The following is a 57,238-nucleotide window of genomic DNA, read 5'->3' on the forward strand; positions in this document are numbered from 1 at the left end:
CGACGCCTACTCGACCGTCACCGGCATCATGGGCGGCGACGAGTACCTGCACGAGAACAGCACCTCCACCGAGGACTCACTCGGCCAGTACTACATCGCCTTCTTCGGCGACCCGTCCGACACCAGCGCCTGGGAGATCCAGTTCGGCGGACACCACCTCGGCATCAACGCCACCCTCGACGGCGCCGCCGACGCCGTCACCTTCGCCCCCACCCACCTCGGCGTCCAACCCGCCGAGTACACCACTGCCGACGGCACCGACGTGCAGCCGTTCGACGGCATCTACACCGACGCCTTCGCCTTCTACGACAGCCTCACCGACGAGCAGAAGACCACCCTCTACCAGGGATCGGACGTCGCGGCCATGGTGTGCGCGCCCGGCAGCACCTGCGACTTCCCCACCGGCAGCGGACTTTCCGGCGCCGACCTCACCGACGAGCAGAAGCAACTGCTCCTGCAGGTCATCGCGAACTGGGCCGGCATGGCCGACGAGGAGACCACCGCCGACGCGCTCGCGACCATCGAGGCGACGCTCGACACGACCTACGTGAACTGGTCCGGCGCGACCACCTACGACATGAGCCAGGGCGACGGAATCCACTTCCAGATCAGCGGACCGGACGTCTACGTCGAGTTCGCAGCACAGCAGGGCTCGGCCGGGGCGGACGTCGCGGGCGTCACCACCTCGGGGTGGGGCCACGTCCACACCATCTACCGCGACCCGAGCAACGACTACGCGAACAGTGTCACGCAACAGGAGTCGACCGGAATGGGCGGCGGCGCGATGCCGGGTGGGGGCTTCTGACGATTCCACGGTTGCGCCGGGCGGTTCGCGGCGGGTAGTCAGGTGCAGATGAAGACCTACGAGCTACCCGGCACCGATCTCCGCGCGTCCAGCGTCGTGCTCGGCCTCATGCGCATCGAGACGCTGAGCGACGAGGAGATCCGAACACTCGTCGGCACCGCGCGTGATGTGGGAGTGTCGGTCTTCGACCACGCGGACATCTACGGCAGCGATCGTCACGCCTGCGAGCGCAGGTTCGGCGACGCCGTGTCGTTCGCGTCGGATCGAGACGACGTCATCGTCCAGAGCAAGGTGGGCATCCGAGAAGGGTTCTACGACTTCTCGTCCGAGCACATCCTGACCACCGTCGACGAGTCTCTCGCCGCCTTGCGTACCGATCACCTCGACGTCCTGTTGCTGCACCGGCCGGACACCCTCGTGGAGCCGGCCGAAGTCGCGGCGGCCTTCGACACGCTGCACACGGCGGGCAAGGTGCGGCATTTCGGAGTCTCGAACCACACTCCCGGACAGATCGAGGTGCTGAAGACCGAGGTGCGACAGCCTCTGATCGTGAACCAGGTCCAGCTGAGCATCACGCATGCACCGCTCGTGGCGGCCGGTCTCGCGGCGAACATCGCCGGGCTCGAGCAGTCGGTCGACCGCGACAACGGTCTGCTCGATCACGCGCGACTGAACGGCGTCACTCTGCAGGCGTGGTCACCGTTCCAGAAGGGGACGTCGGACGGCGTGTTCCTCGGTGATCGCGAGAACTACCCCGAACTGGACGACGCGCTCCGCGAGCTCGCCTCCCAGTTCGGAACCACGCCCACCGCGATCGCCACCGCGTGGATCACCCGGCACCCGGCGAACATTCAAGTGGTGCTCGGAACCACCAACCCCGGCCGCGTGCGGGAAGCTGCCGCCGGCTCGGACGTGGTTCTGAGCCGGGAGCAGTGGTACCGCCTCTTACGCGCTGCAGGGCACACGTTGCCGTGACGCCGGTGAACCATGCACTCCCGAACACCGGGATTCCCGCGCCCGCAGGAGAGAATCGTCTTCGAACACCCCTCAGCAGCACATCGACGAGGAGCAGCGCATGCGCCCGCACGTCCACCTCAGCGGTCAGCTGATCTGTCGGGACGATGCCGAGTCGGCCGTCGTGTCGGAGTGTCTGCCCCGCCATGTCGAGCTGACGCGGGCCGAGCCGGGCTGCGTGTCCTTCGACGTCCAGCAGAGCGACGACCCCTCGTGTGGCAGGTGGACGAGTACTTCACCGACGACGCCGCCTTCGCACGACATCAGGAGCGAGTCTCGTCGAGTGAGTGGGGCAGACGGACGGCGGGCATCGAACGGCGGTACGTCGTGGAGCGCGAGCGCGACGTCGCCCCGACGACGAGGGGGCCGTTACCCACCGCAGGCATCTCTCTGGATTGTGCCGATCCGGAGGAACTCGTTCGGTTCTATCTGGCCCTCCTCGGTGGTCGTCGACTCTGGGGTGACGACCAGGCGTCCGGGATGCGCACCGATGAGGGGCTCGTCCTGGTGGCGCAGAAGGTCGAGGAGTACACACCTCCCGAGTGGCCCGGAACCGCCGTGGTGCATCTGGACATCGACGCGGGCTACGACCTGGCCGGTGCAGTCCGGTACGCAGAATCCTGTGGCGCGCGACAGTCCGAGTCACAGGTCGATTCTCGGTGGGCTGTTCTCCTCGATCCGGCCGGACATCCGTTCTGCATCACGACGATGGTGTGGTCCGACCGATGACGAGTCCGGCGCGGTGGCCCCAGCGCTCGATCGGGCGGTGGGATCCGGTGCAGCAGTCCGCGCTGTACGCGGTTCAGTGCACCGGATTCGCTCTGCGCGGCCGGCGTGCCGCGTTTCGTCGTCGATTGGCAGTGGCTGCTCACTCGTCGGTCGAGTCGAACAGTGCACGCACCACACCGTCGAGCGTCTGCGACGAGACGTCGGCCTCGCCGAAGGCGGCACTGGGCACCTTCTCCTCGCGGCGGCACCATCCGGTGCGCATTCCCACGCGTCCTGCGCCCTGGAGATCCCAGGAGTGCACCGCCACCATCGCGCACCGGTCCGCGGTGACTCCGGCGCTCGACACCGCCAGCTCGTACGGCGCCGCTGCCGGCTTCCACGCGCGGACGTCGTCGATGCTGAGCACTCGTTCGACCCGATCGGACACACCCGCCCGGTCGAGGAACCCTGCTGTCGAGTCCGCGCTTCCGTTGGACAGGGTGAACACTCGCGCACCACTGGCGACAGCGGCGTCGAGTGCCGCGACGACGTCCGGGTGCGGTGTCGTCTCGGCGAACCCTCCGACGACGTGCTCGATGTCGGCGTCGGAGACGAACCCACGGGTGTACGCCCGCAGAGCGGACGATGCCACGACGGCGAACGGCTCGTACGCACCGGACAGGGTCAGCGCCATGCCGTCACGCAACAGGTGCGCGAACCATCCGTCGAACGACGACGACGGCGGCGCCACCGAGATGAACCTGTCGCGTACGATGCCGAGATCGGCGAGTGTGCCGACCACATCGAACACGACGACATCAGGACCAACGGGTTCTGCCATGCCACCGGCGTACCCGACGCGGGGAGACGCCAACCCCGGGCCCCATCCGTGTCGCCGAACTGTCACCCGCCCGCCGCCACCCGGGTGTGCGCGGTCATGAGGACGGTTCCCACAGTGGACTCGAGTCCCTCTCCCAGTGGTTCAGCACTGAGATCGGCGAGGATCTGTCTGCACAACAGCCGAACTGGAGTATTCGTCTCCTGCGACCGCCACCTGATCAGTGCGAAAGCCTGATCGTCCGTGATGTCGAGGACGACCAGGACGATGCCCTTGCACTGATCGATGACCGCGCGTGACTCGAGCGCCGCTCGAAGACCGTCCACCTGACGTTGGGCGTCGTCGGCTCGCCGGGCGATCGCGAGCAACGACTCCACCACGGTGACACAGATCGTCGACGTGTCCGCGTCCGCGTACTCGAACCCGTGATCGCTCCGGCTGTAGAGGTTGAGAGCCCCGTAGCGCTCATCGCCCACCGACACCGGTGTGGACAGGAAGCTCCGCATTCCCGTGTCCGCGTTCCGTGTCCAGAACTCGGGATACCTCTGCGCGGCAACCCCGCTCGTCACACGGACCGGCGTCCGGGTCGCCGCGGCCTCCAGGCACGGGCCCTCGTCGGCGTCGTACTGAGCACGGTCGACAGCTCGGACGCACCCGTCGGTGACCACGATCGTCACCGGTCTTCCCCGTCGAATGACTGTCACGCCTGCCGCGTCGGCTCCGGGTACGGCGTCGACGAGGTTGTCGCACATCTGTTCCAGCGTCGCGTCCACGTCTCCGATGGATTCGAGGAACGAGGTCATCTTCCCGACCACCTCGGCGACGGAGGTCAGAGCCGCATCCGAGGGGCTCCGAGCCATGTGCCGTGCGTCGTCCTCACAGTGCTTCTCGAGCATGAGATCACCGAGTCCTTTCAGGGCTCGTCGGTTGCCGCGTCTCCGGTGTCCGATCGGGCCACGCCCACGGTGAATCCATTCGCCAACTCGTCGAGCACTCGCTCCGCTCGCGCGGCGCGCCAGGTGTCACCGCATTCGAGCAATCTGTCGCGGTGCGATGCGAAGTGGGCGCTGAGCAACGGGATGAGGTCGACCGGGATGTACATCGATCCCCGTGACGGCCGGGCCTCGAACACCTGGTCCACCTCGACGCCGATGTCCCCGGTCATGACGCATCGCTCAGCGTCGCGGGCAGCCCGCCCCCCGTTCGACGACGCTCGGCGAGCAGTCGCTCGAGTGCCATCAATCTGAACACCTCTTCTGCGGGGGCGTTCTCTCGTACGGCAGCGCGTCGTCTCTGCACGATCGCCACCACGTCGTCGACGTCGGCCGTCCGGTCCATGTCGTCTGCTCTCGACACCATGGGGTTCTCCCTTTCCGACACCGGACGAGTCGTGGAACAGTCGGGCCGATGCCTGGTCTCCGGCCGTCGCCCGGCCGGGAACGAGCGCGCGGCTCAGTGCGTCGACCGCGCTGGGTCAGGTCGATACCCGTAGGGAGTTCCTGTAAACACCACGAACGTATCGACGTGACGTGGCGAGAGGACGGAAGGACGGTGTCGGTGCCCCCACCGGGACTCGAACCCGGAACACAAGGATTTTAAGTCCTCTGCCTCTGCCAATTGGGCTATAGGGGCCTGCTCGCGGCCAGCCTATCGTGGGCCGTTCAGGAGACGCCTGGTCCCGTCTCGACCGGTCGCGCGGGATCCGACGACCACGCGGACCAGGATCCCGGGAACAAGGCCGCATCGATACCGGCGAGTGCGAGCGCTGCGATCTCGTGCGCCGCGGTCACACCGGAACCGCAGTAGACGGCCACCTCGTCACCGGGTCGAATACCCATGGTCGTGAACCGATCTCGCAGGACAGCAGGCGCAGCGAAGGTCCCGTCGACGGTCACGTTGTCCGACGTCGGCGCACTGAGAGCGCCCGGAATGTGGCCGGCACGGGGATCGACGGGCTCGACCTCGCCGAGGTACCGCTCCCCCGCACGTGCGTCCAGAAGACGGCCGGGGAATGTCGCGGCCTCGTCTGCCGTCACCGTCGGCAGATGGCCCTCGGACAGCGTCACGTCCCCAGCTCGCGGCGCCCTCTCCTCGCCCGACCGCGTGGGTAGTTCGGCCGCCTGCCACGCGCCGAGTCCACCGTCGAGCATGCGCACGGTCTCGACGCCCGCCCAGCGCAGCAGCCACCACGCCCGAGCCGCAGCCATGTTGCCGGTGGCGTCGTAAACGACGACGGACGAGTCGGCGTCGATGCCCCACTGCCGCGCATACATCTGCAGATCGTCGAGTCGGGGCAAGGGGTGCCGCCCTTCGGTGGGCTCCCCGTGACCGGCGAGTTCCGAGCCCAGGTCGACGAACACGGCGCCAGGGATGTGCGCGTCGAGATAGTGCTGGTGGTTGTCGGGATCACCGAGTGCCCATCTCACGTCGAGCAGCACGGGCGGACGCGGCGACGTCAGCGCTGCGGACAACTCCGACACGGTCACCAGGATCTCCGACATGGCGATCAGAGTACGACTCGGTGTGCCGCGCGCACCGCTCGGTCAGGCAGGGATCACGGGCGGCTCGAAGGTGAACGTCGTCCCGAGCAGCCAGACGAGCAGCAGCACCACCGGGAAGTGGAAGAGGAACTGCAGGAACGTGAATCCGATGAGATCGCGCGCCCGCAGACCCAGGACGGCGAGCAACGGCAGCATGAAGAACGGGTTGATCAGGTTGGGCAGCGCCTCGGCCACGTTGTAGATCTGCACGGTCCAGCCGAGGTTCATCTGCACGTCGGTGGCGGACTGCATGACGTACGGCGCCTCGACCAACCACTTGCCTCCGCCCGACGGGACGAAGAGTCCCAGGATCACGGTGTAGACGGCGATGACCACAGCGAAGGCTCCGCCACCGCCGACCTCGGTGAAGAACGTGGCCAGGTGCTCGGACACCGTGACTCCGCCCCGCCCTTCGGATGTGGTCAGAATCGCGGCCATCGCGGCGTACAGCGGGAACTGCACCAGGATCCCCGCCGTGGCGGGCACGGCCTTGGCGACGGCATCGAGGAACCGTCGCGGTGTGCCGTGCAGCACGAGTCCCAGCATCAGGAACACCAGCAGGTAGCCGTTGAGGCTGCTCACCACCGACAGCACGGGCTTCGAGAGCAGTTGCGACACCAGCCATCCCAGCGTCATCGCCCCGGCGAGGATCGGGAGGATGCGGCTGTACTCGAGCCACTCGCCCGGACGGGTGCGCGTCGGCGGCTCGGCGATGGTGTCGTCGAGGTTCACGTCCATGGCCTCGGCGGTCTTGATCGCCGCACCGGTGGGAGCGGAGAGGTGCGCGATGATCACCGTCAGCACGATGATGATCACGCACATGACCAGTGACTGCCAGGTGAAGATGGTGGTGCCGAAGTCCAGGACTCCGGTGATGCGGAGCAGAGCCGGCGGGAGCGAGCTCGCGGTGGCCTGGAGCTGCGCCGCGGACGACGACATGCCCAGTGCCCACACCGCGCCCAGGCCCATGAACGCCGCGGCGCCGAGCGCGCGGTAGTCGACGCTCAGATCGCGTCGCCGGGCGATGGCACGAGCGAGCAGTCCACCGAAGACGAGGCTGAGACCCCAGTTCAGGAACGACACCGAGCACGACATGAGCGCGACGAAGCTGACCGCCGTGCGTGGATTGTTCGGCAGCGCGGCCAGTCTCGTGATCAGCCGCGCCACGGGTGGCGACGTGGCCACGACGTACCCGGTGAGCACGACCATGGCCATCTGCAGAGTGAACGCCGTCAGGTCCCAGAATCCGTTGCCGAACGCGTCGACCACGTTCTGCGGCGACGATCCGTTCGCGAACGCGGCGATCGCCACCACGAGCACGCCGACCAGCGCGAAGATGTAGGCGTCGGGGAACCACTTCTCGGTGCCGCGGGCCAGTGCCTGGGCTGTTCGCGCCAGCCCCTTCTCCGCGGGTGCGTCGGTGTCGCGGACTGCCATGGTGACCTCCTGGTCGTCGAGCGATCGGTGTGTCGGGGACCACAACGGCCTCGATCGACCCTTCCCGTGCGTCCGCCCGAAGGCAAGAGGCATCACTGCACCCTCGATCTGCGGCGATGCAGGACTGCAGGTGGCACACTGCGTCCATGGCGACAGAGGACGACGTCCGACGTATCGCACTCGCGCTGCGCGAGGTGACGGAGAAGCCGTCGTACGGCACTCCCGGCTTCCGCGTGAAGGACCGACTGTTCGCACGGGTCCACGAGATGCCCGACGTTCTGCTGCTCCGCAGACCGAGCGTCGAGGACCGCGAGGCCCTCATCAGCTCGAACCCGGCAGCGTTCTTCACCACTGATCACTACGAGGGTCACGCGTCGGTGCTCGTGCGACTACCCGAGGTGGACGTCGACGAGCTTCGTGAACTGATCGAGGAAGCGTGGGAGTGCCGCGCTCCGGTGACCGTCAGGAAGCTCGGGCCGAGACCGGAGTGATCATCGCCCGGCGACGCTGAGAGCGATCCCGTCGAGGATGTCGTGCTCGCTCACGACCAGGCTGTCGATTCCGGCTTCGGCACCGATGTGTTCGGCGAGTGTGGCCGCGACGAGGGATCCTCCGCCGATGACGTCGACGCGACCGGGATGCATCGGGCCGAGCACGGCACGGTCCGCTCTCGTCATGCCGAGCAGACGATCACAGACGTCGCGCAGATCGGTGAACGGGATGCGCGACAAGTGGATCGCGTCCGGATCGTAGGCGGGAAGATTCTGTGCCACGGCCGAGAGGGTGGTCATGGTCCCGGCAACCCCGACCCAGGTGCGGGCATCTTTCACGGGTACCGCGTCGAACGCCGGCTGGAGGCGCTCCGAGGTGAAGGCCTGCCCTGCCCTGCGCTCGGACTCGGTGGGTGGATCGGTGCGCAGGCACCGCTCGGTGAGCCGAACACATCCGATGTCGGCGGAGAAGGCGGCGCGCACGCCGTCGGCATCTCCGAGCACCAGCTCGGTGGAGCCGCCGCCGAGATCGACCACCAAGAACGGCCCCTCGTCCGGATCCAGGTCGCCGACCGCCCCGGCGAAGGACAGACGAGCCTCCTCGTCGCCCGAGATGACCTCGGCCACTGCACCGTCCGCGACGGAGGCGAGGGTCCGGCGCGTCATGTCGAAGAACAGATCACGATTGTCGGCGTCGCGCGTGGCCGACGTCGCGACCATGCGCACCGCGTCGACACCGCCCAGCTCGGTGATGATGTCGACGTACTCGAGCAGCGCTGCCTCGGTGCGGTCGATCGCCTCGGGTGCGAACGACCCGGTCGCGTCGACACCCTGCCCCAGCCGGACCACACGCATCTCACGCGCGAGGTCTCGGAGACCGTCGTCGTCCACGTCGGCCACGAGCAGGCGGATGGAGTTGGTTCCGCAGTCGATCGCAGCGACCCTCATGCTCGGAGCTCCTCGATGGTGGGCCAGTCCGCGGGCAGGGCCGTGCCACGCAGGGGCCCCTCGGCGGCCAGCGCCACCGACTCGTCGCCCAGCGGATTGGCACCCGGCCCCTTGGCCAGCGAGTGCGCCATCAACACGTGCAGACACTTGACCCGGTCCGGCATCCCGCCGCCGGTGAAATCGGTTCCGAGCGACTCGATCTCGTTGCGCTCGGCCAGATACGCCTCGTGGGCACGCAGGTAGGCCGCCGCGAGCTCCTCGTCCTGCTGCAGCCGCTCGGTCATCTCGCGCATGACACCGGCGGATTCCTGGCGGCTCGCCTCGGCCGTCAGACGCGGATCCGTGAGGTAGTAGAGGGTGGGGAACGGCGTTCCGTCGGGCAGCTTCGGCGCCGTCCTGACGACGGCGGGACGGCCGTCCGGGGTGCGGTAGGCGATCTCGAGCACGCCGCGCGGCTCTCGTCCGAGCTGGGCGGACACGGCGTCGAGGTCTTCGCGCGACACGTCGCTCACTGGGTCTGACTCATTTCCGGATCGGGTGGATCGGCGTGCGCCGAGGCGTCACCGTGGGGTGGTCGCCGTGGACCACAGGTCGCTGTACCAGGGTCCGGGCGGGGGCGGCGGCGGATCGTTCTCGATGTCCGATCGTGCACGCGCGCCGGGCAACTGGACTTGATAGGGGGTCTCGCCGGGCATGACGTAACCGAGGCGCTCGCGTGCCTGTGCGGTGATGTAGGCCGGATCTTCTGTCTGGTCCTTGCGGATCTGGAGCTCGGCCACGTGCTGTTCCAAGGCCACTCGCTCGGCGGCCACCTGGGCGGCGTCCCCGCGCTGGGAGATGTACGTCCGCAACGGAACTGCGAGAGTCAGGGCGAGAGCGCAGATCACCACGGCGAGAACGACGGCCTTGCCCGTCGACAGGCCGAGGAACGTGCGCTCCTTCTTCTCGCCGCCGCGGCGGCGTCCGCGCCGACCGACCAGTGCGGCACCCTCGGTGACGACGTCGTTGACCGCGCCGGCGACGGTCCGGGGCTGCGAGGACCCGGACCCGTCGCGGCGCGTGGATCGACCGGGACGCGCGTCACGGCGCGGCGAACGGCCACCCGGCCGTGCCGCACTGCGTCGAGAGTCCCGGTCCGCCATCGGTGAGCTCAGCTGTCCTTCGAGGTGAAGTCGAGCCGCGGGAACGCCAGCTCGCCCGAGTAGCGCGCGGCGTCGCCGAGTGCCTCCTCGATGCGCAGCAGCTGGTTGTACTTGGCGACACGCTCGCTGCGAGCCGGGGCACCGGTCTTGATCTGTCCGCTGCCCACGGCGACGGCGAGATCGGCGATGGTGGTGTCCTCGGTCTCGCCGCTGCGGTGGCTCATCATCGTGCGGTAGCCACTGCGGTGCGCGAGATCGACGGCGTCGAGGGTCTCGGTCAGCGTGCCGATCTGGTTGACCTTCACCAGGAGAGCGTTGGCGGCTCCCTTGACGATGCCCTCCTCGAGGCGCTCCGGGTTGGTGACGAACAGATCGTCGCCGACGATCTGGACCCGGTCACCGATGCTGTCGGTGAGGGCGACCCAGCCGTCCCAGTCGTTCTCGTCGAGCGGATCCTCGATGGAGACGAGCGGGTACTGGTTCAGCAGGTCCGCGTAGAACGCCGACATCTCCTCCGCGGTGCGGGTGTTGCCCTCGAAGGCGTATCCCGTCCCGGCGGTGAAGAACTCGGTGGCGGCGACATCGAGCGCGAGAGCGATGTCGGAGCCCAGCGTGAGGCCGGTCTTGCCGACGGCCTCCGAGATGAGGTCGAGTGCGGCCTTGGTGCCCGCGAGGTCGGGGGCGAAACCGCCCTCGTCGCCGAGCCCGGTCGACAGGCCCTTGGCCTTGAGGACCGACTTCAGTGCGTGGTAGACCTCGGCGCCCCAGCGCAGGGCCTCCTTGAAGGTCGGCGCACCGATGGGGGCGATCATGAATTCCTGCACGTCGACGCCGCTGTCGGCGTGGGCGCCACCGTTGATGATGTTCATCATCGGCACCGGCAGGATGTGGGCGTTGGGTCCACCCAGGTAACGGAAGAGCTCCAGTCCGGCGGACTCCGCGGCACCCTTGGCCACGGCGAGCGAGACACCGAGCAGGGCGTTCGCGCCGAGGCGCGACTTGTCGGCGGTGCCGTCGAGGTCGAGCAGTGCCTGGTCGACCGTGCGCTGCTCGATGGCGTCGAGGCCGATGACGGCCGGCGCGATCTCGTCGAGCACGGCGTTGACAGCCTTCTCGACACCCTTGCCGCCGTAGCGATCGCCGCCGTCGCGGAGCTCGACGGCCTCGTGCTCACCGGTGGAGGCGCCCGAGGGCACCGCTGCACGGGTCAGCGTGCCGTCGTCGAGCGCGACCTCGACCTCGACCGTGGGGTTGCCACGTGAGTCGAGAATCTCGCGAGCTCCGACCTGTTCGATGATGGCCACGAATGAACTCCTAGTCAGGCGTTGAACACACAGCTTCGGGCGCGAACCGGTCACCCGTGGTCGGGCGCGGCTCGAAGACAGACTAGCCGCCGCAGCCGCCGCGCTCGATATTCGACGCGCAGGCGGGCAGGCCGGAGGCCGGTCGGTAATCGGGCGGGCAGGCCGGAGGAGGTCGACGTCAGGACGGCCGGGCACCGACGGAGTAGGCGGAGGCCGCGTCGCGGACGTCCCTCAGGTAGACCCCCGACAGGTTGTAGGCCATGAGAGCGGCCTGCCACCCCTCCGCGGTGGTGAGGTCTCCCCCACGGGCGCAGAGGTAACGCCCCGCGGTGAGCGCGGCGTCGTCGAGGTTGTCGGGGTCGGCGCGGCCGTCCCCGTTGGCGTCCACGCCCCACTTGCGCCAGGTCTCGGGGATGAACTGCATGGGTCCCATGGCGCGGTCGAAGACGGTGTCGCCGTCCAGTTCTCCGCCGTCGGTGTCGGCGATCTCCGCGTTGCCGGCGGTGCCGTCGAGGGGCACTCCGCGGATGGGCGGGGTCGCGGTGCCGTCGGGACCGACGGACGATCCACCGAAGGTGCCGTGACGACTCTCGATACGGCCGATTCCGGCGAGAGTGGTCCAGGCCAGACCGCACCCTGGTGACGAGCGGGCCATGACCGCGGCCGCGTGGCCGTAGGCCTCGAGCGCGGTGCGGCCGATTCCGGTGGGGTCGACCAGCGGTTCCGCCCAGCCGGCGAGCAGGTCGGCCGAGCGACCGGGCGCGTCCACGTCGATCGGCGGCAGGGGCGCTCCGGGCCCCGGCGGGATTCCCTCGGGGATCTCCACCGCGGGTCTGCCCGGATCCAGATCGAGGGCGCCGCAGCCGGAGACGACGGCGGCCGTGGCGAGCGCAGCCGCGACGACGCGGAGGCGCCGGGAGCGCGGTGGGAGCATGCCTCCATCATCCCGAGTCAAAGTAATAGAAGGGTAAAGGTCTTCAAAAGTCCTGGTCGGCGGCTGTTTCGCACCCCGAAGCCGGTGTATGTTCACCTTTCGTATGAGGGTCGCCTTGCCTAAGACGCCCCACTCCACTCGAACCCGGGAGATCCCGCCGTGTCCACAGTCGCCGTCGTCGCGTCCGCGCCGTCCGTCGTGACGCAGATGGTCGGCAGCGGACTGATCGGGGTGCGGGAAGGACTCGAGACCGGCATCGTCGTGATGATCCTGGTCGCGTTCCTCGTGAAGTCCGACCGCCGCGACGCGCTGAAGTGGGTGTGGACGGGTGTCTCGGCCGCCGTGGGCATGGTCGCCGTCGTGTTCGCCGTCATCCACCTCGGCACCTCGACGGTCACGGGCCTCACCGCCGAGATCATCGCCGGCATCGCCTCGCTTATCGCCGTCGCGATCGTCACCGGCATGGTGTTGTGGATGCGGTCGGCCGCCGCCTCCATCTCCGGCACGTTGAAGGCCGGCATGGCCCGCGCGCTGGACGTCGGGCCGGTGGCCGTCACATCGCTCGCCTTCCTGGCGGTCGGGCGCGAAGGAATCGAGACGGCGCTCCTCATGGTCGGCTACGCGGAGAACACCAACGGCAGTTCCTGGCCGCTGCTGGGTCTGCTGGCCGGAATCGCCGTCGCTGCATTCCTCACCGTCCTCCTGTACTTCGGAGCAGTACGCATCGACTTCGCCCGGTTCTTCCGCTGGACGGGCGTCTTCCTCGTGTTCGTCGCCGCCGGAATCCTGGCGTACGGACTGCGGGCTCTGCAGATCGGCGGAATCCTCCCAGGCGGCAGCGCGACCGCGTTCGACATCAGCGACACCTGGGACGCGGGCAGTTGGTACGGCACCGTCGTCGCCGGCATCTTCAACTTCCGCCCCGAGCCCACCGTTCTGCAGGTCGCGGCCTGGGTGCTCTACCTCGTCGTCGTCCTGCCCCTGTTCCTCCGGCGGCCGAAGGCCGTGCCACGAGTCACCGCACCGCAGCCACAACCCGCCGCGTCCTGACCTACACACAACTCCCTGCTCCAAGAACCTCCGGCCTTCCCGCTCCACTACCGACCGGCCTCCGGCCTTCCCGCTCCCGAAAGGGCACCACTGAAATGCGCACCACCACCCGCCTCCTCTTCTGCGCCGCCGCGCTGCCGCTGGCACTCACGGCCTGCACCGAGAAGGAGGCCGCGACCTCGGCCGAGGGCGGCGACATCGTGGTCGACGCGACCGACAGCTCGTGCGACGTCGGTACGACGAGTGCACAGACGGGCAGCTCCACCTTCCAGGTGACCAACAACGGCTCCAAGGTCACCGAGTTCTACGTCTACGGCGAGGGCGACCGCGTCATGGGTGAGATCGAGAACATCGGGCCCGGCGTCTCCCGCCAGCTCATCGTCGCGCTACCCGAGCCCGCCACGTACCAGACCGCGTGCAAGCCGGGCATGGTCGGCGACGGCCTCCGCGGCGACTTCGTCGTCACGGGTGACGCCAAGGAGTCCGACGCCGACGGGACGCTCGCCGAGGCGGCCGACGGCTACAAGCGCTACGTCGTCAGCCAGGTCACGGCGTTGCAGGAGACGACGGGATCGTTCGTCACCGCGGTCACGTCCGGCGACGTCGAGGGCGCCAAGGCCCAGTTCCCGCTCGTCCGCACCTACTACGAGCGCATCGAACCCGTCGCGGAGAGCTTCCCCGACGATCTCGACCCCCGCATCGACCTGCGCGAGCCGGACGTCGAGCCGGGTGCCGAGTGGACCGGGTTCCACCGCTTGGAGAAGGACCTGTGGGCACAGGGGCTCCAGCCGGACACGAACGCGATCGCCGCGCAGTTGAAGGCGGACGTCGACGAACTGGTCGCGGGCGTGCAGTCCCCCGACTTCGTGATCGACCCGATCACGGTGGCGGGCGGCGCACAGGGCCTCCTCGACGAGGTCGCCCAGACGAAGATCACCGGTGAGGAGGACTTCTTCTCCCACACCGACCTGTACGACTTCCAGGCGAACGTCGACGGATCGCAGGCAGCGGTGGCGGCTCTCGCTCCGGTGCTGTCCGAGCGGAACCCGGAACTCGCGTCCACCATCGAGCAGCGCTTCGCCGAACTCGACACCGAGCTCGCGAAGTACCGCCAGGGTGACGGCTTCGTCTCCTACGACACGGTCACCGAGCCGCAGCGCCAGGACCTGTCGAAGAAGATCGACGCCCTGTCCGCGTCGGTGAGCCAGGTCCAGGGTGTCGTCGCAGGCGCCTGAGCGGACGTCCGACACGGACGCCGCCGCCACCACCCCGCCGAGTCGACGCCTCTCGCGCCGCGCGCTCTTCGGTGGCGTGGGAGCCGGCGCACTCGCGGTCGGCGCCGGTGCCGCGCTGGGCCGGTCGACCGCACCCGAACCCGTGGTCGCCGACGCGGCCGAGGCCGTGGTGCCGTTCCGCGGCGTCCACCAGGCGGGCATCGTCACGCCCGCACAGGACCGCATGCACTTCGTCACCTTCGACGTGACGACCACCTCGCGCGACGAGATCGTCGCGATGCTCACGAAGTGGACGGCAATGGCCGAACGTCTCACCGTCGGCGCCGAGTCGGTGCCCGGTGGCGTGGTCGGCGGCGGACAGTACGAGCCGCCCGGTGACACCGGCGAGGCCTACGGTCTGATGCCGTCCAACCTCACGCTGACCATCGGCTTCGGCCCGTCATTCTTCGACAAGCTCGACTTGGGTGACCGCAGACCGGCTGCACTGCAGGATCTTCCGCGATTCCCCGGTGACGACCTCGACCCGGCGCGGAGCGGTGGCGACATCGCGGTGCAGGCCTGCGCCGACGATCCGCAGGTGGCGGTGCACGCCATCCGCAATCTCGCGCGCATCGCGTTCGGCACCGCGTCGGTGCGGTGGTCGCAGCTCGGTTTCGGTCGCACCGCGTCGACGTCGACCGCCCAGGCGACACCGCGCAACCTCTTCGGCTTCAAGGACGGCACGAACAACATCAAGGCCGAGGAAGCGGCGACCGTCGACGAGCACGTGTGGGTGAACGGCGGCGAGTCCGACTGGATGACGGGCGGCACCTACCTCGTGGCGCGGCGCATCCGGATGAAGATCGAACCGTGGGACCGCGCGGTGCTCGGCGAACAGGAACGCGTCATCGGTCGGTCCAAGGCCACCGGCGCGCCACTGGGCGGTACGGCCGAGTTCGACACCGCCGATCTCGGCTCCTCGACCATCGCGAAGGACGCGCACGTACGACTGGCGTCGTCGGAGTCGTTGGGCGGCATCAAGATTCTTCGCCGCGGGTACAACTTCACCGACGGCTCCGACGGCTTCGGCCACCTCGACGCGGGGCTCTTCTTCGTCGCTTTCTGCAGCGATCCGCAGACCCAGTTCGTGCCGATGCAGCAAGCTCTCGCGCGACGAGATGCCCTGAACGAGTACATCTCCCACGTCGGCTCGGCGGTCTTCGCCTGCCCACCGGGAGTTCCGGAAGGCACCGAGGACTACTGGGGCTCGACGCTCTTCGGCTAGACGGTCAGCGGTTCTTCTCGTCCGCCTGCGGCCGATGGTGGGACGCGGCGACGCGTGCGTCGTCCGTCCCCGTCGCCGCGAGCGGTCGGCCGAACATGTCGGTTCCCGGCCAGTACTTGGACCACGCTCGTGCGTCCATCTCGGCCGATCGGACTCCGTCCATGGCGGCGCCGCGCTCCGCGGCCCGTACGTCGGCCACGAACTCGTTGACGGTGCGGCGCAGCGAGTCCTCGGCGCTGGTGGCGCCGTGATCACCCGAGATGTCGATGCGCACCGAGAGCACGGACTCCGGGACGAAGTCCTGAGGGAGCCCGGCCTTGACCGCTCGGGTGATGACCTGCTGGGCGAGCGCGAGCGACGGCTGCGCCATGGCGATGCCGTCGAGGCACGACGCGCGTACCTTCTCCGCGGCCTTGCGCTCCTCCCAGGCCTTCTCCTGCGCACCGATGTCGATCGGGGCGCCGGACGTGTCGGCCAGGTGCGGACTGCGGTGGGTCAACTTGGCCACCAGGGTGGACGCCACGTCGTCGATGTCGAACGCGTCGGCGCCCGCGTCCTTGGCGATGCGCGCGTGGAAGATGACCTGCAGCAGCAGATCGCCGAGCTCCTCCCGGATGGAGTCCGCATCGCCGGTCTCGATGGCATCGAGCAGTTCGTAGGTCTCCTCGAGGAGGTACCCGCGCAGCGACTCGTGCGTCTGCTGCGCCTCCCATCCGCCGAGTGAGCGCAGTTTGTCGATGACGAAGACGGCCTCGGCAAGGTTGCCGCCGCGGGGTACCGGCACCTCGATGACGTCCTCGCCGCGCGTGATGCGTTCCTGAACGTCGGGGTTGTCGCGGCTGGTGCTGATGAGCACCTCGGGCTCGTCGTCGCCCGCGGAGGTGAACCCCGTGAGGCGCCAGCGGATGGAGACCGGCACCTCTTCGGTGAATCCCACGGGCTTGTCCAGCAACGTCACGGCCTGCACCGGCACCATGGTGGGCCGCAGGGGATCCAGCAGCAGAATCGTCATCGCGCGCTCACACCCCGATCGGTTGCTCGACTCGTACGGAGCCCGCGGGCTGCCCGTCCATCGCGAGCAGCACGTCGGCGACGAACTGCAGAAGTTCCTCGTCGCGGACACGGGCCGAACCGACTCCACCACCTGCCACACGCGGAATCGGGATCTGCACCGTGCCGGTGGTCGCCCGATACTGTGCGCTGGGGTAGAGCCGCTTCAACCGTATCTGCTTGGAGTCGGGTAGGTCCATCGGCGCCAACTTCACCATGGTCCCCGCCATCTGCACGTCCACGATGCCGTAGGAACGGCACAGGATGCGCAGGACGGCCACGGCCACGAGCCGGGCGACCTCGGCCGGCACCGGCCCGTAGCGGTCGGTCAGCTCGTCGATGACCGCACCGATCTCGGCGTCGTTCTGCGCCGCGGCCAGCTTGCGGTACGCCTCGAGTCGGAGCCTGTCGCTGGTGACGTAGTCCGGCGGGATGTGCGCATCGACGGGGAGGTCGATGCGCACCTCCTTGGGCGCCTCGTCGGTGGTGACGGGGCGGCCGTCGGCCACGGCGCGGTACGCCTCCACCGCCTCGCCGACCAGTCGGACGTACAGGTCGAATCCCACACCGGCGACGTGGCCGGACTGCTCCGCGCCCAGCACGTTGCCCGCGCCGCGGATCTCGAGGTCCTTCATCGCCACCGCCATACCGGCGCCCAGGTCGGAGTTCTGCGAGATGGTGGCCAACCGGTCGTACGCCGTCTCGGTGAGCGGCTTCTCCGGCGGGTAGAGGAAGTAGGCATAGCCACGGTCCCGGCTGCGACCCACACGCCCACGCAACTGGTGGAGCTGGGACAGACCCAACGAATCGGCTCGCTCGACGATCAGCGTGTTCGCATTGGAGATGTCGAGGCCCGTCTCGATGATGGTGGTGCAGACCAGGATGTCGAACTCACGCTCCCAGAACCCCTGCACCGTCTTCTCGAGCGCGTCCTCGTTCATCTGGCCGTGTGCGACCACGACGCGCGCTTCCGGCACCAGCCGTCGGATGTTCGCGGCGGCCTTGTCGATGCTGCTCACGCGGTTGTGAACGTAGAAGACCTGGCCGTCACGGAGCAGCTCACGGCGGATCGCCGCCGCCACCTGCTTCTCCTGATAGGCACCGACGTAGGTCAGGACGGGGTGACGCTCCTCGGGCGGCGTCAGGATGGTCGACATCTCGCGGATGCCCGCCATGCTCATCTCGAGCGTGCGCGGAATCGGTGTCGCCGACATCGTCAGGACGTCGACGTGCGTGCGCAGCGCCTTGATGTGCTCCTTGTGCTCGACGCCGAAGCGCTGCTCCTCGTCGACGATGACCAGCCCGAGGTCCTTCCACTGCACACCGGTCTGCAGCAATCGGTGCGTGCCCACGACGATGTCCACCGTGCCGTCCGCGAGGCCGGCGAACGTCTCCCGCGACTCGGCGGCGTCGGAGAACCGGGACAGCCCCTTGACCGTCACCGGGAAGTTGGCCATCCGCTCGGTGAAGGTCTGCAGATGCTGCTGGGCCAGCAGGGTGGTGGGAACGAGCACCGCCACCTGCTTGCCGTCCTGGACGGCCTTGAACGCCGCCCGGACGCCGACCTCGGTCTTGCCGTAACCGACGTCGCCGATGACCACTCGGTCCATCGGGACGGGCTTCTCCATGTCCGCCTTGACCTCGTCGATGACGGTCATCTGGTCGACGGTCTCGGTGAACGCGAAGGCGTCCTCCATCTCCTTCTGCCACGGGGTGTCCGGCCCGTACGCGTGACCGGGCGCCGCCTGCCGCGCCGCGTAGAGCTGGACGAGCTCCCCTGCGATCTCGCGGACGGCCTTGCGGGCCTTGCGCTTGGTGTTGGTCCAGTCGGATCCGCCCAGCTTGCTCAGGCTCGGCATCTCCCCGCCGACGTAGCGGGACAACTGGTCGAGCGACTCCATGGGAACGAAGAGGCGGTCGCCCGGGTGGCCGCGCTTGCTGGGCGCGTACTCGACGACGAGGTACTCACGGCGTGCCCCGCCGATGGTCCGCTCGACCATCTCGACGAAGCGGCCGATGCCGTGCTGGTCGTGGACCACCATGTCGCCGGCCGTCAACGCGAGCGGATCGACCTGATTGCGACGCTTGGCGGGCAAGCGTTTGCCGTCGCCGGCCGCGGCGACCCGGTTGCCGGTGAGATCGGCCTCCGTCACCACCACCAGGCCGGCGTCACGCAGGACGAGACCCGAGTGCAACGACCCGCACATCACGCCGACGACGTCGGGGCCGGGCTCGGCACCGGCATCGAGAGGGAGCGCCGGCACACCGGCCTCCCGCAGGCGTTCGACCGTGCGCTGCGCCGTTCCCGCGCCTGCGACGACGACGGCCACGCGGCCGCCGGACGCGAGGTGCGCCGTGAACATCTGGAAGAGCGTCGCGAGTGCCTCCTCGGAGCCGCGCACGTCCGGCGCCGCGTCGACGTCGAGCACGATCTCCTCGTCACTGCCCGAGGCGAGCGGGCCCACGGTCCACCACGGCCGACCGGCCGCCTCCGCAGACTCTCGGACCTGCCGCAGCGACCGGTACGCGGACGCGCTGAGATCGAGGTCGAGGACGGCGCTCTCGTCCGTCACGCTGCTGGTGTCCAGCGCTGCGGTGTCGAGCGGTGCGGCCGCACCGATGCTCGCGGCCGTCCACGACGCCTCGAGGAACTCCTTGCCGGTCCGCACCAGATCCGTCGCGCGCGTACGCACCTTCTCCGGATCGCAGACCAGCACGTGCGCGCCGTCGGGCAGCGCGTCGGTCAGCAGTTCGAGGCCGCCGGCCTTGAGCACCGGCAGCAACGCCTCCATGCCCTCGACCGGAACGCCGGCGGAGATCTTCTCGAGCATCTCCACCAGGATCGGGTCGCCGGTGTTGTCGGCGGCGAGACGCGCCGCGCGCTCCCGTACGGCCTCGTCGAGAATCATCTCCCGGCACGGCGGCGCGATGACCGTGTCGACCTCCACGTCGGGGATGGAGCGCTGGTCCGCGACCGAGAAGGCGCGCAGGTCCGTGACCTCGTCACCCCAGAACTCGACACGGACGGGGTGATCCGCCGTCGGCGAGAACAGGTCGAGGATGCCGCCGCGCACCGCGAACTCACCGCGTTTGCCCACCATGTCGACACGCGTGTAGGCCAGTTCGACCAGTCGCTTCTGCAACTCCTCGAAGTCGAACTCCGCCCCCACGCGCAGGCCGACGGGCTCGATCTCGCCCAGTCCACGCGCCATCGGCTGGAGCACCGAGCGCACCGTGGTGACGATGATCTTCAGCGGGACGCCGTAGTCGGCGTCCTCCGGCCGGGCGAGGCGCCGCAGCACCTCGATACGACGACCGACGGTGTCCGCTCCGGGAGACAGACGCTCGTGCGGCAGCGTCTCCCAGGACGGGAACTGCGCCACGGCGCCGCCCACCATCTCCGTGAGCTCGGCCGTCAGATCGTCGGCCTCGCGGCCCGTCGCGGTGACGAGCAGGACCGGTGTGGTGCGGGACATGGCCGCAGCGATGAACGCCCGTGCCGGAGTGGGTGCGACCAGGGTGGCCTCGCGGCGGCCGGCCAGATCGACGATCTGCGCCAGCGACGCGTCACGCAGTGCGAATTCCAGCAGGCCCGACATCCGGCCCGCACCGTCGTCCGGGGTCTGCGCGGGAGAAACATGGACGGACGGCGAGGACACCAGCAGAACTCCTGACGGAAAGACGACACGGTCGTGCACCCGCAACGCTCGACACCCCTCACGGAGATCGATCGGTCGGCAACGACTCGGTATCGATTCTAGGAGCAGTCGCCGACAGAAACGACCGTGGGCCGACCGAGGCGACCGCGACGCGGCCGCTCGTCGTCAGGCGCCGTAGCGCAGGACCCGGCGGGCGGCGAACTCACGGAAGTAGTCGAGCTTGCGACCGGGGACCAGCGACGGGAGCAGGTAGTGCCACAGCCGCTCCATGCGCGCCGACAACTCCTTGGTGCTGTCGGTGGCCACCGCGACCATGTGGGCGCCGACGATGACCTCCAGGAACAGCATTCCGGTGGTCACGGGGTCGAGGTCGGCCTCGAGGTCGCCCTCGTCGATCGCCCGACGCGCCAGGCCGGTGTGGTACTCGGCCCAGCCCTCCATGACGTTCTCACCGGTACCGCGGTAGTCGCCGATCTGATGCTTGAGCCGGAACATCGCGGCGACCATCGGATCCGTGATCGCCAGATCGACCGTGATGTACGAGACACCGATCTCGGCCTCGAGAGCGGGGATCCGGCCGTCGTCCAGGGCGCGGCACGCCGTGGTGAGCCGCCGCACGCCCTCGTCGATGACGGCGCGAGCCAGCTCCTCCTTCGACCCGAAGTGGAAGTAGAGAGCTCCCTTGGTGACCTGCGACTGCGAAATGATCTCGCTGAGGCTGGCATTGGCGTACCCGAGCCGTAGAAAGACATGGGCGGCCCCCGCGAGCACCGTGTCTCTGGTGATCTCGGCGCGTGCCTGTCTGACCATGCGATCCGCCTCGAAAGTTTGGGGCATTCAATCCGTGAACAACGCGAGAACGGTACCACTGGACCACTACACAGCACGAGCACTCGTCCCGGAGTCCGAGCGTCGTGTCGTCACGACCGACGAGGTGGTCCACCGTGACCACCTCCGGTGACACTCGCGCTTTCAGCTCCCCAACCGGGGATCGGGCTCCAGATTCGTGAGCCCGTTCCAGCACAGGTTCACGATGTGCGCGGCCACCACCTCTTTCGAGGGCGACCGTTCGTCCAGCCACCATTGCGCCGTCATCGACACCATTCCGACCAATGCCTGGGCGTACAGCTGGGCATTGGCCGGGTCGATGTCGCGGCGGGAGAAGTCGCCCGCCAGGATGTGCCCCACCTGGCCGACGGCGTCGTTCAGCAGGCTCGAGTACGTTCCCTCGGCCGCGGCGACCGGGGAGTCGCGCACGAGGATGCGGAACCCGTCGCTGCGCTCCTCGACGTACGTCAGCAGGGCCAGCGCCACCCGTTCGACCCGGATCCGGGATCGGTTCTCGGTCAGCGACGACGTGATCATGGACAGCAGCGTGGACATCTCGCGGTCCACCACCACGGCGTAGAGACCCTCCTTGCCGCCGAAGTGCTCGTACACGACCGGCTTGCTCACCTGCGCGCGTTGCGCGATCTCCTCGATGGACGTGGCCTCGTAGCCACGCTCGGCGAACAGCGTGCGGCCGATCTCGATCAACTGGGCCCGGCGCGCGGTCCCCGTCATCCGGACGCGGGGCGCACGTTCCGGTAGGGCGGCGTCACCGGGTGCACGCGGCTGATCGGGCTCGCGGGGCGCGTCGGGCGTCGAGGTCATGGAATCACTGTGACACGCGAGCACTGCGCGGCGAGTGAGGCCTGCGGAGCGTTTTACGGAGCGGGTGCACTCGTGCGAGGATCGACGCGCTCGGCGCACGCCAGCCGAGGCTGTGATCCGCCGTGGTGTAATGGCAGCACCTCTGATTTTGGTTCAGATAGTTCAGGTTCGAATCCTGGCGGCGGAGCCGTGACGCCACAGCGGCGGAGCTGCTGTCGTAGGGCGGCGGAGCCGTGGCGACGAGTGTGGCGGGTCCCCCGCCCGGGGCACATCCGAAGTCGGTCGAGGAGATTCATGACGTCGAAGGTCGCTGTAGTCGTGCTCGCCGCGGGGGCGGGAACCCGAATGCGATCGAAGACTCCGAAGGTTCTGCACGAACTGGCCGGTCGGTCCATGCTCGCGCACGCTCTGCACGCGGCCGACGGAGTGGACCCCGATCACCTCGTCACCGTCGTCGGGCACGACCGCGAGAAGGTCTCGGCCGCCGTCGCCGATCTGGCCGAGACGTTGGGTCGCACCATCGACATCGCGGTGCAGGCCGAACAGCACGGCACCGGTCACGCGGTGCAGTGCGGCCTCGCGTCGCTGCCCGCCGACTTCGACGGCACCGTGGTGGTCACCGCGGGGGACGTGCCACTGCTCGACGCCCACACTCTGCAGGCACTGCTGCACGATCACCACTCCTCCGCGGAGCCCGTCGCGGTGTCGGTGCTCACCTTCGTCCCCGACGACGCGAACGGCTACGGCCGCATCGTCCGCGACGGGTCCGGCCAGGTCCAGGAGATCGTCGAGCACGCCGACGCGACTCCCGATCAGCTGACCATCACCGAGGTGAACTCGGGTGTCTACGCCTTCGACGCGCAGTCGCTGCGGGTGGCTCTCGACTCGCTCGGCACCGACAACGCGCAGCACGAGCTGTACCTGACCGACGTCCTGAAGATCTCGCGCCGACGCGGCCTGCCGGTGTTCAGCACCCAGCTCACCGACCCGTCGCTGGTGCGCGGTGTGAACGACCGAGTGCAGCTGTCCGAGGTCACCCGCATCCTCAACGAGCACATCCTCGCCCGCCACATGCGCGCCGGCGTGACCGTGATCGACCCGTCGTCGACGTGGGTGGACATCGAGGTCGCCGTCGGACGCGACGCCGTGCTGCACCCCGGCACGCAGTTGCACGGACGCACCGTCATCGGCGAGGACGCGATCATCGGGCCCGACACGACACTCACCGACGTGTCGGTCGGCGAGGGCGCGACGGTGGTCCGCTCGCACGGATCCGACTCGGTGATCGGTGCCGGAGCGACGGTCGGGCCCTTCACCTACCTGCGGCCGAACAGCGACCTCGGCGACCACGGCAAGCTCGGCGCCTTCGTGGAGACCAAGAACGCGACCATCGGAGCGCACTCCAAGGTGCCGCACCTGACCTACGTCGGCGACGCCAGCATCGGCGAGCACTCCAACATCGGTGCCTCCAGCGTCTTCGTCAACTACGACGGCGTCGGCAAGAGCCGGACCGAAATCGGTTCGCACGTGCGCACCGGTTCCGACACCATGTTCATCGCGCCGGTGCGCGTGGGCGACGGGGCCTACACGGGCGCCGGAACCGTCCTACGCCATGATGTACCGGCGGGAGCGCTCGCCGTCTCCGGTGGTCCGCAACGGATCATCGAGGGCTGGGTGCAGAAGAAACGTCCGGGAACGCCGGCGGCAGAGGCCGCCGAACGCGCCCGTTCGACCGAGGAATCACACGTGCACGAACCGAAGGACGGCGAGTAGAGCAGTGACCACAGCCAACTGGATCGACAACCAGAAGAACTTGATGCTCTTCTCCGGTCGCGCTCATCCCGAGCTCGCCGAGCAGGTGGCGAAGGAACTCGGGATCGAGGTCACCCCGCAGACCGCCCGCGACTTCGCGAACGGCGAGATCTTCGTCCGCTTCGAGGAGTCCGTCCGCGGCTCCGACGCCTTCGTGCTCCAGAGCCACCCGTTCCCGTTGAACACGTGGCTCATGGAACAGCTCATCATGATCGACGCGCTCAAGCGCGGATCCGCGAAGCGCATCACCGCGATCCTGCCGTTCTACCCCTACGCCCGCCAGGACAAGAAGCACCGCGGCCGCGAGCCGATCTCCGCGCGCCTGGTCGCCGATCTGCTCAAGACGGCCGGTGCCGACCGCATCATCACGGTCGATCTCCACACCGATCAGATCCAGGGCTTCTTCGACGGCCCGGTCGACCACATGCACGCGCACAGCCAGCTCGCCGACCACATCCGCGAGGGCTACAACCTCGAGCACATCACCGTGGTCTCCCCCGACTCCGGCCGCGTGCGCGTCGCGGAGAAGTGGGCCGACTCGCTCGGCGGGGCGCCGCTGGCGTTCATTCACAAGACACGAGATCCGTTGGTGCCCAACCAGGTCAAGTCGAATCGAGTCGTCGGTGACGTCGAGGGACGCACCTGCATCCTGATCGACGACATGATCGACACCGGTGGCACCATCGCCGGCGCGGTGAAGGTGCTCGAGGAGGCCGGCGCGGGCGACGTCGTCATCGCCGCCACGCACGGCGTGCTGAGCCACCCGGCCGCCGAGCGCCTCGCGTCGTGCGGCGCCAAGGAGGTCGTCGTGACCAACACGCTGCCCATCAGTGACGACAAGCTGTTCCCGTCGCTGACCGTGCTCTCCATCGCACCCCTGCTCGGCAAGACCATCCGTGAGGTCTTCGAGAACGGGTCCGTCACCAGCCTGTTCAACGGCAACGCCTGAGAGACGACGTCACCGACCGACACTCCCCGCGGACCTCGTCCGCGGGGAGTGTCGTCGTCGGGCGCCCTACTTCCGGGCCAGCACCAGGGCGAAGCGCTCGTCGGAATCGGTCCAGAACTCGTCGACCGTCAGCCCCGCCGCGGCCAGTTCGCCGGTGATCGACTCGCGTCGGAACTTGGCGGAGATCTCGGTCCGCATCTCCTCGCCCGCCGCGAACTGCACGTTCAGGTCGAGGTCCGCGACGCGCACCGTGTGGTCGCGACGTGCGCGCAGCCGCATCTCGATCCACTCGTTGCGCTCGTCCCACACGGCGACGTGCTCGAAGTCGTCCATGTCGAAGTCGGCGTTCAGCTGCCCGTTCAACACGGAGAGCACGTTCAGGTCGAACTGCGCCGTCACTCCCTGCGCGTCGTCGTACGCGGGCACCAGAACCGCGGGGTCGATGACCAGCCCGACCCCGAGCAACAGGAACTCCCCCGTGTCGAGGGTGTTCGAGATGGCGGAGAGGAACTCGGCGCGCTCCTGCGGCACGAGGTTCCCCAGCGTGCCGCCCAGGAACGCTAACGTCCTGCGCCCGCCGGTGGGGACCCAGAACAGACCAGTGTCCGGGCCGCCGGTGCTCGTGAAATCGCTCACCACACCGTGGATCTCGAGATCCGGGTACTGGCGCGACAACTCCTCCATCGCACCGGTCAACGCCGACGGCGACACGTCCTGCGGTACGTAGCGACGCAGGGTGCCGTGTTCCAGACCCGCGGACAGCAGCACCCGGGTCTTGTCCGACGATCCGGAGCCCAACTCGACCAGCACCTCCACTCCCGTCACGCGAGCGATCTCCGCGGCCCGTTCGGTCAGCAGGGCGCGCTCGGTGCGCGTCGGGTAGTACTCGTCCAACTCGGTGATGCGCTCGAATAGTTCGCTGCCCACGGCATCGTAGAAGTACTTCGGCGGCAACCATTTCGGCGTCGCGGTGAGCCCGCGGCGGGCATCTTCCCGCAGCGATTGCTGTAGATCACCCTCGGTGATGTGGATGTCCAGTGACGGCGCTGTCATGACGAACTCCTCGGTGCTGACGAGCATGGAAGGTGCAGGGGTGGAGCGGTCAGAAGGTGGTGATGTCCACGGATCCCGGTCGGGCGGAGACGAGGCACCGATCGGGCACCTGCTGCCATCCGGGCAGATCGTCGAGCGGTTCGGACGCGAGGACGACGCTGTCCTCGTCGTACCGGACGGAGAGCGAGTGGTGGAGCGTCGTCGCCCAGAGCGACTCGCCATCGCCGAGCAGCAGGTTGACGCGCGAGTCCGGAGCGGCGGCGTCGACGTCCGCCAGCAGACCGGCGAGTGCGTCCGCCGGATCGCGGTCCAGTAGCCGCTGCTGCAGAATCGCCCACAGCACAGCGGAATCCGTGGGTGCCGCCAACCGCAGCAGCGACTCGACGGGCACCTTCTCGGCGAGCGCGGAGACCGACTGCGGCCATCCGCGCACGACACCGTTGTGGCTGAACGCCCATCGACCCTCGACGAAGGGCGCGCACGCCGACCGCTCGACGGGCATGCCGACGGTGGCTGACCGCACGGCCCCCATCACCGCCACCGAGCGGATGTGGGTGAGCGTGTCGGTGACGGCCGGGTCACCCCACATCGGCATCGCGCTCCGATACGACGACGCGGTGCCGTTCGACCACCAGGCCGCACCGAAGCCGTCCGCGTTGATCGTGCCGCCGCCGCGCATCTCGCGGGGTGCGTACGACTGGGTGAGCAGCGATGTCGGGCCCGCGGTGAGCACGTCTCCGACGGTGCGTGCGGGTCCGAGATAGCCGACGTGTCGGCACATCCGCTACCGGTGTCCCACGTCGCGGGCGCACCGGAAGCCGGCGAAGATCTGGCGCCGGATCGGGTGGTCCCAGTTGCGGAACGTCGCGCGGACCGCGGTCTGGTCGGTGCCGAACGAGCCGCCGCGCAACACCTTGTAGTCGCCGCCGAAGAACACCTCGGAGTACTCCGGGTAGGGGAACATCTCGAACCCGGGGTACGGCTCGAAGTCGGACGACGTCCACTCCCAGACGTCCCCCATCAGCTGTTCGACGCCGAGCGGCGAGGCTCCCTCGGGATACGCGCCGACGTCGGCGGGTTCGAGGTGGCGTTGACCGAGGTTCGCGTGCCGTTCATCGGCGTCGTCGTCGCCCCAGGGGTTGCGCCGGGAGAGCCCGGACGCGGGGTCGAAGCGTGCCGCCTTCTCCCATTCCGCCTCGGTCGGCAGGCGCTTGCCGGCCCAGCGGGCGTAGGCGTCGGCTTCGAACCAGCTGACGTGAACCACGGGCTGCGTTGCTCGAATCTGCTTCGCACGTCCGAAGACTCGACGCCACCACACACCGACGTCGTCCTGCGACCAGAACTGCGGCGCGGTGAGACCGGCCTCGGTGCGGTGCACCCAGCCGCGTTCGGTCCACAGCTCCTCGCGGTCGTAGCCACCGTCGGCGATGAACTGGAGGTACTCACCGTTGGTCACCGGAGCCGCGTCGATCGCGAAGGTGGGCACCTCGACGGTGTGCGCGGGCCGCTCGTTGTCGAGCGCCCACGGATCGTCGCCGGTGCCCATCTCGAAGGCGCCACCGGGGACGATGACCTCGACGTCGTGGGCGGGCGGCAGCTGGGCGCGGGGAGCGTCGGGTGCGTCCAGCACGGCGTCGCCGGTGCGCAGCTGATGTGTCGCCAGCATCGTCTCGTCGTGCTGCTGTTCGTGCTGCGCGACCATCGCGAAGACGAAGCCGTTCTCCACCAGCCGACTCTCGTCGAAGGTGCAGCGCTGCAACGCATCCAGTGACAGGGCGCGCACGGTGTCGACGTAGGCACGCGCCTCGTCGGGCGACAGCAGATCCAGCCCCGGCCGGGTGGACCGTGCGTGGCGGAACGCGTCGTAGAGGTCGTCGATCTCCGGGTGCACCGCGTCGCGGCCGCCCACGTCGCGGACCAGCCACAGCTCTTCCTGGTTGCCGATGTGGGCGAGATCCCAGACCAGTGGGCTCATCAACGGCGACACCTGCTCGCGCAGCCCGTCCTCGTCGAGGCACCGGGTGAGCGCCAGGGTCCGGGCGCGGCTACGCACCAGCATCGATTCGAGCCGGCCGCGCAGCGCCACCGCGTCGACCGTCGTGTTCGCCGTCATCGTGAGAACTCCTTCCGAGCATCGCCTCGTGGTGGTGTCGCCGCTGTCCCTGGTGCCGTCGGCGGCTGGGCGGCGGAGCAGCGCGTCGCCGCGCGGCCCAGGGCTTCACGCGCCTCGCCGTGGCTGGAGTCGGCCGCGAGTGTCAGCAGCTCCACCGCAGCTCGCCGCAGCGCCTGGTCGGCAAGTCCGTCCCGCGCCGCGTCCTCCCACCTGTTCAGGGTGGGTTCCGCCAGGTCCAGCGCCTGATCGGCCACCGAGTCGGAGGACAGCAGGGCGTCCACCGCGTACATCGGCACCTCCCACGCCCAGTCGGGTTGGCCGTCGAGGTACCGGATCTCGAGGTGGCCGCTCGCACGCACGAGGGGAAACACCGTCGTCAGGTGGTAGTCCAGGTCGGCCGTCGTGGGGCGCCGACCCATGTCGTCGTCCAGGTCACCCTCGAGCCACTGGGCGAACGTGGCCTCGCGCGGCGGCGCGGCGAGGCGCCCGTCGCGTCGCACACACAGGAGCGGGACGTCCATGACCCAGCGTGCGTAGTCGCGGACGGGATCGACCCCGAGCGGAACACGCGTGCGGGTGCGGTCCAGTTCGAACCAGGTGCGCATGCGCTGCGAGGCCCACCGACCGTCGGGAACGCCGTACAGAGCGGGCGTGGTCGCGAACGCCGCCAGTAACGCCGGACCCACGGCATGCACTGTGGCCCAGCGCCGTCGGATCTGCTCGTCGTCGCCGCCGGCGTCCACACTGACCTGGACCGCGGCCGTGTTGCACATCATGAGCTTGCCGTACGGGCCGTACTGCTCGAAGCGCTGCTCCATCGCGCAGTAGCGCGGCAGCGTGAGCAGGCGGTCGGGAGGTCGCAGCGTGTCCGCGCCGCCTCCGGCGAGGGAGATCCCGTGCGCGTCGAGCAGGCGGGTCAACGTCTGCTCGTCGTCGCGCAACGCCTCGACGACGGAGGCGAGGGACGTGGCGGGCGAGGACGACAATTCGATCTGACCACCGGGCTCGACGGAGACGACACTTCCGGAGCGGAGGGCGAGTGCGGGGGACTCGGGCCGAAGAGACTGCGGGGTGTGGGCACCCAGTGCCTCGGCGAGCGAGTCGAGAGTGGGACGTGCACCGGACGGGGTCCGGGTGAACCATTCGAGTTCTGCGCCGATCAGAGTCGGCGGCCCCACCTTGAAACAGACCCGGGCGAGGTATGCCTCGGCGGCGGGCCGCGAACTGAGAGTGCCGGAAACGGCCGTCATGGATGCCTCCGCGGGGTGACGGTGGAGCGTGAAGTGGAACGGGCACTGCGTACGGGAAGAGGAACGGACACTGCGTGTCCGGATGACGTCTACCCCCGCCCTTCACAGACTAATCGCTCCCGCGCGCGGTCGCCGGTAGTGTCGGCGTCACTGTGAACGCCACCCCCGAGACGGACACCGTCGACGTGCTCGCCGCCCGCGCGGACACCCCTGCCGCCGAGCACGGGGTGTTCCTCGACAGCGCCGGCTCGTCGCTGCCGCCACAGCGCGTCGTCGAGACGGTCGTCGAGCACCTGCGCCGTGAGGCCGAGGTGGGCGGATACCGCGCAGCGCGTGAACGCTCGGAGGATCTCGCCGCGGTGCGCACGTCCGTGGAGATGCTGATCGGAGCCCCGACCGGCACCGTGGCACTGTCCGACAGCGCCACGCGGGCCTGGTGCGACTTCTTCTACGCGGTACCGCTCTCCCCCGGTGACCGCATCCTGGTCTCCACCGTCGAGTACGCCACCAACGCGATCGCCGCACTGCAGCGGGCGCGGGCGACCGGCGCGGTGGTCGACACCATTCCCGTGGACCCGTCCGGACGCATCGATCTCGAGGCCCTCGAGCGGATGATGGACGACCGCGTCGCGCTGGTCTCGCTCGTGCACGCGCCGACCAACGGCGGCCTGCTGAACCCGGTCCGGGAGATCGTCGACCTGGCCCACCGTCACGGGGCCCTCGTGCTGCTGGACGCCTGTCAGTCGGTGGGCCAGATCGCCCTCGACGTGGCGGAGCTCGGTGTGGACGCTCTCTCCGCGACGGGACGCAAGTGGCTGCGAGGACCGCGCGGTACCGGTTTCCTCCACGTCGCCCCGTCGGTGCTCGACACCCTGGAGCCGCGATCTCTGGATCTGCACAGTGCGTCCTGGACCGGCCCCGACTCCTACACCGTCGCCGACGACGCGCGGCGGTTCGAGACGTGGGAACACGACGTCGCGGCCCGGCTCGGTCTCGGCGCCGCCGTCGATCTCCTGCTCGAACTCGGACCGAGCGCGGTGGAGGCCGCGGTGCGTGTGCGGGCCGAGCGGCTGCGGAACACCCTCGCCGAGGTGCACGGCATCGCGGTGCACGACTTGGGCGACCACCACACCGGCATCGTGACCTTCACCGTCGAGGGCGTGGCGCCCGCCGCGGTGAAGGACGCACTGGCGGAGCGCGACATCACCGTCTCCGTCAGCCCGGCGTCGTCGACTCTGCTCGACATGACGGCCCGCGGACTGGACTCCGTCGTCCGGGCATCTCCCCACTACTTCCTGACCCTCGATCAGATCGATCACGCCGTGGACGAGTGCCGGGCTCTGACGTCGCAGCGGTGACGAGCAGGGGCGATTCGCGGCCGATCGGCGCGTTCGGGTAGTGTTCACGCCGTTGTCTCGGCGAGGGTGACAGTGCGCAGTGCGTACGTCACCGTGATCGACGCAGGCGCGGTCTCGCAGCCGTCCTCGTTCGTGTCCACGCCGAGCGAGTAGTACCCGCAGCAGTCACACCGGACCGCAGCCGTTTCAGACCGCAGTCACACCAGATCTTCCGAGGAGCCCCGTCCCATGGCCAACGTTCTCAACGCCACCGTCCGCACCGAGTTCGGCAAGGGCGCAGCCCGCCGCACCCGCCGCGACGGTCTCGTCCCCGCCGTCCTGTACGGACACGCCACCGAGCCCAAGCACCTCGCGCTCCCGTCCCGCGAGTTCGCCGCCGTGCTCCGCGCCGACGGCACCAACGCCGTCATCGAGCTCCAGGTCGACGGCGAGAAGCACCTCGCCCTCACCAAGTCGGTCGTGGTCCACCCGATCCGTAACTACATCGAGCACGCCGACCTCCTCGTCATCCGTCGCGGCGAGAAGGTCACCGTCGAGATCAACGTCGTCGTCACCGGCGACGCGGCGCCCGGCGCCCTCGTCACCACCGATGCCAACGTCATCGAGATCGAGGTCGACGCGACCCAGATCCCCGAGCAGTTCGAGGTCTCCGTCGAGGACGCCGAGATCGGCACCCAGATCCTCGCCTCGTCGATCGAGCTGCCGTCCGGCGCGACGCTGATCTCCGATCCCGAGCTCCTCCTCGTCAACGTCGTCGAGGCGCCCAGCGAGGCTGCACTCGAGGCCGAGGGCGCGGGCGATCTCGCCAGCAACGTCGCCGCCGAGGAAGAGGAGGCTGTCGAGGACAGCTCCGCCGCCGACGAGGCCGCAGCAGCAGACGAGAACTGATCCACCGAGCACCACCGCGGCGCGCCTCCCTCACCGGAGGCGCGCCGTTTCTCGTTCCCCCACTCCGTACGACCCCGCACGCCACGAGCTGAAAGCGACTGCCGCACATGACCGATCGCCCTGCTCTCGTCATCGGCCTGGGCAATCCCGGACCGCAGTACGAGCGCACCCGACACAACGTCGGCGCCGTCGTCGTCGACACCCTGGCGGAGCGGATGCGAGGGTCGTTCTCGTCGCACAAGCGCAGCAACTCCGACGTGCTCCAGGCACGGCTCGGGACTCGCCCGGTCGTGCTGGGGAAGCCGCGGTCGTACATGAACGAGTCCGGGGGCCCGGTCGCCAACCTGGCCCGGTTCTTCTCCGTGGCGCCGGAGGACATCATCGTCGTGCACGACGAACTCGACGTCGATCTGGGTCAGGTGCGGCTCAAGGTCGGCGGCGGGGAGGGCGGGCACAACGGGCTGCGCTCGATCTCGAAGTCGTTGTCCACCAAGGACTACCTCCGTGTCCGGGTCGGGGTGGGGCGGCCGCCCGGCCGGATGGATCCGGCGTCGTACGTGCTCAAGCCGTTCGCCGCGTCCGAGCGCGACGAGGTGGCGGTCGTGCTGGAGGAGGCCGCGGACGCAGTTGAGCTGCTCCTGAAGGGCAGCCTCGAGGACGCGCAGAACCGCATCCACCGACCCTGATGCGCTGAGCTCAGCCGAGGAGCGACGCCGAGTTCGCGCGGCGGAGCTTGCCCGAGGACGTCTTCGGAATGGTGCCGGGACCGAGCACCGCGACCGTGCGAGGACGAACCCCCACTTCCGAGAACACCGCGTGCACGATGTCGTGCTCGATGCGCTTGACCGCATCCGGGTCGGCGATCTCGTTGGTCTCCGCCGCGACCGCGAAGCTCTCCCGCTTCTGCCCCGCGTCGAGACGGATCGCGACGGCATTGCCCGGCCGGACGCCCGCGACGGTGCCCACGGCACGTTCGATGTCGGTCGGATAGATGTTGCGGCCGCCCATGATGATGACGTCCTTGATGCGCCCGCAGACGACGACCAGGCCTTCCTCCGTGAAGTACCCGATGTCTCCGGTGTCGAGCCACCCGTCGTCGTCCTGCGCGGACACCGAGCCCTCCACCGTGATGTATCCGGGCGTCACCGCCGGCCCCCGCACGTGGATGACACCGACGCCGCGACTCGGGAGCACCTGGCCCTCGGCGTCGACGACGCGCCCCTCGAGATTCGGCACCATCCGCCCGAGCGTCGCGAGACGACGGACGTTGCCCTTGGTCGACGGAACGGCGCGGCCCATCACCTCGAGCAGGTCCGCGTCGACCACGTCGAGCACCTGGCCCTGATCACGGACCGGGATCGACACCGCGAGCGTGGTCTCCGCCATCCCGTAGACGGGTGCGAGAGCGGTCGGGGCGAGCCCGAACCGGGCGCCCGCCTCTGCGAGGGCGAGCATCGTGTCGGGATCCACCGGCTCGGCACCGTTCCACGCGTAGCGCAACGACGACAGATCGAGGGCCGTGTCGGCGGACGCCTGCTTCAGCCTGCGCGCGAGCAACGAGTACGCGAAGTTGGGAGCGGCGGTGACGGTGCCGCGGTACTTGTCGATCAGCTGGGCCCACAGCAGCGGAGAACGCAGGAAGTCGATCGGCGTGATGCTGACGACCTCGGCACCGACCTGCATAGGCACCGACAGGAACCCGACCATCCCCATGTCGTGGAACAGCGGGAGCCAGCTGACCATCACGTCGTCCTCGAGCGAGTACTCGATCCGATCGATCATCGCGTAGGCGTTGACGTAGAAGTTCTCGTGGGTGATGCGCACGGCCTTGGGAGATCCGGTGGACCCGGACGTGAGCTGCTGCAGCGCGATGTCGGACTCGTCGGTGGGCACGGGATCGGTGTCCTCACCGCCGCGCAGGTCGTCGATCGTCAGCACGGTGATCCCGCGTTCCTCGAGGATGGGCGCCGCGGCGTCGAACGGCGCACCGAGCACCACCGCGGCGGCGTCGATCATCCGGATGACGGTCTCGGTGTCGGCACCCCACACGGCGAGATCAGTGCGCGGCGTCGGCTGATGCAGCATGGTCACGGACGCGCCGCGCATCCACGCCGCCTGGCACGACGGCGCGATGTCCACCGGCTGACCGGCCAGGATGCCGATCGCGTCCCCGCGGGAGACCCCTGCCGCGGCGAGCCCGCCGGCCATCCGGCGCGCGACCGCATGGATGTCGCCCCACGTCTGCCGCAACGGTGCGTCGGGCTCACCGGTGACGAGACCCCGCTCGGTCGTGGCCGCGGTCGCGTACATCTCCTCGGTGAACCTGCTCAACGTCACTCCCTCGTCGGTGGTGCGTGCCGGGTGCGCGCACCACTGTTACATCCGGACGACGGTGACCGCTGTTACGGACGGACGGGCTCGGCGTGTCGGCCGAGTACCCTGGGTACGTTCCGACCAGTGATCCGCACAGCTGCGGTCACCGAAGAAAGGCCTTCGTGAGCACCCCGTCCGTCGACACCGACACCACCACCGCGGTCACCGCCGCCGGCACCACCCCGCCGAAGAACCTCCGGCGCGAGGTGGAGCGTCGTCGCACCTTCGCGGTGATCTCGCATCCCGACGCGGGCAAGTCGACGCTCACCGAGGCCCTGGCTCTGCACGCGCGGAAGATCTCCGAGGCCGGTGCGATCCACGGGAAGTCGGGTCGCCGCTCGACCGTCTCCGACTGGATGGAGATGGAGAAGGCGCGCGGTATCTCCGTCAGTTCGACGGCGCTGCAGTTCGACTACGCCGATCACACCATCAACCTGGTGGACACCCCGGGTCACGCCGACTTCTCGGAGGACACCTACCGCGTGCTGACCGCGGTGGACGCCGCCGTGATGCTGATCGACGCGGCGAAGGGTCTGGAACCGCAGACGCTGAAGCTGTTCCAGGTGTGTCGGCACCGCGGCATCCCGGTCATCACCGTGGTCAACAAGTGGGACCGGCCGGGCCGCTCCCCCCTCGAGCTGCTCGACGAGATCGAGGAGCGCATCGGTCTGACGCCGACCCCGCTGTACTGGCCCGTCGGTATCGCGGGTGACTTCCGCGGACTGCTCGACGTGTCGGAGCACCAGTACATCCACTTCACCCGCACGGCCGGTGGCGCGACCATCGCACCCGAGGAGTTCATGGACTCCGAGGCGGCGCAGTCCCGTGAGGGCGACGACTGGACCACCGCCGTCGAGGAGAGCGAGTTGCTCGTCGAGAGCGGGCAGCGCCACGACGAGGACGAGTTCCTCGCGGGCCGGACGTCTCCGGTGATCTTCGCGTCGGCGATGCTGAACTTCGGCGTGCACCAGATCCTCGACACCCTCGTCTCGTTCGCTCCGGCCCCGGGCCCCCGTCCCGATGTGGCCGGTGGTGAGCGCGAGGTCACCGACCCCTTCAGCGCGGTCGTGTTCAAGGTGCAGGCCGGCATGGACACCGCACACCGCGACCGCCTCGCCTTCATGCGCGTGGTCTCCGGAGTCTTCGAGCGCGGCATGGTGGTCACCCATGCCCAGACGGGCAAACCGTTCACGACGAAGTACGCGCTGACGGTGTTCGGCCGCGAGCGCACCACGGTGGAGAACGCCTACCCCGGCGACGTCGTCGGGCTGGTCAACGCCACCGCGCTCGCTCCCGGCCACACGTTGTACGCGGATCGCAAGGTCGAGTTCCCGCCGATCCCGTCCTTCGCTCCCGAGCACTTCGCCGTCCTCCGCGCGGAGAGCGCGAGCAAGTACAAGCAGTTCCGTCGCGCCGTGGACCAGATGGATCAGGAGGGTGTCGTCCAGATCCTCCGCAACGACATCCGCGGAGACGCGTCGCCCGTCCTCGCCGCCGTGGGTCCGATGCAGTTCGAGGTGGTGTCCGCGCGCATGAAGTCGGAGTTCGGCGTCGAGGCGCGCATGGAGCCCCTGGGCTACTCGATCGCTCGACGCACCGACGCGGCGTCCGCCGGGGAGCTCGGTCGCCAGCGCGGCGTCGAGGTGTTCACCCGCACGGACGGCGTGATGTTGGCGCTGGTCAGTGACAAGTGGCGGCTGCAGTACATCCAGAAGGAGCTGCCGGACCTGCTGCTCGAGCCGCTGGTCGCCGCAGCCGACTGATTCTCTGGGACATCTCCACACCACCTCACCCCAAGATTGGTGTCATCTCCAATCCATAGGGTCAAAACTGTTCGCTGTTTCCTTCCCGTGGTACTTTTTCTCTGTTCGAACGTACTTCTGGTTTGTTCTTTCGGAAGTACTCGAGTCACGTACCGAGACGATCGAGGAGCAGTCCGAGTAATGAGCGATGGATCAAGTGGGCCCCTCACGGGGATCAAGATCGGCAAGGCACCAGCCCACCGATCCAACGGGACACCTTCGAGCGTCACTCCGAGCAAAAGTGAGGTCGACATGACAACCAGTGATCAGATTTCCGAACACGCGTTGCCTGGCGGCAGCACGTCCACCAACGGATCGTCGAACGGCAGCAGCTTCGCCTCGGGTCGTCACCCGAGCCCCGATCGCCGCACGGCCATGGGCATCGCGTCCATCCGCATCGCGGGACGGCTGACCCAGAACGAGATCACCAGTCGCGACACGCGCCCGATGGATTCCTCCACCGGACCCGACGAGCTGCTGCAGCTCCTCGGTGAGTACCTCACCTCCGGTGGGCTCGCGAGCCCCGAGCTGCACGTGCGTTCCAACGGCACGACGGTGGTGCTCGATCTGCAGAACCCCGCCAAGGGCTTCCGCTGATCCTCCCCTGACACACGAGAATGGCCCCCGGCATCGCCGGGGGCCATTCTCGTGCTGTCGTCATCCGTCCCCGTGACGCACGAAGGCGACCCGAGAAGAATCTCGGGTCGCCTCGTACTACTTCACGACGGACACAGTCGGGGGACGACCGCCGCGAAGAGAGTGTTCGTCCTCATGATCCCTGTGGAAAAGGATCAGGCGGGGGGCATCATGACCGAGTCGACCAGGTAGACGGTCGCGTTGGCGGTCTTGACGCCACCGCAGACCAGGTTCGAGTCGTTGAACTTCAGCGTGTCGCCCTCACCGGTGACGTTGACTGCCTGGCCCTCGACCGAGGTCTGCTCGCCGGCGATCGCGTCGGGAGCGATCTGGCCGGGGATCACGTGGTACGTGAGGATCTTGGTGAGCAGCGCGGAATCGGTCTTCAGCGTCTCGATGGTGGCCGGGTCGATCTTCGCGAACGCGTCGTCGGTCGGGGCGATGACGGTGAACTCGGAGCCGTTCAGCGTGTCGACCAGGTTGACGCCCGGGTTCAGGCCACCGGAGACCGCTGCGGTCAGGGTGGTGAGGATCGGGTTGTTGGAGGCGGCGACGGCGACCGGATCGGCAGCCATTCCGCTCACGGAGCCCGCACCGTCCGGGACCTGCTCGGCGTAGGCGGCGCAGCCCGAGCCGACGAGGTTGGAGGCCGGATCGGCACTCGAGTTCATCGCGGTGGAGGAGGACATGGCCGACGAGGTCATCGACTCCATGCTGCTGCTCGCGGTGGTCTCGGTGGTGCTGCTGCTGTCGTCGGACGAACATGCGGACAGTCCGAGGAGTGCAACTGCTGCGAAGCCGACTGCTACTGCACTCTTGCTCTTGGTGACGCTCATGGCGAGAACCCTTCTTGTACGGATCTGATAGCCGCTCACCGCCGGTGATGATCACCGGCCGCTGTCGGTTGTGTCATCCACCATTCGGATCCGGGTCCCATGGGGGATTGGTGACGGTTGTGAGAAAAATTCCCCACCAGTCACTTCGGGGTCCGACCAGGGATCACTCCCTGGGATCGGTACGCCCCGGCCCCAATTCGGCGGGCAGATCGGTCGGAAGGCAGGTTTCCTGTGTGGCGGTGAACCATCCGGTGTAGCGGAACAACCGCCCGAGCGTGCGGCCACGCACCTCGATGTCGATGCGGTGGCGCTGCTGCTCCTCGTCCCACCACTCGCGGCCGATGGTCTCCGCCGACAGGAGACCCGGCGGCTTGATCGACCCACGCGGAGCGAGGAACCGGGGCAGACCGCTGTCGAGCCGCAGGCCACCGTCGGCGTCCGCGGAGCACTGGGTGTGCACCACCATGTCGGGGCCGGCACCGATGTAGTCGAGTGCGCCGCGCGATCCCACGACCATCACCGAGTCGAGTGCCACCTCGTGGCCGGGGAACTGGAAACGACGGACGAACGCGAGCGTGGGCCTGCCCAGCTCGTCCGTGTACGCGTAGTTGGCGATGGTGAAGGGGATGTTCTCGCCCGAGTCGGAGGGGACCATCCGCCGCTTGCCACCGAGCCACAGGGCCGGCGGCGGCAGCAGCGGAGAGTGCGTGATGGTCTCCATGACACCGGTGCCGAACTGCGCCACATGATCGTCCGCACCGAAACCGAAGCGCCACTGCACCTTCGGGTGAAGCTTCTCGAACTCCGAGCCCATGACCTCGGACACGACGGATGTCATCGTCACTCCTCGCGCAGAACGCGGTCGCCGATCGACCGCCTGAACGCGAGGGTAGACCGTGTCAGCCCAGTTCCTCGGCCAGCTCCATCCAGCGCTCCTCGACGGAGTCCTTCTCCGCGACGACAGTGAGCAACTCGGCGTTCAGCGACTGCAACGTCGCCGGGTCCGTCGCCGCCTCGGCCAGCGAGACGTGCAGTGCGCGCACCCGATCGTCGAGCTTGACCAGGGAGCGCTCGAGCTTCGAGAGTTCCTTGCGAGCGGCGCGCTCGTCGGCACCGCCCTTGGCCGCGGCCGGCTTCGCTCCCCCGCCCGACGTCATTCCCGGAGCCGCGTCGTCGGCTGCGGCGATTCGCGCGCGACGCCGCAGGTACTCCTCGATGCCACCCGGCAGGTTGGTGAGCTTGCCGTCGCCGAACAGAGCCCACGTCGAGTCGCAGACGCGCTCGATGAGGTACCGGTCGTGACTGATGACGATCATGGTGCCGGCCCAGCCGTCGAGCAGATCCTCGAGCTGCTGCAGCGTGTCGATGTCGAGGTCGTTGGTCGGCTCGTCGAGGAGCAGGACGTTCGGCTCGGACATCAGCACGCGTGTCAGCTGCAATCGACGGCGCTCGCCACCGGACAGGTCACCGACGGGCGTGCGCTGCCGTGCAGGCGTGAAGCCCAGCCGCTCGGCGAGCTGTCCGGCAGAGATCTCCCTGTCACCCAACTGAATTCGTTCCGCGACGTCCTGGACCGCCTCGAGCACGCGCATCCCGACGGGCAGGTCGTCGAGTTCCTGGCGGAGCCAGCCGATGCGCACCGTCTTGCCCTCGATGCGGCGGCCCTTGGCGGGTTCGAGCTCGCCGGCGATGGTGCGGAGCAACGTCGTCTTGCCGGAGCCGTTGACACCGACGAGACCGATGCGCTCCCCCGGCGCGAGGCGCCACGTGAAGTCCTCCACCAGTACGCGACCGTCCGGGGTCGCCAGCGTGGCGTCCTCGAGCTCGATGACGATGCGGCCCAGCCGGGTCTGCGCGAACTTCGACAACGCGACCGAGTCGCGCGGCGGCGGCACGTCCGAGATGAGGGCCTCGGCGGCCTCGATGCGGTAGCGCGGCTTCGAGGTTCGAGCGGGCGGGCCGCGGCGCAGCCAGGCCAGCTCCTTGCGGGCGAGGTTGCGGCGACGATCCTCCGCGGCATCGGCCTGGCGAGAGCGCTCCGCGCGAGCGAAGATCCAGTCGGCGTAGCCGCCCTCGTACGTCTCGACCTGACCGTTCACCACCTCCCAGGTGCGGGTGGCGACGGTGTCGAGGAACCACCGATCGTGGGTGACGACGACCAGTGCGGACCGCCGGTTCACCAGATGCTCCGCGAGCCACTGGACGCCCTCGACGTCGAGATGGTTGGTCGGCTCGTCGAGCACGAGCAGGTCGAGGTCCTGCACCAGCGCGGCGGCGAGCGCCGTGCGTCGGCGCTCACCGCCCGACAACTGCTCGACCGGTGCGTCGAGCCCGAGACCGGTGATGCCGATGCCGTCCAGAACGCTGCGGATCCGGGCGTCACCGGCCCACTCGTGCTCGGCGACACCGAGCGGTGCGAGGACGATGTCCCCGATGGTGGACCCGGGCGGCAGGACACCACGCTGCGTCACGACGGCCATCCGGAGGCCGCCCACGCGACTCACCCGGCCCGAGTCGGGCTGCTCGACGCCCGCGAGCACCTCGAGCATGGTGGTCTTGCCGTTGCCGTTCAGGCCCACGACGCCGATGCGCTCGTTCTCCTGGACACCGAGCGAGACGCCGTCGAGGAGCGGCTTCACGCCGAAGGATTTGGAGACCTGCTCCAGGTTGATCAGGTTGGCCATCAGTGTTGTCCCCGGTTCGTGTCGTTCTGGTCGCGTTCGGTGCGCACTCGCGCTCCGCTCACCGGTCCACGTGCCACGCGTACCGTGCGGCAGACGCCGGCGCCGGACAGTTCCGCGCCGACCTCGACCGCATGGTCGGCGGAGGCGCAGAGGAAGGCGCAGGTGGGGCCGGACCCGGAGACGATGCCGGCGATGGCACCCGCCTCGGTGCCGGCGCGCAGGGTGCGGCGAAGGCCTGGTTCGAGGGACAGCGCCGCGGCCTGGAGGTCGTTGCCCAGGAGCGGCCCGACCCGCGCCGGATCGCCCGACGCCAGGGCCTGCATCAGCTCGTCGGGTGCGCCGAGGCGCGGCGGCGCTCCCCGTTCGCGCAGCCGGTCGAGTTCGCGGTAGACCGCGGGAGTCGAGAGACCGCCCTTCGCGAGAGCGAGCACCCAGTGGAAGGAGTTGCGTGAGAGCACCGGCAGCAGCTTCTCGCCGCGACCCGTGCCGACGGCCGTGCCACCGGCGACGGAGAACGGGACGTCGCTACCGAGCTGCGCCGCGAAGTCCATGATCTTCTCGCGGGACAGGCCGAGGTTCCAGAGCGCGTCCAGCGCGACGACGGTCGCGGCCGCGTCGGCGCTGCCCCCGGCCATGCCCCCCGCGACGGGAATGCCCTTGTCGATGCTGATGGCGACGGCCGGCCGACGACCGGCATGGGCGGCGACGAGTTCGGCCGCCTTCCACGCCAGGTTGGTGTGGTCGGTGGGAACGATGCCCGCATCGTCCCCGTACACGCTGACGGACAGTGTCTCCGCGGCCACGACGGAGACGTCGTCGACGAGGGAGAGCGCGTGGAAGACGGTGGTGAGTTCGTGGTAGCCGTCGGGGCGCAGGTCACCCACGGCAAGGTGCAGATTGACCTTGGCGGGAGCGCGGACCGAGACCGGCCGCGGAACGACTGTGAGCACGTCTCACCACTGTAGTCGGCGTGCGCCCGAGTACCGAACCGGATCGAGGACCCGAACTGTCCGCTGTCGGGTGCATCATGTCGACATGCGCGAGACGTCCGCCCGACTGCTGGCTCTGCTGTCGTTGCTGCAGACCCGGCGCGACTGGTCCGGGGCCGATCTGGCCGAACGGCTGCAGATCACCCCGCGCACCGTGCGCCGTGACGTCGACCGGCTGCGGTCGCTGGGCTATCCGGTGGACGGAACGGTCGGCGTCGGCGGCGGGTATCGGCTGGGTGCCGGCGCGGAGATGCCACCCCTGCTGCTGACGGACGACGAGGTGATCGCCGTGGCGCTCGGGCTGCAGAGCGGCGCGTCCGCGTCCGTCACCGGCACCGCGGAGTCGTCGATCGGGGCCCTCACCAAGCTGCGGCAGGTGATGCCGTCACGGTTGCGTCACCGACTCGACGCACTGCAGATCGACGTCGTGCAGTCACGTCCGGTGCAGTCGAGCGTCGACGCGTCGGTACTGACAGCACTGGCGACCGTGTGCCAGAACCACGAACGCCTGCGGTTCGACTACCGCACCCACGGCGGGGACACCATGCGGCGTGAGGTGGAGCCGTACCGGCTCGTGCGGTCGGGGTTGCGGTGGTACCTCGTGGGCTGGGACCTCGCCCGTGAGGACTGGCGGTCGTTCCGCGTCGACCGCCTCGATCCGAAGGTGCCGACGGGGCCTCGCTTCACTCCTCGGGCCCTGCCCGAGGGCGGCGCCGCGGAGTTCGTGTCGAGGGGCATCGATCAGGCGTTCTCGGCCGCCCGCGGACGTGTCGTGCTGCACGTGCCGTTCGAACGGATCGAGGACCGCGTCGATCCGCAGTGGGGCACCCTCGCCCGGCTCGACGACGAGCGGTGCGAGGTCTCGATCACCGCGGACACCTACCCGTCGATGGCGCGGTGGCTCGCCGCCTTCGACGTGGACTTCACGGTGTGCGGCCCACAGGAGTTGATCGACGCCTGCGAGGTCGAGTCACGGCGACTCGACCGTGTCGCCGCCCGATACGCCCGTGCCCGCGACGAGCACAGCGCGCGTCAGGACTCGTGACCACCGGTGGTCTGCGCCAGTCGGACGAACGCGGCGGCGTCGAGCGTCTCCCCGCGCGCCGACGGGTCGATCCCCGCCTCGACGAGCCGCGTCTCCGCCATGGCCGCCGATCCGGCCCACCCCGCCAGAGCCGCACGTAACGTCTTGCGCCGCTGCGCGAATGCCGCGTCCACGACGGCGAACAGAGTGCGGCGGAACGTCTCGTCCATCGGCCACTGCGGATTCTCGTGCCGATCGACGCGCACCAGACCCGACTCCACCTGCGGCACCGGCCAGAACACCGAACGGCCCACCGCGCCTGCGCGGCGGACGTCGCCGAAGTACGCGGCCTTCACACTCGGCACCCCGTAGGTCTTGCTGCCGGGAGGAGCCGCCAGCCGGTCCGCCACCTCCGACTGCACCATCACCAGCGCGGTGCGCAGGGTGGGGATCAGGGCGAGCAGGTGCAGCAGCACCGGCACCGCCACGTTGTACGGGAGGTTGGCGACCAGTGCTGTCGGCGCGCCGGGAATCTCGTCGCGGCGCACGCGCAGAGCGTCGGCACCGACCACCGCCAACCGGTCGACTCGCGACTCGGCGCGCTCGGCGACGGTCTGCGGAAGACGCTGCGCCAGAACGGGGTCGATCTCGACGGCGACCACGTCGTGCACGACGTCGAGCAACGCCAGGGTCAGCGATCCGAGTCCCGGCCCCACCTCGAGCACCGTGTCGTCCGGACCGACTCCGGCCGCGGTCACGATGCGTCGCACCGTGTTCGCGTCGTGGACGAAGTTCTGGCCGAGGGTCTTGGTGGGCCGGACGCCCAGCTCGGCCGCGAGGGTGCGCACCTCCGCGGGCCCCAGCAGGCGGACGCGTGCCGGGCCGGCTGCGGAATCGGACGCCGGCGAATCGGACGTCGGCGGGGAGACGGGAGGTTCGGACACGGGTGGAGCGTATGTCAGCGCAGCCCGAGCCTGCTGGTGCAGGAGGGCCAGGCGCCCCAGCCCTGGGTGCGCTGGGTCTGCGACGCGATCGCGATCTGCTCCTCGCGGGTGGCCAGGTCGGCGCGCGCCGCGTACTTGAGCCCGCCCTGCCGCTCCCAGGTGTTCTGGTCGAACTGCACGCCGCCGAAGAAGCCGTTGCCCGTGTTGATGGCCCAGTTCCCGGTGGCCTCGCACTGCGCGAGGGCGTCCCAGACGGCGCCGTTCTCGACCGGCGGCACCTCGGTGCCGGGCTTGGCACCGACGCGCACGGTCTTGGCGACCGGCGGTGTCGTGACGTCGGCCTTCACGAGCGTGCGGGAGACCTCGACACCGTTGACCTTGTTCACCGAGTAGGTCGCGTTCTGCTCGCCCGGAGCGCCGGCGGACTCCTCGATCGTCTTGCTCATGTTCATCGTCGGGTCCTCGATGCGCTGATCCGGCGCGACGACGGGTTCGGTGACGCTGACGGTCTCCGTCCGATCGCGGGTCACCGTGACCACGGCGCCCTCGACGAGCGGCTCGTCCGCCGCGGGGGCGACCGTGTCGTTCTGTTCGAGAGGCGCACCGGCCGCGGCGAGGAACTCGCCGACGGTGGGTGCGGCGAGCCGCATCGGTGCGGGCGACGCGGCCCCGTCGGCGAGGGTCACGGACTTCGGCAGCACGACGTTGACGGAGGCACCGTCGAGCGGCAGCGGGTCGGACTCCGACTCGTCGATGTGGACGTCGGGAGCGATGCCCAACTGATCCTTGGCCTCGGCGACGGTGGAGGCGGTGGTCCACACCGTCGTCGGCGCACCGTCCACGGTGAGAGTCACCTCGCGGGCCCGCTTGAGTGTGACGGTCTCTCCGTCGGCGAGGGTCGCGTCCGCGGCGGGCGCGACCTCGTCCCGCTCGGTGGGCTGATAGCCGGCGGCCTCGAGGGCGCTGCGGACGTCGGTGGTCATCGTGGAGAGCTGGACCTGCTGCCCGTCGACGTCGATCGTGACGGTCTTGTGGCGGGCCACGGCGACGCTCGCTCCCACGACGAGTGTGGCGAGAAGCGCGGCCACCACGACGTACAGCAGGCGGGACCGGGCGGAGTTGAGTCTGGCGACGTGCGACATCGTCACCGCGCTCCCGCCCCGGTGGACACGACTGGTCGAACGGACATCACGGACGAATAACGCAACTTCGATTTCCTTGCCGGGTCGAGACGATCACGAGGCCGAGAGGCTCGCATCGGGGTCATACGATCACGATACGGTAACGAGCGGGCACAGGTTCGGCAACTTCACGGCCTCGAGCAGCCCGTCGACCGTTCCTACCTTCCGGTAAGGGTCGTCGCGAGCCCCCCGGCCGATAGGGTCCGAGCCGACTGTTCACCTGCACCAGAACGGAAGGCTCTTCGTGAATCCGACCTCCCCACCGCGATCCGAACGCGGACGGTGGCACCGACTGCGCCGCCTCCCGGCGATCACCGCCGTCGTGGCACTCGTCGCGTTGGTGCTCGCACCCGCAGCGCAGGCCCAGCCGGCGCCCCCGAGCCCGGTGGAGGGTCGCACGTTCGCCATCGCCACCGACGTGACCTTCGCGCCGTTCGAGTTCCAGAACTCCGACGGCCAGTTCGTCGGCATCGACATGGACCTGATCCGAGCGATCGCGGAGGACCAGGGTTTCCAGGTCGACATCCGGCCCCTCGGGTTCGACGCGGCGTTGCAGGCAGTGCAGGCGAACCAGGCCGACGGCGTCATCGCCGGCATGACGATCACGCCGGCACGCGAGGCCGTGTTCGACTTCTCCGAGCCCTACTTCGAGTCCGGCGTGCAGATGGCCGTGCTCGAGAACTCGTCGATCACCTCGTACGACGATCTCTCCGGGCAGCAGGTCGCGGTCAAGAACGGCACCGAGGGCGCCGACTTCGCGGAGAGCATCAAGGCGCAGTACGGCTTCACGACGCGGTACTTCGCCGACTCCGCGAGCATGTACGACGAGGTGCGCACCGGGAACTCGGTCGCCGTGTTCGACGACTACCCGGTGCTGCAGTACGGCATCACCCAGGGGAACGGTCTGAAGACGGTCACGGAGAAGGAGTCGCCGAGCAATTACGGCTTCGCCGTGAACAAGGGCGCGAACCCCGAGCTGCTCGCCGCGTTCGACACCGGACTGGCCAACCTGCGGTCGTCCGGCCAGTACGACGAGATCCTCGGTACCTACATCGGCGCCGCGGCGGACGAGACAGACAACTCGATCCCCGGACTGATCAAGAGCGAGTACAAGGAACTGCTGAAGGGCCTCTGGCTCACCATCGTCCTGACGGTCATCTCCATCGTGCTGGCCCTGATCCTCGGCGCCGTCTTCGGACTCTTCCGGGTGTCGACGAAGGCGTGGCTGCGCGGGATCGGCGCCACCTATGTGGCCATCTTCCGCGGCACGCCACTGCTGGTGCAGGCCTTCTTCATCTACTTCGGCATTCCCGCTGCGCTCAGCTTCCAGATGTCGGCGTTCACCGCCGGCATCATCACGCTGTCGCTCAACGCCGGTGCGTACATGGCGGAGATCGTCCGTGGCGGCATCCTGTCGGTGGACAAGGGGCAGATGGAGGCCTCGCGCAGTCTCGGTATCAGCTACCTGACGTCCATGCGCAAGGTCGTGATGCCACAGGCGATCCGGACGATGATCCCGTCGTACATCAATCAGTTCGTCATCACGCTGAAGGACACCTCGATCCTGTCGGTGATCGGCCTCGCCGAACTCACCCAGTCGGGGCGGATCATCATCGCCCGCAACTTCCAGTCCTTCAACATGTGGCTGATCATCGGCGTCATGTACTTCGTCATCATCATGGCGTTGACGATGCTGTCGAACCGTCTCGAGAAGAGGATCAACAAGTGAGCACCGAGACCACCGCGCCCGACGCCGCTGCGGCCGAGGTCAAGATCCGCGCCATCGGACTGAAGAAGTCGTTCGGCGATCTCGAGGTGCTCAAGGGCCTCGACGTCGACGTCCACTCGGGCGAGGTGGTGTGTGTCATCGGCCCGTCCGGTTCCGGCAAGAGCACCTTCCTCCGGTGCCTCAACAAGCTCGAGGACATCACGGGCGGCACGGTCGTGGTCGACGGTTTCGATCTGACCGATCCGAAGGTGAACCTCGACTCCGTGCGCCAGCACATCGGCATGGTGTTCCAGCACTTCAACCTCTTCCCCCACATGAGCGTCATCGAGAACGTGATGCTCGCGCCCGTGGAGACGAAGAAGTCGGACAAGTCGAAGGCGCGCGAGAACGCCGTTCGTCTGCTGGCCCAGGTGGGCCTCGCCGACAAGGAGAACGCGAAGCCGGCGCAGTTGTCCGGTGGGCAGAAGCAGCGCGTCGCCATCGCACGTGCACTGGCGATGGACCCGGACATCATGCTGTTCGACGAGGCCACGAGTGCGCTGGACCCCGAGATGGTCGGCGAGGTCCTGCAGGTCCTCCGCGATCTGGCGAAGGGCGGCATGACGATGGTCGTCGTCACGCACGAGATGGGCTTCGCCCGCGAGGTGTCCGACCGTGTGATCTTCATGGCGGAGGGGTACATCGTCGAGGAGGGTTCGCCGGACGACCTGTTCGGCAACCCGCAGCACGAGCGAACGAAGGACTTCCTCGACAAGGTCCTGTGAGACGCGGGCCCCGCACCGAGAAGCCGCTACACCGACGAGAGGCACGACAGTGAGCGACGACCAAGAGATCATGCAGAAGATCACGGCGAAGATCGACGCTCGGTTGGGTGCGCAGACGAACGGTCTGCAGAACGAGGTGCCGCCCGGAGCGAGCACGCAGGACGACGACGAGGACGGTGAGCGCGGTCCCCTGGGCCGCGACTACCACCTCGCGGGCAAGTACGCGCAGGCTCTGGCCATCAACGAGCCCAGCGTGATCGACCGTGCCGAGTTCGATCGACTGGTGGAGACGTACGGAGACGACGACTGATCCGTCGCCGCGACCCGATCGTGACCTGAGCATCGGTAACGATCGGGTGGTGGTCGCCGACACACCCTTCGACCGCCGAGCAGAACGCTCGGTACGGACACCCTCGAGGCCCGGTGACCACTCTCCCGCGTTCGATGGCCGTTCTCGCCGTGGCGGCCTGCGCCGCCGCCGCAGTGTCGTGCGGTTCCGCCGGTACGACCGGGACGGCGCTCCCTGCCGACGACCCGGCACCCTCGTCGTCCGCTCCGGCCCCCGCACCGGCACCCGCGCCGGAGACGAGGGTGGAGACGCAGACCGAGACGGTCACCGTGCCCGCACCCGCACCGGCGCAGCCGGCGCAGGTGGTGCCGTGCGTCGATCCGAGTTCGCTGAACGTGCGCACCGCCGTGGCGAACCTGGGCACCGACTCGCAGGGCGGGGCCTTCGTGATCGACGATCACACGCCCGGCACCAGCGCGGACGGGTGTCCGACGCTCGAATGGGCGCGGGCGACGGGGACCGGCATCCGGAACGGCACCGTGCAGTCGCACGTCCTGTTCTTCACCAACTCGGGTGACTACCTCGGGACCGCGACGTCGGACGCGTACAGCTACACCTCGGTGGTCGGTGCGTCGGACAGCACCGTCACCGTCCGGTATCGCTGGCTGAACGAGAGCGACGCGCTCTGCTGCCCGTCCAACACCTCGTACGTCGACTTCACGCTGGACGGCGGGACCATCGTCCCGAACGGGCAGTTCCCGCCCCCGAACTAGAGCCGGTAGACCCGCTCCGCCGTGGCGGTCGCCGACGCCGCGACGTCATCAGCAGTTCGGCCGGTCGCCTCGGCCAGCGCACGGGCCGTGTAGGGCAGGCAATACGGCTCGTTCGGAGCACCGCGGAACGGGTGCGGTGTCAGGAACGGCGCATCGGTCTCGAGCAGGTACTGCCCGTCCGGCACCACCTGGGCCGCTTCCCGCAACTCGTGGGAATTCTTGAAGCTCACCGTCCCGGAGAAGCTGAGCACGTAGCCGGCGTCGACACACACCTGCGCCATCTCGGGACCCGACGAGAAGCAGTGGAAGATCACCGTCTCCGGCGCGCCCTCGTCGAGGAGCACCGCGAGAACGTCGTGGTCCGCGTCGCGGTTGTGGATCATCAACGGCTTCCCGACGCGCTTGGCCAGGTCGATGTGCCACCGGAACCCGTCGACCTGCTCCTCGACCGAGGCGCAGCCGTCGAGCTTCCCCGGCCAGTAGTAGTCGAGCCCCGTCTCCCCCACGGCGACGGTGCGGGGATCTCGCGCGAGGCGTTCGATCTCCGCGCGGACCTCGTCGGTGAGCACGTTCGCGCGCGTCGGATGGATCGCGGTGGCGGCGTACACGCGGGAATCCCAGTGTGCGGCGGCGACGGCGAAGCGAGCAGCGTCCAGGTCGTCCGCGACGGTGACGACGCGTCCGACGCCCACCGATGCGGAACGATCGAGGATCGCCGCGACCGACGCTGCATCTGTGGCCCCGCACGCGTCGAGGTGCGTGTGCGCGTCCACGAGCGGTGCGAGCGGAGTGGGCAAGTCGGGGGCGGGACGGTCTCTCGGCACGAAAGATAGAGTAGGCGCACCATGACTGAGACCGGTTCGACCAAGCCTGCGTTCTACATCACGACCGCTATCGCCTACCCGAACGGTGATCCCCACATCGGCCACGCGTACGAGTACATCTCCACCGACGTCCTCGCTCGGTTCAAGCGGCTCGACGGGTTCGACGTGCGGTTCCTGACGGGAACGGACGAGCATGGTCTGAAGATGGCGCAGACGGCGTCGAAGGAGGGCATCTCCACCGCGGATCTCGCGCGTCGGAACTCGGACGCGTTCCAGGCCATGCAGGAGTCGCTGAAGATCACGTTCGACCGGTTCATCCGCACCACGGACGCCGACCACCTCGAGGCCAGCCGCGACCTGTGGCAGAAGATGACCGACAACGGCGACATCTACCTCGACTCGTACAGCGGCTGGTACTCGGTGCGGGACGAGGCGTACTACGCCGAGGGCGAGACCACGCTGCAGGACGACGGTTCCCGCATCGCGACCGAGTCGGGCACCCCGGTGGAGTGGACGGAGGAGTCGACGTACTTCTTCCGGCTGTCCGCGTACCAGGACAAGCTGCTCGCGCTGTACGAGGAGCGTCCCGAGTTCATTCTCCCGGCGGGTCGCCGCAACGAGGTGGCGAGCTTCGTGAAGTCCGGTCTCAAGGACCTGTCGATCTCACGGTCCACCTTCGACTGGGGTGTCCAGGTTCCCGGCGATCCCGACCACGTCATGTACGTGTGGGTCGACGCGTTGACGAACTACCTCACCGGCGTCGGCTACCCCGACACCGACAGCGAGTCGTTCCGGACGTTCTGGCCGGCCGACGTCCACATGATCGGCAAGGACATCGTGCGATTCCACGCCGTGTTCTGGCCGGCGTTCCTGATGTCGGCAGGTGTCGAATTGCCGAAACGCGTTTTCGCGCACGGCTTCCTGACCAACAAGGGCGAGAAGATGTCCAAGTCGGTGGGCAACGTCGTCAGCCCGGCGGCCTTGATCGAGGAGTACGGCCTGGACTCGTTGCGCTTCTTCCTCCTGCGCGAGGTGTCGTTCGGACAGGACGGCAGCTACAGCCACGAGGCGATCGTCACCAGGATCAACGCCGACCTGGCCAACGAACTGGGGAACCTGGCTCAGCGGTCCCTGTCCATGGTGGCCAAGAACTGCGATGCGCAGGTGCCGACACCCGGCGAGTTCACCGCCGACGACGAGGCGATGCTCGCTCGCGTCGATGCCCTTCACGCCGTGGTGCGCGGCCACATGGACGCCGTCGAGATGCACCTGGCGCTCGACGCGATCTGGTCGGTACTCGCGGAGACCAACCGCTACTTCTCGTCGCAGGAACCGTGGGTTCTGCGCAAGACGGATCCGGCCCGCATGGCGACGGTGCTGTACGTGACCCTCGAGGTGCTCCGCGTGACCGTCCTGCTGACCCAGCCGTTCATGCCCGACAGCACAGCGAAGCTGCTCGATCTGCTCGGGGTGACGGAACGCGAGTTCGACTCGCTGACAACGCGTCTCACGCCCGGCATCGCGCTGCCCAAGCCTACCGGCGTCTTCCCCCGCTACGTCGAACCGGAGGAGTGAGCGGACCGATCGGCGACCGTCGTACCGACCACGGCGAGCAGGATCACGGCCGTCACGGCCCCACTGACGACGGCCGACCCGGGTACCGCCGTGGCCGCGAGCACGGCGACACCGCCGACCGGCGTCACGATGTTCACCAGCCGTGACGACCGGCGGCGCATCGCCACCATCCAGAACCCCAGCACGAAGACCGCGACCGGAATCGTGATCGCGGCGGAGGACTGACGGTCCGACAGCACTCCGTCACCCTCGATGTGCGCGACGGCCACCTCGATACCCGCGGACACCGCGCCCGCGGCCGCGAACACGAAGTAATGCGTGTAGCCGAAGCTCAGCGAGCGGCCGAGTCTCGCCCCGACCGAATCCTCCTGCGACACCGAGAAGTACAGCCACCACATGCCGGCGACGACGACGAGCGTGGCCATCGCGAGGCCGACGAGTTCGACCGTGTGATCGTGTTCGTTGATGCCGCCGACAATGGCCGTCGCCGAGGCCAGCAACGACTCACCGAGCAGGATGAGGGTGAAGAGACCGTAGCGCTCTGCGATGTGCTCGCCGTGCAGCGGCGTCCGTCCCGCGCGCTCCGCCAGCACCGGGACGGCGAGCTCCGCGGCCACCAGCGCGACGAACCCGAGCACGGCGACGCTGTCGGGAAGCGCGAGTCGGGCGACCCACAACACCTGCACGACGGTGATGCCCACCGCGTATCGCATCGCAGTACCGCGGAACTCGCTGTTGCGCAGCCCCGCCCGTATCCACTGACTCACCATCGCCAGTCGCATCACGACATAGCCGATGGTCACCAGCGTGAAGTCGTAGTCGATCATCGCGTCGGAGACACCGCTGGCCAGGATCAGTACGCCGGCCATCTGCACGATGGTGGTGACACGGTACAGCCAGTCGTCGGTGTCGAACGACGTGGCGAACCATGTGAAGTTCATCCACGCCCACCAGATGGCGAAGAACACCATCGCGTAGGCACCGATGCCCGACGCGATGTGGTCCTCCTCCAGCAGATGGGCGAGTTCCACGGAGGCGAACGACACCGCGACGACGAAGACCAGGTCGAAGAACAGTTCCAGCGAACTCGCCGCTCGATGTTCCTCGTTCGGGTCCCGCGGAACCATCGGCCGCAGCGCGAGACTCACCCGTCGGCCAGCTTCTCGAGTTCCTCGAGCGCGGTGTCGAGATGCGTGAGCATGCGCTGCAGCGACGGCACGCTACGCCGATCTCCGACGAGTCCGAAGTTGACGTTGTCGGCGTTGGTCGCGAGCGTGATGTTGAGCGCCTGCCCGTCCAGCACGATCGATGCCGGGTAGACACCGTCGAGTTTCGCACCGTTCCAGTACATCTCGGTCTTCGGACCGGGCACGTTCGAGATGATCACGTTGAACGGAGGCGGTGTGTTGCGCACGAAGCCTGGCACCGGTGTGAGCAGCAGCGGGGCCATCACGGCCGCGCCGTAGCTGAGCGCCTGCAGTGGAGACAGGGTGCGCATCATCGCCTTCGACTCGTTCATCGACGAGACGACGGCGGCGAGTCGGCGTTCCGGATCGGGTTGGTCGGTACCGAGGTTGCACAGCACGGTGGTGACGGCGTTACCGCCGTCCGCGTCGGCACCGGCCTCGCGCATCGACACCGGCACCATGGCGATCAACGGCTGATCGGGCAGTGCGTTGCGGTCGATGAGATAGGACCGCAGCGCCCCGGAGCACATCGTCAGCACCACATCGTTCAACGTGACCCCCAGCGCTGCCGCGATGTCCTTCATCCGCGACTTGGACCACTGCTGCGAGGCGAAGCGGCGTGCCCCGCCGATCGGCACGTTGAGCATCGTCCGCGGTGCGGTCAGAGGCAGCACCATCTCGTTGCCACGCAGCTTGTTCAGACCGATCCGGGCCGCGGCGGGTCCGACCCCGGCGAGCTCACCGGCCGCCTTGACGCCCGTGGACAGCAGCGACAGGACGCCACCGTCGTCGACCTTCGCCACCTCGGTGCTCTTCTTCTTCGGCCGCTCGAACAGCGCCGGGTCCCAGATCGGGCCGCAGTCACGGGCCTCGGGATCGGTGGTCAGGGTGCGCTCGAACAGCTTGAGCGCCGAGACACCGTCGACCAGCGAGTGGTGGATCTTGCTGTAGAGCGCGACGCGGCCGTCGGCCAGCCCCTCGATGATGTGCAGCTCCCACATGGGGCGATGCCGATCGAGCGGCGCACTGTGCTCGGCGGAGATGTAGCGCAGCAGCTCGCGGATGCGGCCCGGCCGCGGCAGCATGATGCGCCGGACGTGATGCTCGAAGTCGAGCTCCTCGTCGTAGATCCAGCGCACGGTGCCCATGAAGTTCACCGGCGGCGCCGGCCGCTTGCGGAACAGTTTGTAGACGTCGGTGGCGGCCTGGAACGTCTCGTAGAGCTGCATCCCGAAGTCGTCGCCGGCGTCCTCCGGGGGCACGAACAGCTGCAGTCCCCCGACGTGCATGGGGTGCTCGCGCGTCTCGGCCAGTAGGAACATCGACTCTGTGACCGGCATGAAGGGCATGGGGGCGGACCTCTCTCGAACTGCGGAACCGCGTGGTCACGGTGCGGCTCACCTGCAGGTTCACTGTGCTACCCGGAAGTAACGAACCCACAACTATTGCGACAACGTGGGGTCACGGTGTGACCCCGGCAACAACTATTCCTCGAGAAGTGTTTCGTTTCGGCCCTATCGTGCGATTCCCAGTACGAGCAAGGAAGTGGAGGGCCACCCATGAGCATCGCCTCGGCCGAGATGACCGCACCGTCGTCGCTGACACGCACGTCCGCCAGTCGCCGGGTGCGACGCGCCCTCGGCGTCGGCACCGCCGTGGACCGCCAGGAGTTCGAGGGCGGCAGCATGCAGTCCAAGCTTCTCGCCGCGTACCTGCGCCGCACGGTCCGTCCCTTCCTGGGCGTGTGGGCCCGGACCCACAGCCTGCCGTGGCCCATGTCGATGGTCGACCAGGCCGGCCGACTCCTCCCACCCGTGGGTGACACCACTGTCGCGCCCGTGCGGCTCGACGAGTGCCGGGCCGAGTGGGTCCGCACGGACAGCCCGCGTCGTGTCGGTGCCGACGGCAGGTCCGAGCGACCGACCCGCCGCGCGGACCGCGATCGCGTGATCCTGTATCTCCACGGCGGCGCGTTCGTGGTGTGCGGCCTCAACAGCCACCGCCGGCTCGTCTCGCGCATCGCCCAGTCCACCGGTGCCGACGTGCTGTCGGTCGACTACCGGATGATGCCGCGCAACCCCATCTCGCACGCGGTGGAGGACGGGGTCGACGGCTTCCGCTACCTGCTCGACGCGGGGTACCTGCCCGAACAGATCTTCATCGCCGGTGACTCCGCCGGCGGTTACCTGGCCTTCATGGTGGCGCTCGCCCTGCAGAGCCAGGGTCTGCCGCCCGCGGGCGGCATCATCGCCCTGTCTCCGCTCACCGATCTCGATCCGACGCGGAAGATGTTGCATCCCAACGCGTCCCTGTGCTCGGTCTTCCCCAAGGGGCGCCGTGCCGGCGCTCACCGAGCTGGCGGACGAGGTCGAGGCTCGCATCGTCGTGGACGGCAAGCGTGGTCCCCGCGTCTGCCCCGTCGACGCGGACCTGTCCGCCCTCCCGCCGGTCCTGATCCAGGTCGGATCCACCGAGATGGTCTACGCCGACTCGGAACTGATGGCGGAGCGCCTGGCGGACGCCGGAATCGAGTGCCGTCTCCAGGTGTGGCAGGACCAGGTGCACGTGTTCCACGCCGCGGACTTCGTTCCCGAGTCGGCGCGGGCGATCTCGGAGATCGCCGTCTTCGTCGACGAGCAGGTCCGCCGCGGCACAGTTCCCCTGGCCGGCACCGGGACATGATCACGACACCGACCCAAACCGCCCTGTAGGTGTGGACGGTCGGTTACATTCACGCCATGGCTGTCAGTGGAAACAGAGAAGTCGAGATCGAGGCACCACCGGCCGACGTGCTCGCGGTCATCGCGGACCTCGAGGGTCTGCCGGCCTGGTCGTCGATCCACAAGAAGGTGTCGGTGCGCGAGCGTGACGATCAGGGTCGTCCCGTCCTCGCCGAGATGACCGTCGCCGTCATGGGATTCACCGACGAGCAGGTGCTGCGCTTCACGTGGTCCGACATGTCGGTGGAATGGGACGTCGTCGAGAGCACCCAGCAGAAGTCTCAGCACGCGGAGTACCGCCTCAGCGAGACCGACAAGGGCACTCACCTCGAGTTCGAGATCACGCTCGACCCGAAGATCCCCGTGCCGGGATTCATCGTCAAACGCGGGACCAAGTCCGTCCTCGAGACGGCGACCGACGGACTGCGCCAGCAGGTCGTCGGCTGACGTCGCGGCGTCGGCGTCAGCCGCGCGCGGCCAGCACCGCTTCGTAGAGCGCACGCTTGGACACGTCCGCCGCCGTCGTGGTGGCCACCCGTGCGCACGCGTCCTTGAGGCCGAGCCCGGCGGACACGAGATCCTCCACCTCCGCGACGAGGTCGGCGGGATCCGCGCTGACCGGCTCGGCTCCGGCCAGGACCACCGTGATCTCGCCGCGCACGCCGTCGGTGGCCCACGCGGCCAACTCCCCCAGCGTCCCTCGCTTCACTTCCTCGTAGGTCTTGGTCAATTCCCGGCACACCGCGGCGCGCCGATCGGGGCCGAGTACCTCGGACGCGTCGGCGAGGCAGTCCGCGATGCGGTGCGGGGCCTCGAAGAACACGACGGCGCGGCTCTCCGTCGTCAGCGTGCGCATCCACGCCTGCCGGGGACCACGCTTGCGAGGGGCGAATCCGTCGAAGCAGAAGCGCTCCACCGGCAACCCCGACAGGGCCAGTGCGGTGGTCACGGCGGACGGCCCGGGCAGGCAGGTCACGCCGATCCCCGCCTCTGCGCACGCGGCCACCAGTCGGTAACCCGGGTCGCTCACGGAGGGCATACCGGCGTCGGTGACCAGCAGGACCCGCCGCCCCTCGCGCATCTCGGCGAGCAGCAGGGGAACCCGATCGACCTCGACCTGGTCGTAGAAACTGACGACGCGACCGGTGATCTGCACCCCGAGTGCCGTGGCCAAGGACTTCGTGCGACGCGTGTCCTCCGCCGCGACGACATCGGCCGTGGCCAGTGCGTCGCGCAGTCGGGGCGACGCGTCTGCGGGGTCCCCCATCGGTGTCGCACCGAGTACCAGCACGCGTCGTCCTCATCTCGCTCGTCGGTCACGACCGCGGTCGCCGTCGGCATCTAGCCTACGATCGAATCGTGACCCTCGTGACCGCGCGTATCCCCACCGGTCGCGACGGTTCCGACGAGTACCTCACCGCGCCGCGCCCCGCTCTCCCGCCCGCAGTATTCGGGCCCACCGACCGCATGCGCGGATGGATCGTCACCGCGGTCCTCACGGTCCTCGCGGCCGTCACCCGCTTCACGATGCTCGGCTATCCGACCGACGCCGGCACCCCGGTGTTCGACGAGAAGCACTACGCCCCGCAGGGCTACCAGGTGCTCACCGGCGGCGGCGTCGAGGACAACCCGGCCTACGGCCTCGTCGTCCACCCGCCCGTCGGCAAGCAGCTGATCGCCGTCGGCGAGGCACTGTTCGGCTACACCGGATGGGGTTGGCGGCTGTCGTCGGCCGTCTTCGGTGTGATCCTCGTTCTCCTCGTCGTCCGCATCGTGCGCCGCATGACGCGCTCGACGCTGCTGGGCGCGATCGCAGGGATCCTCATGATCGTGGACGGTGTCACGTTCGTGACGTCCCGAGTCGGCATGCTCGACATCTTCATGGTGGTGTTCGTCGTCGCCGCGTTCGGCGCTCTGGTCCGCGACCGGGACGACGTCCGGGAGCGGTTGCACCGGGTCGCCGTCGAGGGCCGCATGAAGATGACCACGTGGGGCCCGCGTCTCGGCGTCCGCTGGTGGCGGTTCGGCGGCGGACTCCTGCTCGGTCTGGCGTGCGGAACGAAGTGGTCGGGTATCTACTTCGTCGCGTTCTTCGGACTGCTCAGCGTCGCCTTCGACGTCGCGGCGCGTCGCCAGTACGGGGTCACCCGGCCGTGGGTCGGCACCGCCGTGCGCGACGTCGGACCCGCGCTGTACGCGCTGGTGGCGATTCCGCTCGTCGTCTATCTGGCCACCTACGCCGGCTGGTTCGCCAGTGAGACCGGCGTCGACCGGAACGCCGTGGGCACCGACATCGGGACGGGCGGACCGTTCTCGTTCGTGCCCGCCGCTCTGCGCTCACTCTGGTACTACAGCGGCAACGTCCTCGACTTCCACGCCGGACTGACCAACTCGGCCGGTAACCGCCACCCGTGGGAGTCCAAGCCATGGACGTGGCCGATGGGTCTGCGGCCGATGCTCTACTACTTCGCCGACGGGCAGCAGATCACCGGTTGTTCGACGGGCGGCAACTGCGTCAAGGCCGTCATGCTCATCGGCACGCCTGCTCTGTGGTGGGTCGCGTTCCCGATGCTCGGCTGGGCGCTGTGGAGCACCGTGGCCCGCCGCGACTGGCGCTACGCCGCCGTGCTCGTCGGCTACGGCGCCGGCATCCTGCCGTGGTTCCTGACCCTCGACCGTCAGATGTACTTCTTCTACGCCGCGGCGCTCGCGCCCTTCCTCGTCATGGGCGTCACCCTGGTCCTCGGCGACATCCTCGGGCGAGGACTCTGCGGTGGGCAGGGTCGCGAGCGCCGCACGCTCGGTCTGCTGCTGGTCTCGCTGTACGTCGCCGTGGTGATCGCCAACTTCGTGTGGCTCTGGCCGATCCTCACGGGTCTGCCCATCAGTCAGGAGACGTGGCAGCAGCAGCTCTGGTTGCCGAGCTGGCGCTGACCGCTCAGAGCTCGGTGCGCCCGGCCTTCGTCAGCCGGAGACGTCGACGACGTTGCGTGAGCACCAGTGGATCGTGCGACAGGTCGCGGTAGAGCGACACCGACAGCCCGATCATGACCAGCACGAACGGCGCCGCGGCGATGATTGTCATGGTCTGCAAGCCGTTGAGCGCGTCCGCGCCGCCCGTCCACAGGATGATCGCGGCGGTGCCACCGGTGATGGCTCCCCAGAACACGACGACCCAGCGGCTGGGCTCGAGGGTTCCGCGCTGACTGAGGGTGCCCATGACCATGGACGCCGCGTCGGCACCGGAGACGAAGAAGACGGCCACGAGAATCATCACGACGACCGTCGACAGCCCGAAGAGCGGCAGGTTCTCGAGCATGCCGAACAGCTGAGACTCGCTGCTGCCGCGCGCGGCCAGGTCGATGCCGTCGCGCTGTTCGCCGATACCGGCTCCGCCGAAGATCGAGAACCAC

At 68.6% G+C, this 57,238-nt stretch carries 53 protein-coding genes, 2 tRNA genes and 1 pseudogene (2 of these 56 only partly in view); 24 read left to right on the forward strand and 32 right to left on the reverse strand.

Features of this window, described 5'->3' with window-relative positions:
• The 3 genes from QE449_RS15930 to QE449_RS15940 form a co-directional block, all read left to right on the forward strand.
• Positions 1–805, forward strand: the 3' portion of a protein-coding gene (locus tag QE449_RS15930) for a DUF3500 domain-containing protein (protein WP_373428306.1). Its footprint begins 425 nt before the window's first position; 805 of the gene's 1,230 nt are visible here — the last part of the coding sequence; its start codon lies beyond the left edge, outside the window; it ends in the stop codon at positions 803–805.
• Between the two features lie 48 nt (positions 806–853).
• Positions 854–1,780, forward strand: coding sequence for an aldo/keto reductase family oxidoreductase (locus QE449_RS15935; RefSeq protein ID WP_307109136.1), 927 nt, complete (start codon positions 854–856; stop codon positions 1,778–1,780).
• Between the two features lie 252 nt (positions 1,781–2,032).
• On the forward strand, positions 2,033–2,548 hold the full coding sequence (locus tag QE449_RS15940; protein ID WP_307109137.1) for a VOC family protein: 516 nt from the start codon (positions 2,033–2,035) through the stop codon (positions 2,546–2,548).
• Between the two features lie 139 nt (positions 2,549–2,687).
• Here QE449_RS15940 and QE449_RS15945 read toward each other — a convergent pair whose 3' ends face one another.
• The 7 genes from QE449_RS15945 to QE449_RS15975 all read right to left on the reverse strand — a co-directional run bounded on the left by QE449_RS15945 (position 2,688) and on the right by QE449_RS15975 (position 7,342).
• Entirely contained in the window at positions 2,688–3,368 is a 681-nt protein-coding gene (locus QE449_RS15945; protein WP_307109138.1) for a haloacid dehalogenase type II, read from the reverse strand.
• Positions 3,369–3,430: 62 nt separating this feature from the next.
• Positions 3,431–4,261: a GAF and ANTAR domain-containing protein gene (locus QE449_RS15950; RefSeq protein WP_307109139.1), complete on the reverse strand. Its 831-nt coding sequence runs from the start codon at positions 4,259–4,261 to the stop codon at positions 3,431–3,433.
• A gap of 17 nt (positions 4,262–4,278) precedes the next feature.
• Positions 4,279–4,530, reverse strand: coding sequence for a hypothetical protein (locus tag QE449_RS15955; protein WP_307109140.1), 252 nt, complete (start codon positions 4,528–4,530; stop codon positions 4,279–4,281).
• Complete coding sequence (locus QE449_RS15960) at positions 4,527–4,724, reverse strand: hypothetical protein (protein WP_222627594.1); 198 nt, start codon at positions 4,722–4,724, stop codon at positions 4,527–4,529. The genes QE449_RS15955 and QE449_RS15960 overlap by 4 nt, the downstream gene beginning before the upstream one ends.
• 199 nt (positions 4,725–4,923) lie before the next feature.
• A tRNA-Leu gene (locus QE449_RS15965) sits at positions 4,924–4,997 on the reverse strand.
• A gap of 29 nt (positions 4,998–5,026) precedes the next feature.
• Complete coding sequence (locus tag QE449_RS15970; RefSeq protein WP_307109141.1) at positions 5,027–5,866, reverse strand: sulfurtransferase; 840 nt, start codon at positions 5,864–5,866, stop codon at positions 5,027–5,029.
• 42 nt (positions 5,867–5,908) lie between these two features.
• Positions 5,909–7,342, reverse strand: coding sequence for a short-chain fatty acid transporter (locus tag QE449_RS15975; RefSeq protein ID WP_056447560.1), 1,434 nt, complete (start codon positions 7,340–7,342; stop codon positions 5,909–5,911).
• 146 nt (positions 7,343–7,488) lie between these two features.
• Between QE449_RS15975 and QE449_RS15980 the strand changes: the two genes are divergently transcribed.
• Positions 7,489–7,833 (forward strand): MmcQ/YjbR family DNA-binding protein, encoded by a 345-nt coding sequence (locus tag QE449_RS15980; protein WP_222638284.1) that lies wholly within the window; start codon positions 7,489–7,491, stop codon positions 7,831–7,833.
• On the opposite strand, the gene QE449_RS15985 is transcribed toward QE449_RS15980, so the two are convergent.
• The 5 genes from QE449_RS15985 to QE449_RS16005 all read right to left on the reverse strand — a co-directional run bounded on the left by QE449_RS15985 (position 7,834) and on the right by QE449_RS16005 (position 12,161).
• Positions 7,834–8,781, reverse strand: a complete 948-nt coding sequence (locus QE449_RS15985) for a Ppx/GppA phosphatase family protein (RefSeq protein ID WP_285188168.1) — start codon at positions 8,779–8,781, stop codon at positions 7,834–7,836.
• On the reverse strand, positions 8,778–9,293 hold the full coding sequence (locus QE449_RS15990; RefSeq protein ID WP_307109142.1) for a DUF501 domain-containing protein: 516 nt from the start codon (positions 9,291–9,293) through the stop codon (positions 8,778–8,780). The genes QE449_RS15985 and QE449_RS15990 overlap by 4 nt, the downstream gene beginning before the upstream one ends.
• 48 nt (positions 9,294–9,341) lie before the next feature.
• Positions 9,342–9,923, reverse strand: coding sequence for a septum formation initiator family protein (locus QE449_RS15995; protein ID WP_307109143.1), 582 nt, complete (start codon positions 9,921–9,923; stop codon positions 9,342–9,344).
• Positions 9,924–9,931: 8 nt separating this feature from the next.
• The gene (eno, locus tag QE449_RS16000) at positions 9,932–11,227 is read right to left on the reverse strand and encodes a phosphopyruvate hydratase (protein WP_027504061.1); all 1,296 of its coding nucleotides are present in this window, start codon (positions 11,225–11,227) and stop codon (positions 9,932–9,934) included.
• Positions 11,228–11,405: 178 nt separating this feature from the next.
• Complete coding sequence (locus tag QE449_RS16005) at positions 11,406–12,161, reverse strand: lytic transglycosylase domain-containing protein (RefSeq protein ID WP_027504062.1); 756 nt, start codon at positions 12,159–12,161, stop codon at positions 11,406–11,408.
• Between the two features lie 207 nt (positions 12,162–12,368).
• Between QE449_RS16005 and efeU the strand changes: the two genes are divergently transcribed.
• The 3 genes from efeU (at position 12,369) to efeB (ending at position 15,710) form a co-directional block, all read left to right on the forward strand.
• Positions 12,369–13,211, forward strand: a complete 843-nt coding sequence (efeU, locus tag QE449_RS16010; protein ID WP_081821100.1) for an iron uptake transporter permease EfeU — start codon at positions 12,369–12,371, stop codon at positions 13,209–13,211.
• 95 nt (positions 13,212–13,306) lie between these two features.
• Complete coding sequence (gene efeO, locus QE449_RS16015; RefSeq protein ID WP_285188158.1) at positions 13,307–14,446, forward strand: iron uptake system protein EfeO; 1,140 nt, start codon at positions 13,307–13,309, stop codon at positions 14,444–14,446.
• Positions 14,427–15,710, forward strand: coding sequence for an iron uptake transporter deferrochelatase/peroxidase subunit (gene efeB, locus QE449_RS16020; protein ID WP_307109144.1), 1,284 nt, complete (start codon positions 14,427–14,429; stop codon positions 15,708–15,710). The genes efeO and efeB overlap by 20 nt, the downstream gene beginning before the upstream one ends.
• Before the next feature lie 4 nt (positions 15,711–15,714).
• Here the strand turns inward: efeB and QE449_RS16025 are convergent, their stop codons facing one another.
• The 4 genes from QE449_RS16025 to QE449_RS16040 form a co-directional block, all read right to left on the reverse strand.
• The gene (locus QE449_RS16025; RefSeq protein WP_307109145.1) at positions 15,715–16,722 is read right to left on the reverse strand and encodes a MazG family protein; all 1,008 of its coding nucleotides are present in this window, start codon (positions 16,720–16,722) and stop codon (positions 15,715–15,717) included.
• A gap of 7 nt (positions 16,723–16,729) precedes the next feature.
• Positions 16,730–20,419 carry a transcription-repair coupling factor gene (mfd, locus tag QE449_RS16030; protein WP_373428307.1) on the reverse strand — a complete coding sequence of 1,230 codons (3,690 nt, stop codon included), beginning with the start codon at positions 20,417–20,419 and terminating at the stop codon, positions 16,730–16,732.
• Positions 20,420–20,584: 165 nt separating this feature from the next.
• Positions 20,585–21,229, reverse strand: coding sequence for a ScbR family autoregulator-binding transcription factor (locus tag QE449_RS16035; RefSeq protein ID WP_027504067.1), 645 nt, complete (start codon positions 21,227–21,229; stop codon positions 20,585–20,587).
• Between the two features lie 162 nt (positions 21,230–21,391).
• A complete protein-coding gene (locus QE449_RS16040; protein WP_027504068.1) occupies positions 21,392–21,982 on the reverse strand; it encodes a TetR/AcrR family transcriptional regulator in 591 nt (196 codons plus the stop codon).
• 206 nt (positions 21,983–22,188) lie between these two features.
• On the opposite strand from QE449_RS16040, the gene QE449_RS16045 reads away from it, so the two are divergent.
• The 3 genes from QE449_RS16045 to QE449_RS16055 all read left to right on the forward strand — a co-directional run bounded on the left by QE449_RS16045 (position 22,189) and on the right by QE449_RS16055 (position 24,833).
• A tRNA-Gln gene (locus tag QE449_RS16045) sits at positions 22,189–22,259 on the forward strand.
• A 107-nt stretch (positions 22,260–22,366) separates the two neighbouring features.
• On the forward strand, positions 22,367–23,845 hold the full coding sequence (gene glmU, locus QE449_RS16050) for a bifunctional UDP-N-acetylglucosamine diphosphorylase/glucosamine-1-phosphate N-acetyltransferase GlmU (protein WP_027504069.1): 1,479 nt from the start codon (positions 22,367–22,369) through the stop codon (positions 23,843–23,845).
• A 4-nt stretch (positions 23,846–23,849) separates the two neighbouring features.
• On the forward strand, positions 23,850–24,833 hold the full coding sequence (locus QE449_RS16055) for a ribose-phosphate diphosphokinase (RefSeq protein ID WP_027504070.1): 984 nt from the start codon (positions 23,850–23,852) through the stop codon (positions 24,831–24,833).
• Positions 24,834–24,899: 66 nt separating this feature from the next.
• Here QE449_RS16055 and egtD read toward each other — a convergent pair whose 3' ends face one another.
• Genes egtD through egtA form a run of 4 tightly spaced genes read right to left on the reverse strand, consistent with a single transcriptional unit; the run spans position 24,900 to position 29,249 of the window.
• Complete coding sequence (egtD, locus tag QE449_RS16060; RefSeq protein WP_307109146.1) at positions 24,900–25,886, reverse strand: L-histidine N(alpha)-methyltransferase; 987 nt, start codon at positions 25,884–25,886, stop codon at positions 24,900–24,902.
• A 49-nt stretch (positions 25,887–25,935) separates the two neighbouring features.
• Entirely contained in the window at positions 25,936–26,667 is a 732-nt protein-coding gene (gene egtC / locus QE449_RS16065) for an ergothioneine biosynthesis protein EgtC (RefSeq protein WP_285188149.1), read from the reverse strand.
• Between the two features lie 3 nt (positions 26,668–26,670).
• Positions 26,671–27,999: an ergothioneine biosynthesis protein EgtB gene (gene egtB / locus QE449_RS16070; protein WP_307109147.1), complete on the reverse strand. Its 1,329-nt coding sequence runs from the start codon at positions 27,997–27,999 to the stop codon at positions 26,671–26,673.
• Positions 27,996–29,249, reverse strand: a complete 1,254-nt coding sequence (gene egtA / locus QE449_RS16075; RefSeq protein ID WP_307109148.1) for an ergothioneine biosynthesis glutamate--cysteine ligase EgtA — start codon at positions 29,247–29,249, stop codon at positions 27,996–27,998. Before egtA ends, egtB begins: the two co-directional genes overlap by 4 nt.
• A 152-nt stretch (positions 29,250–29,401) precedes the next feature.
• On the opposite strand from egtA, the gene QE449_RS16080 reads away from it, so the two are divergent.
• The 3 genes from QE449_RS16080 to pth all read left to right on the forward strand — a co-directional run bounded on the left by QE449_RS16080 (position 29,402) and on the right by pth (position 32,181).
• A complete protein-coding gene (locus QE449_RS16080) occupies positions 29,402–30,607 on the forward strand; it encodes an aminotransferase class V-fold PLP-dependent enzyme (RefSeq protein WP_307109149.1) in 1,206 nt (401 codons plus the stop codon).
• Between the two features lie 228 nt (positions 30,608–30,835).
• Positions 30,836–31,495, forward strand: a complete 660-nt coding sequence (locus QE449_RS16085; RefSeq protein ID WP_027504076.1) for a 50S ribosomal protein L25/general stress protein Ctc — start codon at positions 30,836–30,838, stop codon at positions 31,493–31,495.
• Positions 31,496–31,602: 107 nt separating this feature from the next.
• Positions 31,603–32,181: an aminoacyl-tRNA hydrolase gene (gene pth / locus QE449_RS16090; protein WP_307109150.1), complete on the forward strand. Its 579-nt coding sequence runs from the start codon at positions 31,603–31,605 to the stop codon at positions 32,179–32,181.
• A gap of 10 nt (positions 32,182–32,191) precedes the next feature.
• On the opposite strand, the gene QE449_RS16095 is transcribed toward pth, so the two are convergent.
• Positions 32,192–33,826: a fatty acyl-AMP ligase gene (locus tag QE449_RS16095; RefSeq protein ID WP_222627617.1), complete on the reverse strand. Its 1,635-nt coding sequence runs from the start codon at positions 33,824–33,826 to the stop codon at positions 32,192–32,194.
• Positions 33,827–33,990: 164 nt separating this feature from the next.
• Here QE449_RS16095 and QE449_RS16100 point away from each other — a divergent pair, with 164 nt between their 5' ends.
• Together QE449_RS16100 and QE449_RS16105 are read left to right on the forward strand one after the other, a co-directional pair.
• Positions 33,991–35,631, forward strand: coding sequence for a peptide chain release factor 3 (locus tag QE449_RS16100; protein WP_056447083.1), 1,641 nt, complete (start codon positions 33,991–33,993; stop codon positions 35,629–35,631).
• Between the two features lie 291 nt (positions 35,632–35,922).
• Positions 35,923–36,267, forward strand: a complete 345-nt coding sequence (locus QE449_RS16105; protein WP_231476131.1) for a hypothetical protein — start codon at positions 35,923–35,925, stop codon at positions 36,265–36,267.
• Between the two features lie 194 nt (positions 36,268–36,461).
• Here QE449_RS16105 and QE449_RS16110 read toward each other — a convergent pair whose 3' ends face one another.
• From QE449_RS16110 to QE449_RS16125, 4 genes are all read right to left on the reverse strand, one after another.
• Positions 36,462–37,142 carry a fasciclin domain-containing protein gene (locus tag QE449_RS16110; protein ID WP_027504081.1) on the reverse strand — a complete coding sequence of 227 codons (681 nt, stop codon included), beginning with the start codon at positions 37,140–37,142 and terminating at the stop codon, positions 36,462–36,464.
• Between the two features lie 163 nt (positions 37,143–37,305).
• Entirely contained in the window at positions 37,306–37,980 is a 675-nt protein-coding gene (locus QE449_RS16115) for a DUF4166 domain-containing protein (RefSeq protein WP_027504082.1), read from the reverse strand.
• 61 nt (positions 37,981–38,041) lie between these two features.
• A complete protein-coding gene (locus tag QE449_RS16120; RefSeq protein ID WP_027504083.1) occupies positions 38,042–39,826 on the reverse strand; it encodes an ABC-F family ATP-binding cassette domain-containing protein in 1,785 nt (594 codons plus the stop codon).
• The gene (locus tag QE449_RS16125; protein WP_027504084.1) at positions 39,826–40,776 is read right to left on the reverse strand and encodes a 4-(cytidine 5'-diphospho)-2-C-methyl-D-erythritol kinase; all 951 of its coding nucleotides are present in this window, start codon (positions 40,774–40,776) and stop codon (positions 39,826–39,828) included. The genes QE449_RS16120 and QE449_RS16125 overlap by 1 nt, the downstream gene beginning before the upstream one ends.
• Before the next feature lie 85 nt (positions 40,777–40,861).
• On the opposite strand from QE449_RS16125, the gene QE449_RS16130 reads away from it, so the two are divergent.
• On the forward strand, positions 40,862–41,860 hold the full coding sequence (locus QE449_RS16130; protein ID WP_222627561.1) for a YafY family protein: 999 nt from the start codon (positions 40,862–40,864) through the stop codon (positions 41,858–41,860).
• Here QE449_RS16130 and rsmA read toward each other — a convergent pair.
• Together rsmA and QE449_RS16140 are read right to left on the reverse strand one after the other, a co-directional pair.
• Complete coding sequence (gene rsmA, locus QE449_RS16135; RefSeq protein ID WP_051613059.1) at positions 41,848–42,705, reverse strand: 16S rRNA (adenine(1518)-N(6)/adenine(1519)-N(6))-dimethyltransferase RsmA; 858 nt, start codon at positions 42,703–42,705, stop codon at positions 41,848–41,850. The two genes, QE449_RS16130 and rsmA, sit on opposite strands and share 13 nt — an antisense overlap.
• Before the next feature lie 92 nt (positions 42,706–42,797).
• Positions 42,798–43,925, reverse strand: coding sequence for a resuscitation-promoting factor (locus QE449_RS16140; protein WP_222629006.1), 1,128 nt, complete (start codon positions 43,923–43,925; stop codon positions 42,798–42,800).
• Positions 43,926–44,304: 379 nt separating this feature from the next.
• Here QE449_RS16140 and QE449_RS16145 point away from each other — a divergent pair, with 379 nt between their 5' ends.
• The 4 genes from QE449_RS16145 (at position 44,305) to QE449_RS16160 (ending at position 47,519) form a co-directional block, all read left to right on the forward strand.
• Positions 44,305–45,693 carry an amino acid ABC transporter substrate-binding protein/permease gene (locus QE449_RS16145; protein ID WP_373425295.1) on the forward strand — a complete coding sequence of 463 codons (1,389 nt, stop codon included), beginning with the start codon at positions 44,305–44,307 and terminating at the stop codon, positions 45,691–45,693.
• Complete coding sequence (locus QE449_RS16150; RefSeq protein WP_081821039.1) at positions 45,690–46,457, forward strand: amino acid ABC transporter ATP-binding protein; 768 nt, start codon at positions 45,690–45,692, stop codon at positions 46,455–46,457. The genes QE449_RS16145 and QE449_RS16150 overlap by 4 nt, the downstream gene beginning before the upstream one ends.
• Positions 46,458–46,506: 49 nt before the next feature.
• On the forward strand, positions 46,507–46,767 hold the full coding sequence (locus tag QE449_RS16155; RefSeq protein ID WP_027504090.1) for a hypothetical protein: 261 nt from the start codon (positions 46,507–46,509) through the stop codon (positions 46,765–46,767).
• A gap of 113 nt (positions 46,768–46,880) precedes the next feature.
• Complete coding sequence (locus tag QE449_RS16160) at positions 46,881–47,519, forward strand: LppP/LprE family lipoprotein (protein ID WP_307109151.1); 639 nt, start codon at positions 46,881–46,883, stop codon at positions 47,517–47,519.
• On the opposite strand, the gene QE449_RS16165 is transcribed toward QE449_RS16160, so the two are convergent.
• Positions 47,516–48,343, reverse strand: coding sequence for a TatD family hydrolase (locus QE449_RS16165; RefSeq protein ID WP_307109152.1), 828 nt, complete (start codon positions 48,341–48,343; stop codon positions 47,516–47,518). The genes QE449_RS16160 and QE449_RS16165 overlap by 4 nt on opposite strands.
• 21 nt (positions 48,344–48,364) lie before the next feature.
• On the opposite strand from QE449_RS16165, the gene metG reads away from it, so the two are divergent.
• Positions 48,365–49,918, forward strand: a complete 1,554-nt coding sequence (gene metG, locus QE449_RS16170; protein WP_307109153.1) for a methionine--tRNA ligase — start codon at positions 48,365–48,367, stop codon at positions 49,916–49,918.
• Here metG and QE449_RS16175 read toward each other — a convergent pair.
• Both QE449_RS16175 and QE449_RS16180 read right to left on the reverse strand, forming a co-directional pair.
• Positions 49,897–51,066: a low temperature requirement protein A gene (locus QE449_RS16175; protein ID WP_307109154.1), complete on the reverse strand. Its 1,170-nt coding sequence runs from the start codon at positions 51,064–51,066 to the stop codon at positions 49,897–49,899. The two genes, metG and QE449_RS16175, sit on opposite strands and share 22 nt — an antisense overlap.
• Positions 51,063–52,454, reverse strand: a complete 1,392-nt coding sequence (locus tag QE449_RS16180; RefSeq protein WP_056447074.1) for a wax ester/triacylglycerol synthase family O-acyltransferase — start codon at positions 52,452–52,454, stop codon at positions 51,063–51,065. Before QE449_RS16180 ends, QE449_RS16175 begins: the two co-directional genes overlap by 4 nt.
• 336 nt (positions 52,455–52,790) lie before the next feature.
• Between QE449_RS16180 and QE449_RS16185 the strand changes: the two are divergent.
• Positions 52,791–53,787: pseudogene (locus tag QE449_RS16185) on the forward strand (alpha/beta hydrolase).
• A gap of 56 nt (positions 53,788–53,843) precedes the next feature.
• Positions 53,844–54,272 (forward strand): SRPBCC family protein, encoded by a 429-nt coding sequence (locus QE449_RS16190; protein WP_307109155.1) that lies wholly within the window; start codon positions 53,844–53,846, stop codon positions 54,270–54,272.
• Between the two features lie 16 nt (positions 54,273–54,288).
• Here the strand turns inward: QE449_RS16190 and rsmI are convergent, their stop codons facing one another.
• On the reverse strand, positions 54,289–55,116 hold the full coding sequence (gene rsmI / locus QE449_RS16195) for a 16S rRNA (cytidine(1402)-2'-O)-methyltransferase (protein ID WP_307109156.1): 828 nt from the start codon (positions 55,114–55,116) through the stop codon (positions 54,289–54,291).
• A gap of 176 nt (positions 55,117–55,292) precedes the next feature.
• Here rsmI and QE449_RS16200 point away from each other — a divergent pair, with 176 nt between their 5' ends.
• Positions 55,293–56,759: a dolichyl-phosphate-mannose--protein mannosyltransferase gene (locus QE449_RS16200; protein ID WP_307109743.1), complete on the forward strand. Its 1,467-nt coding sequence runs from the start codon at positions 55,293–55,295 to the stop codon at positions 56,757–56,759.
• A 4-nt stretch (positions 56,760–56,763) separates the two neighbouring features.
• Here QE449_RS16200 and QE449_RS16205 read toward each other — a convergent pair whose 3' ends face one another.
• On the reverse strand, positions 56,764–57,238 hold the final stretch of the coding sequence (locus QE449_RS16205; RefSeq protein WP_373428308.1) for a BCCT family transporter. Its footprint extends 1,214 nt past the window's final position; the window shows 475 of its 1,689 coding nt (coding positions 1,215–1,689); the start codon falls outside the window, past its right edge; the stop codon is at positions 56,764–56,766.

Origin of the sequence: Rhodococcus sp. SORGH_AS_0303, assembly GCF_030819335.1 — a bacterium.
GTDB lineage: Bacteria > Actinomycetota > Actinomycetes > Mycobacteriales > Mycobacteriaceae > Rhodococcoides.

Excerpts from the sequence above, each read along its gene's own strand:
- QE449_RS15995 (WP_307109143.1), bottom strand. The coding sequence starts at position 9,923 with ATGGCGGACCGGGACTCTCGACGCAGTGCGGCACGGCCGGGTGGCCGT.
- egtD (WP_307109146.1), bottom strand. The coding sequence starts at position 25,886 with ATGACAGCGCCGTCACTGGACATCCACATCACCGAGGGTGATCTACAG.
- efeO (WP_285188158.1), top strand. The coding sequence starts at position 13,307 with ATGCGCACCACCACCCGCCTCCTCTTCTGCGCCGCCGCGCTGCCGCTG.
- QE449_RS16085 (WP_027504076.1), top strand. The coding sequence starts at position 30,836 with ATGGCCAACGTTCTCAACGCCACCGTCCGCACCGAGTTCGGCAAGGGC.
- QE449_RS16130 (WP_222627561.1), top strand. The coding sequence starts at position 40,862 with ATGCGCGAGACGTCCGCCCGACTGCTGGCTCTGCTGTCGTTGCTGCAG.
- QE449_RS16025 (WP_307109145.1), bottom strand. The coding sequence starts at position 16,722 with ATGACGATTCTGCTGCTGGATCCCCTGCGGCCCACCATGGTGCCGGTG.
- QE449_RS15960 (WP_222627594.1), bottom strand. The coding sequence starts at position 4,724 with ATGGTGTCGAGAGCAGACGACATGGACCGGACGGCCGACGTCGACGAC.
- egtA (WP_307109148.1), bottom strand. The coding sequence starts at position 29,249 with ATGACGGCCGTTTCCGGCACTCTCAGTTCGCGGCCCGCCGCCGAGGCA.
- QE449_RS15980 (WP_222638284.1), top strand. The coding sequence starts at position 7,489 with ATGGCGACAGAGGACGACGTCCGACGTATCGCACTCGCGCTGCGCGAG.
- QE449_RS16140 (WP_222629006.1), bottom strand. The coding sequence starts at position 43,925 with ATGTCGCACGTCGCCAGACTCAACTCCGCCCGGTCCCGCCTGCTGTAC.
- QE449_RS16120 (WP_027504083.1), bottom strand. The coding sequence starts at position 39,826 with ATGGCCAACCTGATCAACCTGGAGCAGGTCTCCAAATCCTTCGGCGTG.
- egtB (WP_307109147.1), bottom strand. The coding sequence starts at position 27,999 with ATGACGGCGAACACGACGGTCGACGCGGTGGCGCTGCGCGGCCGGCTC.
- QE449_RS16005 (WP_027504062.1), bottom strand. The coding sequence starts at position 12,161 with ATGCTCCCACCGCGCTCCCGGCGCCTCCGCGTCGTCGCGGCTGCGCTC.
- QE449_RS16200 (WP_307109743.1), top strand. The coding sequence starts at position 55,293 with ATGCGCGGATGGATCGTCACCGCGGTCCTCACGGTCCTCGCGGCCGTC.
- efeU (WP_081821100.1), top strand. The coding sequence starts at position 12,369 with ATGGTCGGCAGCGGACTGATCGGGGTGCGGGAAGGACTCGAGACCGGC.
- QE449_RS16105 (WP_231476131.1), top strand. The coding sequence starts at position 35,923 with ATGACAACCAGTGATCAGATTTCCGAACACGCGTTGCCTGGCGGCAGC.
- QE449_RS15985 (WP_285188168.1), bottom strand. The coding sequence starts at position 8,781 with ATGAGGGTCGCTGCGATCGACTGCGGAACCAACTCCATCCGCCTGCTC.
- QE449_RS16035 (WP_027504067.1), bottom strand. The coding sequence starts at position 21,229 with ATGGTCAGACAGGCACGCGCCGAGATCACCAGAGACACGGTGCTCGCG.
- QE449_RS15955 (WP_307109140.1), bottom strand. The coding sequence starts at position 4,530 with ATGACCGGGGACATCGGCGTCGAGGTGGACCAGGTGTTCGAGGCCCGG.
- metG (WP_307109153.1), top strand. The coding sequence starts at position 48,365 with ATGACTGAGACCGGTTCGACCAAGCCTGCGTTCTACATCACGACCGCT.
- QE449_RS16115 (WP_027504082.1), bottom strand. The coding sequence starts at position 37,980 with ATGACATCCGTCGTGTCCGAGGTCATGGGCTCGGAGTTCGAGAAGCTT.
- QE449_RS16190 (WP_307109155.1), top strand. The coding sequence starts at position 53,844 with ATGGCTGTCAGTGGAAACAGAGAAGTCGAGATCGAGGCACCACCGGCC.
- pth (WP_307109150.1), top strand. The coding sequence starts at position 31,603 with ATGACCGATCGCCCTGCTCTCGTCATCGGCCTGGGCAATCCCGGACCG.
- QE449_RS15970 (WP_307109141.1), bottom strand. The coding sequence starts at position 5,866 with ATGTCGGAGATCCTGGTGACCGTGTCGGAGTTGTCCGCAGCGCTGACG.
- glmU (WP_027504069.1), top strand. The coding sequence starts at position 22,367 with ATGACGTCGAAGGTCGCTGTAGTCGTGCTCGCCGCGGGGGCGGGAACC.
- QE449_RS15945 (WP_307109138.1), bottom strand. The coding sequence starts at position 3,368 with ATGGCAGAACCCGTTGGTCCTGATGTCGTCGTGTTCGATGTGGTCGGC.
- QE449_RS15975 (WP_056447560.1), bottom strand. The coding sequence starts at position 7,342 with ATGGCAGTCCGCGACACCGACGCACCCGCGGAGAAGGGGCTGGCGCGA.
- QE449_RS16180 (WP_056447074.1), bottom strand. The coding sequence starts at position 52,454 with ATGCCCTTCATGCCGGTCACAGAGTCGATGTTCCTACTGGCCGAGACG.
- QE449_RS15935 (WP_307109136.1), top strand. The coding sequence starts at position 854 with ATGAAGACCTACGAGCTACCCGGCACCGATCTCCGCGCGTCCAGCGTC.
- QE449_RS16110 (WP_027504081.1), bottom strand. The coding sequence starts at position 37,142 with ATGAGCGTCACCAAGAGCAAGAGTGCAGTAGCAGTCGGCTTCGCAGCA.
- QE449_RS16040 (WP_027504068.1), bottom strand. The coding sequence starts at position 21,982 with ATGACGGGGACCGCGCGCCGGGCCCAGTTGATCGAGATCGGCCGCACG.
- egtC (WP_285188149.1), bottom strand. The coding sequence starts at position 26,667 with ATGTGCCGACACGTCGGCTATCTCGGACCCGCACGCACCGTCGGAGAC.
- QE449_RS15950 (WP_307109139.1), bottom strand. The coding sequence starts at position 4,261 with ATGCTCGAGAAGCACTGTGAGGACGACGCACGGCACATGGCTCGGAGC.